We start from the raw sequence: 56421 nt of genomic DNA on the forward strand, positions 1-56421 counted from the left end.
TTAGTGAAGCTGAAAGAGAAATACGGGGCAATCATTATAGTTGATGAAGCACATGCGAGTGGAATATATGGAATCGATGGAGCTGGATTATCTCATATAGAAAAAGATCTTGCTCAAAAAATCGATATACATATGGGGACGTTTAGCAAGGCTTTAGGGTGTTATGGTGCGTATTTAACAGGTGATGCAATTTATATAGAGTACTTACAAAATAGGATGAGAAGCTTTGTTTTTACTACAGCTTTACCACCAGGAGCATTAGGAGCAGTGCAAAAAGCAATTGAGATTGTAAAAGAAGATAACGAAAGAAGAGAGAACCTTATAGCGAATGGTGCATATTTCAGGACGCATTTACAAGAAGCTGGTTTTGACATTGGGAATAGCTCAACTCATATTGTACCAATTGTAGTCGGTTCAAATGAAAATGCTTTACGGTTTAGTGAAAGATTACAAGAGATAGGTATCGCAGCCATTGCAATTCGTCCGCCAACTGTTCCGATTGGTAGTTCCCGAATTCGCTTTGCTGTTACGTCACAACATACAATGGCGGATTTAAAATGGGCCATTCAGCATATTATACGCATCGGTAAAGAAGAGGGGTTTTTAGTATGAAAGAGCTAAAGGTTATTTTTATTCCTGGGTGGGGAATGGAAGAAGATGTTTGGACTTTTGTACTTCCGTATTTTAAAGACTATCCTGTTCAATGTTTAGATTGGCGTAATGTGAAAGAACAAAGTGAATTTGCGGGACGAATAATAGAGGTAGCACGTGATGAAAATGTAATTTTAGTTGGATGGTCATTAGGAGCATTAGCGGCAATTCAAGCTTATAAAAAGATTAAGGCGAAAGGTATTGTACTAATTGGCGGTACTGCTAAATTTACAAATACGAGCGACTATACGAGTGGATGGAATTCTTTGCATGTAGAACGGCTGAAAAAGAATTTGGCGAGAAAGAAAGAAGATACGTTGAAGCGGTTCTATGAAAATATGTTTACAAAAAATGAGTTGAAAGCGAATGGGGATTTTGAAGAGATTGTAAAACGTTTTAAAGGTGATGATATTCAGTCTTTACAATTAGGTTTAGATTATTTAATAGAAACAGATATGAGAGAAGAACTGAAAGGAGTTAAAGTACCTATACTACTTATTCACGGAGAACAGGATGTAATATGCCCATTGTCTGCAGCACGTAGTATGACGGAGAATAGGAACAGCAAGCTGAAAGTAGTAAGTGAAGCTGGGCATGCATTATGTGTAACGAATTTCGAATATTGCGCGAATGAGATAATCCAATTTGTAGAGGGGATACGACATGATCAACAAAACGTTACTGCAAAAACGGTTTAATGGGGCAGCCGTATCTTACGATCAATATGCAAGTGTACAAAAGAAGATGGCACATTCGTTACTTTCTATATTGAATCGGCGATATAGTGCAACAGCATCAATACGTATTTTAGAACTTGGATGCGGGACAGGATATGTAACAGAGCAATTATCAAATTTATTTCCGAAAGCGCATATTACAGCTGTTGATTTTGCTGAAAGTATGATCGCAGTTGCGAAAACTAGACATAATGTAAAAAATGTAACGTTTCACTGTGAGGATATTGAACGATTACGACTAGAGGAATCGTATGATGTCATTATTTCAAATGCCACATTTCAATGGCTGAATAATGTAAAACAAGTGATAAGAAATTTATTTCATCATTTGTCTATAGATGGCGTACTACTCTTTTCAACGTTTGGACATGAAACATTTCAAGAATTGCATGCTTCATTCCAGCGGGCGAAAGAAGAAAAAAATATACGAAATGAAACATCGATTGGTCAACGTTTTTATTCGAAAGATCAGTTACTCGATATATGTAGGATAGAAACAGGGGATGTGCATGTTTCTGAAACATGTTACATAGAAAGATTTACAGAAGTTAGGGAGTTTCTACACTCTATTCGAAAAGTAGGAGCGACCAATAGTAATGAAGAGTCTTATTGTCAAAGCCCTTCACTCTTTCGTACGATGCTTCGTATATACGAAAGAGACTTCACGGAAAAAGAAGGGATAGTAGCAACATATCATGCTTTATTTACGTATATAACAAAAGAGGGGAAGAGATGAAATGAAACAAGTACAAACAAAAAGGGATTGGAAAAAACTTGCATATGACGTAGTAGAAGAGAAAATGATTACGAAAGAAGATGCAATTGCAATATTAGAAGCTGATGATACAGAGGTTTTAGAAATTATGAATGCAGCTTACATCATTCGCCATCATCATTTTGGTAAGAAAGTAAAGTTGAATATGATTATAAATACGAAATCTGGATTATGTCCTGAAGATTGCGGGTATTGTTCACAGTCTATTATTTCAGAAGCACCGATTGATAAGTATGCATGGTTAACACAAGAGAAAATTGTTGAAGGAGCGCACGAAGCAATTCGTCGTAAAGCAGGTACATATTGTATTGTTGCATCTGGTCGTCGTCCGACGGATAAAGAAGTAAATCACGTTATTGGAGCAGTGAAGGAAATTCGTGAAACGACAGATTTGAAAATTTGCTGTTGTTTAGGATTTTTAAATGAAGATCAAGCAGGTCAGTTAGCAGAAGCTGGTGTGCATCGTTATAACCACAATTTAAATACGCATGCTAACAATTATGATAGCATTTGTTCAACGCATACGTATGACGATCGTGTTGATACAGTCCAAAAAGCGAAGCAAGCCGGTATTTCTCCATGCTCTGGAGCAATTTTCGGAATGGGAGAAACGATTGAACAGCGCGCTGAAATTGCCTTTGAATTACAACGTTTAGATGCGGATTCTATTCCGTGTAATTTTCTTGTTGCTGTAAAGGGTACTCCGCTTGAAGGACAAAAAGAATTAACACCTGTAGAATGTTTAAAAGTGCTGGCGATGATGCGTTTTGTAAATCCAACAAAAGAAATTCGTATTTCAGGCGGTCGAGAACTTAATTTACGTTCTGTACAGCCACTTGGTTTATTTGCAGCAAACTCTATCTTTGTCGGGGACTATTTAACAACAGCTGGACAAGAGCCGACTGCGGACTGGGGTATGATTGAAGATTTAGGATTTGAGATTGAAGAATGTGCGCTATAAGATAGATGAAAAGCAAACTCTTTAAAGGGTTTGCTTTTTTTTGTAAATAAAATGTAATAAAAGTCCATTAACGCTTGATAGTAGTCACTTTTGGACGAGAAAAATAATTTTGTGGACGAATTTTCCAAGCTCTAATTGTACATAGTAAAAATGTAATTTATATCGGGTTGGAGGATTTTACATGTACAAATACATATTAGCCATTATGACTTGTCTGATTTTAATAAAAGCGATAAGTGCTGATCCAGTTAAGGCGGCTGAAAATCCTGAACAAAAAGAAATGCAACAAAGAATTGAACAGCATTTTCGAACGAAAGCTGAACATTTTGGACTTGAAACAGAAGGAAAAGATTTAAAAGAAGTAAGGAAGGAAATTTCTATTATAGAAAAAGCGAAAAAGAGAGAAAATGTGTGGAGAACAGCACAAACTCTTCGTATAAAAACAGAAGGAAAAACGATGGATGAATTAATAGAAGATGTACGAAAAAAGGTGAAAAAATAAAAAAAGAGGCCGCAGCCTCTTTTTTTAAGCCCATTGTTTTGATAAATGAGCCATTTCAATCGCAGCAACTGCTGATTCATATCCTTTATTACCAGCTTTTGTACCTGCACGTTCAATCGCTTGTTCAATTGTTTCTGTCGTTAATACACCGAAAATAACTGGAATGTCCGTTTGTAGTGATAAAGACGCAACACCTTTTGCTACTTCATTACAAACGTAATCGTAATGCGTTGTAGCACCGCGAATTACTGTACCTAATGTAATAACAGCATCATATTTTCCGCTATTTGCCATCTTTTTAGCGATTAAAGGAATTTCAAATGCACCAGGAACCCATGCAACATCAATATCATTCTCTTCTACACCGTGACGCTTTAATCCATCTAAAGCTCCGCCAAGTAACTTACTTGTAATAAACTCATTAAAACGTCCAACAACAACCCCAACTTTTAATCCTGTACCAACTAAATGACCTTCGAATACCATAATGTATCTCTCCCTTAATTATAAGTTTAGTAAATGTCCTAATTTGTTTACTTTCGTTTGTAAATACGTTTTATTTTCTTCTTTTGCTGGCATTTGCAACGGTACACGCTCGGTTACTTCTAAATCGTAACCTTGTAAGCCAGCAATTTTTCGTGGATTATTCGTTAATAATCGTAAACTTTGTAAACCTAAATCCTTTAAAATTTGAGCGCCAATACCGTAATCACGAAGATCAGCTGGGAACCCAAGTTTTTCATTTGCTTCTACAGTATCGAACCCTTCTTCTTGTAACTTATAAGCGCGAAGCTTATTAAGAAGGCCAATGCCGCGTCCCTCTTGTCTCATATAGAGAAGAACACCTTTTCCTTCACGCTCAATTTGAGCAAGTGCAGCATGTAGTTGTGGTCCGCAATCACAGCGGCGCGAACCAAATACATCTCCTGTCAAGCATTCTGAATGAACGCGTACAAGTACAGGTTCGCCTGTTGAAACATCACCTTTTACGAGCGCGATATGTTCTTTCATATCTAATGAGTTAGAATAGCCAATTGCATGAAAAGTACCGAAATCTGTAGGTAATGTAATTTCCACTTCTCTCGTCACAAGTGTTTCGTGATGGCGGCGATAAGCAATTAAATCTTCAATTGTAATCATTTTTATATCAAATTGTTTTGCACACTGTATTAAATCAGGTACACGTGCCATCGTCCCATCTTCATTTATAATCTCGCAAATGACGCCAGCTGGCTCAGTTCCGCAAAGTTTTGCTAAATCAACAGCAGCTTCTGTATGACCTGCGCGGCGAAGGACGCCACCTTCTTTCGCAATTAATGGAAAGATATGTCCAGGGCGGTTAAAATCAGTTCCTTTAGATGCGGGATTTAATAATTCCTGTATTGTTGTAGCACGCTCATGAGCACTAATGCCTGTTGTTGTAGAAACGTGATCGATGCTTACTGTAAAAGCAGTATGATGCGAATCCGTATTATGAGAAACCATTGGTTCTAACTGTAGACGTTCTGCGTATTGCTCCGTAATCGGTACGCAAACGAGACCACGACCGTGTGTAATCATAAAATTAATCGTTTCTGGTGTAATGTACTCTGCTAAAGCAATAAAATCGCCTTCATTTTCTCGGTTTTCATCATCACATACGATAACGACTTTTCCTTGTTTTAAATCTTCTAGAGCTTCTTCAATACGATGAAACATTGTGCTTCCCCCTTATAGAAATCCGTTTTCTTGTAAAAAGCTTTCGGTCATTGAATCTGTTCTTTTTACAGGTTTAGTAATAAAGCGTTCGATATATTTACCAATGATGTCACACTCAATGTTTACGATATCTCCAGCATTCTTGTCCCCGATAACAGATTCGCTTACTGTGTGCGGGATGAGTGAAATGGTAATAGAAGAATCGTCTATATCAAATATCGTTAAACTAGTGCCATCAACAGCAACGGATCCTTTATGCAAACAATAGCGTAGTAATTCATCAGAAATTGCTATTTTATAATAGACGGCATTATAGTGTTGTTTTTTTGTTAAAATCGTTCCGATGCCATCAATATGTCCTGAAACGAAATGTCCACCGAATCGTCCGTTCGCAGCCATTGCCCGTTCTAAATTCACTTTGGCACTTGGTTTTAGCATACGAAGTGATGTTGCATTCATTGTTTCAGGCATTGCATCAACAGTGAATGAAGTAGTCGTAAAAGTAGTTACTGTTAAGCAAATGCCGTTAACCGCGATACTATCACCTAATTTGACATCTGATAAAATTTGATTTGCACTAATAGTTAGCTTCATTGCTTCACCACTTTGAGTCATGCTTGATATCGTTCCTAACTCTTCTACAATTCCTGTAAACATTCCGTCACCTCGCTTTTTAAGGTTGCAACAATTTTTATATCATTACCAATTTGTTTCATCTCTTGAATTGTTAAGGAAAGTGCATCTTGTAACTTCGAAAAACCAGCTCCGCCAAATAAAGTGGGTGCATCTTTTCCGCCAATTAATTTCGGGCTTATATAGGTCACAATTTCATTAAAACTATTTGTTTTTAAGAAGTTTGCATGTACTGTTTGACCACCTTCAACGAACAGAGAAAGAATTTGTTTCTCTCCGAGTAGGGATAGGACATCTTGTATTTCACTTTGCTTCGTTTTCATTTGGAATACAGCTATATTGTTAGATTCATAAGACGCTATTTTCTCTTTATTTACATCCTTACCGACAATAATCCATGTCGGAGCTAAGCCATCTGTTATGACATGAGAAGATGGCGGCGTTCGTAAGTGGGTATCTAAAATAACGCGTATAGGATGTTTACCTCCGTTTGGAATTCGTGTTGTTAAGTGTGGATTATCAGTTATAACTGTATTCACACCGACAAGGATAGCGTCATGCATATGACGATATTGGTGAACATCAGCTCGCGCTTCTTCACCTGTAATCCACTTACTTTCCCCCGTTACAGTCGCTGTTTTTCCATCTAAGCTCATTGCTGTTTTTATTGTTACAAATGGCTGTTTCGTTTTCATATAGTGAAAAAAGTATCGATTTAATAAAGTTGCTTCCGCTTCAAGAACACCAGTAGTCACCTTGATTCCAGCTTCTTCTAATCTCCTTTTTCCATTACCAGAAACGAGTGGATTGCAATCAAGGGTGGCGATTACAACACGCTTGACTCCCTTTTCAATGAGTAATTCACAGCAAGGCGGTGTTTTTCCAAAATGGCTACACGGTTCAAGTGTTACATAAACGGTAGCGCCTTTTGCTCTTTCTCCAGCCATGTGAAGAGCATGAACTTCAGCGTGTTCTTCACCGGCACGCATGTGGGCACCGATTCCGACAATGTTGCCATCTTTTACAACAACAGCACCAACCATAGGATTTGGGCTTGTTTGTCCCGATGTTCCTTGTGCTAACTGCAAGGCAATCCTCATATATTCTTGATCTGTCATTCTCGTCACCTCTCCTGAAAAAATCAAAAACCCCCAAGGATATAGAATCCTTGGGGGTTGGGAGACGTGATTTCTAGAAATATAGTTCGAATACGAAAGTATAGGAAAGAAACCTAACGATGACTGATATTTTGGTATAAGAAAAAAACCTAGCAAAATATCGAGTTTTTCAAACGCTAGTCGTATCTTTTTATTTCAGTATAGAAACATAAGTATACAAAATAAAACATATATAAAGAGTCAAAATGAACCTTTAAAAATATGCATACTGAAATAAAAGTGTATTCGCTATATATAATTACTAGAAAACATATCCTTCTCCCATCCAGACTATACTGTCGGCCCTAGAGTTTCACTAGATCCACCGTTTTCGCGTTGAAAACGGGTCACGGACTTAGAAGCTTTCGCTTCATCACCGCCGGTTGGGAATTTCACCCGACCCCGAAGGATGTTGTTTGCTCACATTATAGCACAAAAAAGAAAAAAGCATAGTAAAAAATGTTCGAATGTGAAGAATTGTGTGAAAATATATGCCGATTTGAATGGGGACGAAAGTAATAGAAATGTTGAAAGGGGAAGGGCTGTATAGGCTTTGATCAAAAGAAAAAACATGCACAAATAAATGTGCATGCTCTTTAAATATTTATTCTGTCTCTGGTGCTCTAACAACAGACTCGAATTTTCCTTTATGCGAAGCATCGCAATAAGGCATGTTTTTTGATAAACCACAACGACATAAAGAAAATGCCGGTTTTGCTGGGAATACATTCCCTTGTGAGTCAACTAATTCCACGTCCCCTGTAACGCGAAAAGAGCCATTATCATTTACTTTAATTTGTACTTTTGCCAACGTTATCCCTCCTTTCCAAACGCTTACTCTCATCATATAATTAGGGAGAGTACTTGACAATATAAAAAGAGCACTTTGTTTGAGAGAGAAGAGAGTGTTATAATAGTTTTTATAACTGACTAGAGTAAGGTGACGAAAGATGGATAAAAAATTACAAACACTACAAAATATTGCAAATGAGCGCACATGGGCATCATTTTTGAATGATAATCATCCATATAGTTTACTTCATTGGTCAATCGCAGGTGTAGGACAAGAACCGAAAGATGTTTGGTTACTTCAAGATGAGGTGACTTTTCAAACGACGGAATTCCCAACGCTAGACGAGGCAGTAAAGTGGATTTCTGAAAATATGGAACAAGTTACAGACGTTTTAGCGCAGTAAAAAAACAGGCTTATGCAAGCCTGTTTTTTGTTTCTTTTACATATGTGTTTAAAAATTGATCGATGGCATCTTCGTACTCTTCTTTATTTTCATTATAAGAGCAAGCGTGTGCACCATGTTCTGCAATATAAAGCTGTTTATTATTTTCTTTCGCTTCATAAAGTGATTTCGTCATATCAGATAAAATATAGTCATCGTCTTTACTATGAATAAAGAGAACAGGATTGTTAATGTTTTTTATACAATCAATTGGTGAAACTTCACGAATTGTATAGCCATCACGAACTTTTAAAAAGGCATTTGCTAAAGGTAATAAAGGCCATTTTGGCAAATGAAACTCAACTTTCAAACGATGCTGTAACTGTCCATAAAAATCAGAGAAAGGACAATCAGCAATATAAAAATCAGCACCATCTTCAACAAGTCCTGCATATTGAAGAAGAGTTGCAGCACCCATAGATTCACCATGAATTCCGAGTGTAATATTCGTTCCGAAACGATCTTTTAGCCAGTCAACTACTGACTTTAAATCATGTTTTTCATAATAGCCATAACTTGTTGTTTTACCACCGGTTTTACCATGACGGCGATGATCATAAATAAATACGTTATATCCTCTATTTAAAAATAAGTTTGCATATTTAACGGAATTGATTTTATTTACGGTCACACCGTGGCAAAAAATCATAAATTTATTGGAATGACCAGCTGGCATGTAATATCCGTGAAGTTCGTATCCGAATTGAGAAGGGATGTGAACCTCTTCTTTTTGAATAGCCTTAAAATCGTCTAAATGAAAATGCTTTTTCGTTTCGCGTTCTAAAACTTCTTCCTCTGTTTTTTTCTTCAAGTACATAACTTTATTTGTAAAGAAAATCCCAATCGCAGTTAGTGCACCTAGTATAGTAAACAATGCTGTAAAAAAACGTTTCATACTTTACCTCATCCTCCAAATACCTCTACATATGATACACTAACATTGTATCACAATGATGTGAAAAGGGGAGAAATCGTATATGGTTCATATACAAAAAATTACACCAGAAATGAAAGAAGCAATTCAGGATTTTATGTGTGAAAACTGGGGAAGCTCAATGATGGTCTCGCGAGGCAGAGTACATCAATTAGAAGAATTACCCGGTTTTGTTGCACTTAGAAATAACAGAATAGTGGGAATTATAACGTGTAAAGTGATAGAAAACATGTGTGAAATTGTATCGTTAAATAGTTTTGAGGAAGGAAAGGGGATTGGTACAAAACTGGTGGATTGTGTGCTGCAAGTGGCAAAAGAGAACGAATGTGAAAAAGTGTGGCTCATTACGACGAATGATAATATGAACGCACTTCGTTTTTATCAGAAACGTAACTTCATGATGACGAACTTGTATATTGATGCGGTAAAGGAAGCACGAAAAATAAAGAAAGAAATTCCGTTTATTGGTTATGATAATATCGCGATTTCACATGAAATTCAGCTGGAGTATATTTTATCCCGCATTTGAGGGCAGTAAAACCCCCACTGATTAAAGTTTCACTTTATGAGTAGAGTGGAAGTTGTGTAACAATTTTCAGAAATATAAAACAATAACCTTGACGAATGTTATATTTTGGTTTAGTTTAAAATTGTAATCTATTACCATATTAAGGGGTGACGATGTGGCAACTATACGTGATGTTGCAAAATTGGCCGGTGTTTCAGTCGCAACCGTTTCAAGAGTCATTAACGAAAAAGGATATGTCCATGAAGATACGGTGAAACAAGTAAAAAAAGCAATTGAAGAATTACATTATAGACCGAATGCTACAGCAAAGCCTTTATTTAAACAGCCTTCAACGATGATTGCATTACTTGTAGATAATTTGCATAATCCATCATACATCACTTTGCTCCGTTTCGTTGAGGAAATAGCATATAAAGAAGGGTATCAAGTAATAGTTTGTAATATAGAAAATAAGAATAGATACATAGATATGTTGGAGCAAAATAACATTGCAGGCGTTATAATGACGAAATCTGTTTTTCGAAGTATAGGAGAGATCTCACTTCCTTTCGCTGTGCTTGAGGGACGACAATCTCTTATGAGCTATTATGAAAGTGGACAGAAAGCTGTTTCTTTATTAAAAGAGAAAGGCTGCCAGTTTCTTGCTTATATCGGTGAGGGAGTAGAGAGTGAAGAAATGGAAGAGCATGTGGCAGGATTTCTAGATACTGCTTGGAAAGAAGGACTTTCTTATCGAGAGGAAATTGTCCAAGGGTATACGAATCAACAGTTTCTTGAATTGTTACAAAAGCATCCATACATAGATGGGGTTGTAGCTTCAAGTGATAAGGTCGCTATTGAGCTAATCAGGGTGGCGAAAACTCTTAATATTCATATACCAGGTAAGTTGCAAATCATTGGATTTAACGGGAGTGTAGAGGGTGAATGGATAAGTCCATCATTAACGACGATTGGAAGTTATATAGAAGAAAATGGGGAAATAGCTTTTCAGCAGTTAATAGGAAAAATAAAGAAGAAACAAGTGGAACAAGAAGAAGTGGAAACAGAATTTAGATGTATTGAGAGAGAAACAACAAAGTAAAAGGTGCGTTTTTAAAACGCACCTTTTATAGTGTAATTGCGGCAATAAAGCCGAATATAAGTAACGGTATATTATAGTGTAGAAATGTTGGGACACATGTATCCCATATATGATGGTGCTGACCATCAGCATTTAAACCGGACGTTGGTCCAAGTGTACTATCAGATGCTGGAGAACCTGCATCACCAAGTGCACCAGCTGTACCGATAATTGCGATTGTGGCCATGGGACTAAATCCGAGCTGGACGCATAACGGTACGAAAATTGTTGTTAAGATTGGGATGGTTGAAAAGGAAGAACCAATTCCCATCGTAACGAGAAGTCCAATAACGAGCATAAGAAATGCAGCAAGCGGTTTATTATTTCCGATTATATGTGCACTCGTTTGCACAAGAGATTCAACATGTCCAGTTTTTCGAAGAACAGCGCCAAATCCAGCGGCAGAAATCATAACAAATCCGATAAAGGACATCATACGCATTCCGCTCGTTAAAATAGCATCGGCTTCTTTAAGAGGGAGACTACCGCTAACTGATAAGACGATAATACCTGCTAAAGCACCAAAAATCATTGATTCTGTTGCTAATTGCACAGTTAATGTAGCGAGTATTGATAATAAACCAAAAGTAATGCTTCTTTTCGTATAGGGAACGATTTCATTCTGTGCAGCATGAATTTGTTCTGTTTCATATGTACGTGGTTTTCGGTATGTAATGAAAACTGCTACACATAATCCGATAATCATACCGATTGCTGGAATAGTCATCGCTTTTGGAATAAGTGCGACATCAAATGTAAGACCGCTTTGCGCAGCATTTGTTTGTAATACGTCATGATAAATTTTTCCGAATCCTGCTGGGACCCACATGTAAGGGGTAATTAATCCAAATGTAATAAGACATGTTACAAGCCTACGATCCACCCTCAGCTCATTTAATACTTTCAAAAGTGCTGGAATTAAGATTGGGATGAAGGCGATATGAACAGGGATAATATTTTGTGAGAAACAAGCCATTGTTAAAATGATAAATAATATAAGTATTTTAGAATAGACTTGTTTTTTCGTGTCTTGTTCGTTGCCGATCCATTTTAAAGCTGATTGGATCATTGCATCAGGAAGTCCTGTTTTTGAAAGGGAAATAGCAAATCCACCGAGCATTGCGTAGCTTAATGCGATAGGAGCACTGTTCCCAAGACCGGCTGTAAAAGTACTAATTGTTTCTGAAATACCGAGTCCGCCGATAAGTCCGCCTGTTAAAGCTCCAACGATAATGGCGACAATGACTTGGACACGTAACAAACTAAGCAGTAGCATGACTGCTACTGCGATGAGTACAGCGTTCATAATAAATGTAATCTCCCTAATTTTTATTCTGTTAAGGCAAGAAAATATTTGCAGTGACATATACTTGCGACATATCATTATAAAATGTTTTCTATGAAATGTAAAAGAGCCTTTCGTTATGTATGTTGAAAAGATAGTTCTTGTTTAATTGATTGTAAAGATTTGGCGAATAGTTCAGGTTCTTCTAAATCTGGAGAATGTGCCGAGTTTGGAAACCAAACCATCTTTTTAATAGGAGCTTGAATGATATCGCAATATTGTTGAACGAGTGCATAAGGAGTTTGATAATCATAGCGACCAGAACAAAAATAAACAGGAACAGATAAACTTGAAATAGACGAAAAGAAATCGATTGTTAGCATCTCTTCCCATAAAACTCCGGATTTTAAATTTCCTGCGAGAAATTTGAACCAGTCTAATAGCGTATATTCAGGAGAAAAGAAACCTTTTCGTATGAAAGAAAAGGAAGATCCGTTTTGTATTGCTCCGCCAAATGTACCAAGCCACTTTCTTTGAATAATGAGACGTCTCGTATCTAAAAAGGGTGGTTTCCCTAACTTTAAAAGAGAAGCTAATGCCTTTTTATGGTCATGTTTTTTTGCAGAGCTAATTAAATGTCGGTATAGTAATTCTTCGTTTTGCTTCATATGTACGATTTGACCGATGCCGATGTATGCTTCTATATATTTGGGATATTGACTAGCGATTTGCAGTCCGATAATACTCCCCCAAGAATGCCCAGCGAGAAACAATTTCTGTTTTTTAAAGCGTCTAAGAAGATAGTGAATGACTTCTTTTGCATCTGAAATAAATTGATCAATCGTAAAATTTGTTTGGATATCTCGCCATAAAAAGGATTTACCTGCCCCGCGTTGATCCCAATTAATAACGATAAAGTGCTTTTCTAACTCTTTTTGAAAATGACGAATAAAGCCGATTTGTGCCATACCAGGTCCACCGTGACAGCATAATAAAATAGGCTGTTCCACGTTTTGTCCACGTATAAGGAGAGATTGTTTCCGGTCATTAATCATAACGCTTTCTATCGTAGCGATACTGTTAGGGATTAATTGCTTCTTTTCGTTATAAAACTGTGGTGTATAGCTACGAAAAAGCATATGTAAACCTCCTTTTCTTAAATGGTATGAATCGCACAGGCTCTTTCTTTTGCATATACTACTAGAAAATCATTGTATCATAACATACTGGTTTGATTTCAAGTTTAGGCGATTAAGAGAGGAGGGAGAATGTGACGATTGGAGAAATTATTGACTCTTTAAATAGACGCGAATCAATCGCTATTATAGCAAAACGGCTTGAAATGAGCCCATATACATTATCAAAGAAGTTAAGGGTGATTGGATATGAATATGATGGAGAGCAGAAAAAACGTATCTTTATAGGTGATGGTGAAGAGCCACGTCATTTGCAAATCCAAGAAGCTACTGCCCTTCAATATGCAAAAACAGACTATCAATTACTAATTTATGAACAATTACAAAGCATTTATGAATTGCTAAGAAAAAGAGAAGAAATAAGTGTTCAAATTATAAGTAAGAGCACAGAGAAAAAGAAACGAACCTTTTCAATTAATATAGAAGTATTAGCAAGACTAGATGTTATATCGGAATCGAAAGGGATTCAAAAGTCTAAAATTGTAGAAGAAGCACTACATGAATTTTTGCAACGGTATGATGTTAATCATGAAACGTATCCAGAGAAATAAAAGAAAGGATACTATGTTCCATATAAGAGCGTGTATCCTTTTTGTCTTATTTCATTTCATTTTTTGTTTCGAAAAGTAATATAGGAACCAAACGGCATGATTTTGTTCATCAGCTGCTGCGCGCCGAAATGTTTCTTTCACTTGTTGATTTGTCGTTTCGTCTGCAATTTCTAAGTAAAAATCAACTGTTCGTTGCTCATCTTGTATAGCGAATTCTAATCCGTTCAAATAAAGAGTTGGACATTCTTCAGTGATTTGGGGCTGAGGGTTTTTACCGGTTAAAAGGGTGTAGATTTGTACAAATTGGTGAAAATGGTTTATTTCATCTTGCCGAATTTCAAGGATTTGATTTCGTTCATTTATGTCTGGAGCTAAATTAGCTAATTTAGCATAACAATGAATGGCGCTATATTCTCCATTAATTGCTTTCTCAATACTACGAATGAGTTTGTCATTTTGTCGATATAATGTATCGTCATTGTTTGGATAGAAATACATACAAACCCTCCTATTATAGTTTTCTATATACTACGAGGAAACAAGGGGCTATGTGCTTATCCTTTACTGCACTAGAAGAATGACAATACGTATGACTCTAAAAGAAGAAGCTCCTTGCATATAAAAAGGAGCTTCTTCTTTCGAGTGTCACGCACTAGTTTGAATAGTATTTAGTTGATTTTTTGAATACGTCCATCAATAATTGGCTGAATTGGTTCTTTCACTTGTTTTACATAATCGACTAATGCTTCAAAATCGTTTGGACCAGTTTCAGTATTTTTTCCATTTTTAAAGGATACAAATCCATCGCCGCCAGAAGCTAGGAAGGCATTTGCAACTACGCTATACGTTTTCGTGGAAACTAATTCTTCACCATTGGTTAAACGGATATTCGTAACCTTTTCACCATTTGGTTTAATTGCATCCCAAGTGTATTGGATACCTGAAATTTGGAGCATTCTCGTTGTTCCTTTTTGCCATTGTTGATTTAAAATTTCACGAATATCTTGACCTGTTAAATCCATTTTAATTAATTGATTTCCGAAAGGCTGAATACCATATAACTCGCCCCATGTAATATCTCCAGCGTCTAGATCATTGCGAATTCCACCAGGATTCATAAGAGCGATTTGTGTTTGCATTGTTTGGCGCTGTGCATCGGCAATTAAATTTCCAAGGGTAGATTCACCAGCATCGTTTTGTTTACGGTCGATAGGTGCTGTAGATTTTCCGACAACTTCATTTACAAGCGGTGCAATTTTTTCTTTATATTGATCTAACTTTTGTTTTACTTGTTTATCAGGTTCTACACCTTCATGATATGTTGTGATAACTTCAGCTTTTTTCTTCACAATATCTTTTGTTTTTCTATCAATTGTTACATCTACGTCCGAGAAAGCCATTCCGTAAGAGTTCGCCTGTACGATGAGTTTATTATTTACAGTACCATTTACGTACGTATGACTATGTCCGCCGAAAATAACATCAACTTCGGGATCTGTTTCATTTGCAATGCGAGTAAGGTCACCGTTTGTTACACCAGTGTCATCAGTTGTACCTCCAACGTGTGCAAGGACTACGATAGATTTAACACCGAGACGCTTTAATTGCTGAGTAGATTTATTAATAGCTTCTACTTCATCAGTAATTTGTACATTCTTTAGCATAGTTGGCATAACGACATTCGGTGTATCCGTTGTAACAACTCCGATGAATCCTACAGGAACTCCATCTACCATTTTTACAGTAAATGGTGGTAAAAATAAGCGGCCAGTTGATTTATTATAGAAGTTTGCAGCGACATAAGGGAAGTTTGCTCCTTTGAAATTCCCTGTTTTTTCATGATATCCACCATAAATAAGGCGTCGCATTTCATCAATGCCTTCATCAAATTCATGATTTCCAATTGTACCAACATCAAATTTTAAGTCATTTAAAAATTCAATAGTTGGTTCGTCCTGTAATAAAGCAGAAACTGGTGGGCTAGCTCCGGCAATATCTCCAGCATGCACAAGAAGTGTATTAGGGTTTTGTTTTTTGCGTTCTTTTAAATAAGTAGCTAAGTAATCAGCACCACCAGCTTCTTTATTGTTAATTTTTTTTACAGTATCTAGTTGTCCATGGAAATCATTAATACCAAGCATTTGTACGTCTATGTATCGGTTTTGTTCGGCAGGAGCCTGAGATGGAGGAGCGGCGAATACGCTTGAAAAAGTAATAGTGCTTAAAACAGCAACAGCAGGAATAATTTTTTTCCACATAATTAATTTCTCCTTTTTTTATAATCTGACATCATACGACATAATTTTAATAGATTACTAGGATTATAGCTACCATAAAATTTAGTTTTTTCGAAAAATTAACACATTTACAAAAAAAGAATAATAGAGAATCGGGGGAGTCATGTATCTTTTTTATTGTCGATTTCGCCGTGTATCCTCTATAATGGAGAAAAAAGTAAAAGGTGAATAGTATGAAGAAAAAGAAGCAAAGACAAACACAAAGACACTCTCAAATGAATCAACCAGAGAAAGAATCACTTACACTAGGTGATCAATTGAACGATTCGTTAATGCAACAATTAAAGAATAAGAAAAAAGAGTTGCAAGTGAGAGAAGAGAAAAAAGAGGCAGCAGAGCAAGAAAGAAAGCGTAAGGAACAAAAAGAACGTGAAAAGAATAAATCATTTGAAGAACTGTTAAGTGAAAGTAGCCTTACTTGGAAAGACTTTAAATAATAAAAAGATGATCAGTGAAATGCCGCTGATCATTTTTTTGACGAGTTTGTAAGAAAAGGGGAGTTAGAATGAGGAAAATTGTAGTTGTTTCGTACGAAAATCATTGGAGTGAGAAATTTCAAATGGAGGCCGAAAGATTAAAATCGGCGATGCCAGAAACGGTAAAAATCCATCATATTGGAAGTACGTCAGTGCCAGGACTAGCAGCTAAACCTATTATTGATATGATTATGGAAGTAGAAAGTATCGACAGAGTAGATCATTGGAATGAACGATTTAAAGAGCTTGGTTACATCGTGAAAGGGGAAAATGGTATTTCAGGTCGTCGTTTTTTTATTCATGGAACGGAGGAGAAACGCTCGTATCACTTGCACGTATTTGAAAAAGGGAATCCTGAGATTACAAGGCATTTATCGTTTCGTGATTACATGATGGCTCACTGTGAAGAAGCAGAGGCATATGCAACTTTAAAGAAAGAACTAGCGGAAAAATATACATATGATGGCACGATGTATACGGAAGGGAAAAATGAGTTTGTACGTAATGTTGATGAAAAAGCGAAAGAATGGAAAGGAAATAACGTGAATGACTGAGTTCACGTTATTTTTTTAAACGTGTATAAAAGTATTATGTAAACTGTACGTATGTTTTGACTTTTTGGATGAATCTTGTTGAAATAAAGTGGTGGTATACAAAAAATGTAACATTGAAAGGGAGAACGAGTGTGCATATTCCAACAACTACACTTCATAATGGTGTGAAAATGCCGATGATTGGTCTAGGCGTTTATAAAGCGAAAGAAGGCAACGAAGTTAAACAAGCAGTAAAAACAGCATTAGAATTTGGATACCGTTCGATTGATACAGCAACTGTATATGAAAATGAAAGCGGTGTCGGAGAGGCGATTCGTGAATCAGGAATCCCGCGAGAAGACTTGTTTATTACAACAAAAGTTTGGAACGACGATCAAGGGTACGAGGAGACGCTCGAGGCGTTTGAAAAAAGTTTAAAGAAATTACAAATGGACTATGTAGATTTATATTTAATCCATTGGCCGATAAGAGGGAAGTATGTTGATACATACCGTGCTCTAGAAAAGCTATATGAAGAAGGTAAAGTGCGTGCCATTGGTGTTTCTAATTTTCATAAACATCACTTAGAACTGTTATTACCAAATTGCAAAGTGAAGCCGATGGTAAACCAAGTTGAACTTCATCCAATGTTAGCGCAATTTGAATTGCGTGATTTTTGTCAAGGTGAGCAAATTCAAATGGAAGCGTGGAGTCCTTTAATGAGAGGCGGCGAAGTATTCCAGCATCCAATTATTCAGGCTATTTCTAAAAAATATGAAAAGTCACCTGCACAAGTTATATTAAGGTGGGATATTCAAAGTGGGATTGTGACTATTCCTAAATCTGTTACGCCATCTCGTATTAAAGAGAACTTTACTATTTTTGATTTCTCATTAACTGAAGAAGAGATGGATCAAATTAATACGTTAAATCGTAATTTACATGTAGGAACGAATCCTGATAAATATGATACGTTATAAAAACGCTATCTGTACGGTTATAGAAAGTGGTGGGAAAGTTGCCCGAACTCTACAAATCAATTGATTTTAGTTCAAAATAAGAAAAAGAATAGTCGTTTATTCTCGGTAGATAAACATAACGTTAAATTAGTTCATGAAACAACTTCTCACCCATATAAAGATCAATACAAAGAAGGTGTCTCTAAAAGGTCATTTTTAATGAGCTTTTGGGACACCTTCTTTTTTAACTTGATAGCTATGACCTGTACGGTAACGTTTTTTTAACGATGTAATGTATATGTATCAAATTTAACAATTTGCTGAAGTTGTGTATATTCTTCTTTTGTTAACGACGTTTGTTCCCCAGCATGTACATTTGCTTGCAACTGTTGAATAGAGCTTGCACCAGGTATAACAGATGCAACATTTTCATTATGTAAGCAGTATTGAATGGCTGATCCAGTTAAAGATCTTTCTCCTATAATTTCTTTTACACTCGCGAGTGTTGTATTTAATTCATCATAAGAATAGGAGAGGTAATCTTTTTCCTTTACTCTTTCTATCTTGCTTGCATTGTTGTTAGTTAAAATGCCTTTCGCAAGTGGTCCGCGTGCGATGACACTAATTTGATGTTCATTAAGCAGTGGGAACCAGTCTTCAGGACGACGATTTAAAAGGCTGTACTCCATTAATACACTAATGATGTTTGAACGTTTTGCATACTCACGAATGACATTTGGACGTATAGAAGAGATACCATAATGACGAATAATACCTTCTTTTTTCAATTCTTCAAAGGCTTCAATTGTTTCATCTATAGGATCTTCAGTCGTCCCGCCATGCAGTTGATATAAATCAATATAATCTGTTTGAAGTCTACGTAAACTCTCTTTTGCTTCGGCTTTTATATAAGCTTTAGAAGGATCCCAAGACCAGCCGTTTTTTTCTTCTGTCCATCGATTTCCAACCTTTGTTGTAAGAACAATTTGGTCGCGTTTTCCTTTCAGAGCTTTTCCAACAAATTCTTCATTTAATCCATAATCGTATAAGTCCGCTGTATCAAAAAAGTTAATTCCTAAATTGATTGCCTTATCGATAATACGCATAGCTTCAGCCTCAGATGTACCGAGAGACATACAGCCAAATCCAATTTCCGTAACATATAAATCTGAGTTTCCTAATTGACGTTTTTTCATAGGTCAACCTCCTTATCTTTATTGTACGAAAGGGAAAGGAGGTTGACAAACTTTTACTTTTTATTTGCTGTAATCCACTCTTGTACAGTTGTATACTCTTTTCCATATTGTTTTAGCTTATGACGAATTTGCCATGCTTTGCCGACTAAAGTGACGCGATTTGGTAAAATGTAAACTTTCATTTCTATCACGCTCCTTTCAATGTGGTAAAATGTATGAAGAACGATTAGGAAATAGAACAGGGAGATGAAGTAGTATGAGTAATCTTGCAGAAAGAACAGTAAAAACTGAACCGATTTTTGATGGTAGAGTTATAAAAGTTCGTGTTGATGATGTAGTATTACCAAATGGAGAAATGAGTAAACGTGAAATCGTAAATCACCCTGGGGCAGTTGCTATTATTGCTATTACTGATGAGGGGAAAATTGTACTCGTTGAGCAGTATCGTAAAGCTCTCGAAAAGGCAATTGTAGAAATTCCTGCTGGGAAGTTAGAACCTGGGGAAAAGCCAGAGGTAACAGCAGTTCGTGAATTAGAAGAAGAAACAGGATATGTATGTGAAAATATGGAGCTTATTACATCTTTCTATACATCACCTGGTTTTGCAGATGAGATTTTATATGTATATAAAGCGACAGGGTTAAAACAAAAAGAAAATAAAGCAGCTTTAGATGAAGATGAATTTGTGGAATTAATGGAAGTGTCATTAGAAGAAGCGATTGATCTTATGAAAGACCTTCGCATACATGATGCTAAGACGATGTTTGCAGTACAATATTTACAATTACAAAAATAAACACTCGCCTAAGGCGAGTGTTTTTAGTTGATTTTTGCATATACACGTGCATCGCGTAAGCTGCCATCGGGTGCTAGGAAATCATTTTCCATTGTACCTTCTAAAATAAATTCTAGACGTTCTGCTAAGTTACATGCGTTTATATTTGTTGCATCAGTACGAATTTCAATTCTTCTAGCACCTAGTTTATCAAATGCAAATTGAATCGCACCTTTAATGGCTTCTGTCATATAGCCATGCTTTGTATAAGCGCTATGTAGCCAGAAGTGAAGTGAAAACTTTGGAATATCCCAGTTTTCAGGCTTGAGAGTAATAGCTCCGATGAATGTACCAGATACTTTATCGTATAAGTGGAAATCAAGTGTTTCACGAAGTAAAAACTGTCCGTGAGCTTCGCGAACAATTTCTTCAGCACGTTCTTCTGTTTCAGCTGTAATTGGCATCCATGGTAATAAGTTTTCTAGAGAAGCTTGGATTGCTTCATATACTTCTGTGCCATCACCTGGAAACGGCTTACGTACTTGCAAGCGCTCAGTTTGAAATAATGTTGGAAAATCTAATAATAATGGTTTCAAGAGAAATCCCTCCTATTCTCTACTTTTTAGTTTAGCAAAGTAGAGCGGAATTTCAATGCTAATTCGTCATACTTTTTTTCTTTCTTTCATACATTTTTAGTAAGAGTGTGAACGGAGGGAAGGAAAATGTGGCGAAAAACGTGGCAAGACCGTGTAATGTCTCACATACAGGAAAATTCTTCACTATATATATTTAATGCGGTTTTATTACTGATGGGAGTAATATTTGGAGCGATTCTTGTGAATAGTTTACAAATAAACCAAAAGCAAGATTTATCATTTTATTTACAGCGTTTTTTTGGACAAGTTTCTAAAGGAGAATTTGCTGTCGCAGGCGAAATGTTTCGAGAAAGTTACTTTTCGCAATTAAAATATATCGGCTTTATTTGGATTTTGGGGATTTCAATTATTGGGTTGCCGCTCATTTTTATCTTACTATTTTTAAAAGGGGTAGTTGTTGGATTTACAGTAGGTTTTTTAGTAAGTCAGCACGGATGGAATGGACTATTATTAGCATTTGTATCTGTATTGCCACAAAATTTAATTATAATTCCTGTATTTCTCGTAATGACAACAATTGCTGCAAGCTTTTCCTTGAGAATGATTAGGCATCAATTTATCCGGAAAATAACTGAGCCACTATTACCGTTATTAATTCGCTATACATGCTTTTTTCTCGTGATTGGAGCGGTATTAGCTATTGCTTCCAGTGTCGAAGCGTATGCATCACCAGTTTTAATGAAAGAAGTTGTGGAGGCTATTAACAAACAATAAATACTTTTTGAGAATAATTATCAATTTGTTTTTATTGTTTTTCTTTTGACAGGAGCCCTTCTTCTGATATAATGGTGTAAGAGTGGCGAGGAGGGAGTAGTACCGAATGGAAGAAAGAATTGAACGAATTAAGAAGCAATTACATGCAGCGAGCTATAAATTGACACCACAACGTGAAGCAACAGTTCGTGTGCTGCTAGAAAATGAAGAAGATCATTTAAGCGCAGAAGATGTATACCTCCTTGTAAAAGAAAAGTCGCCAGAGATCGGATTAGCAACCGTTTATCGAACTTTAGAGTTATTGTCTGAGTTGAAAGTTGTCGATAAGATTAACTTTGGAGACGGTGTTTCGCGTTATGACTTACGCCAAGAAGGTGCACAGCGTTTCCATCATCATTTAATCTGTACACAATGCGGTGCTGTACAAGAAATACAAGAAGATTTACTTGGTGAAGTGGAGAATAAAGTGGAACGAGACTGGAGCTTTAAGGTGAAAGATCATCGTTTAACATTCCATGGGATTTGTAAAAATTGTCAAGAAAATGAAACGGATGAAAAATAACCTTTTCCTATTTAACTAGGAAGAGGTTTTTTATTTGAATAAGGTATAAATTGGTGAAAGCTTGGCATATGTTGTAATAACTTATATTTTGGAGGAATTTACAATGCGCCGAGCTTTAAAATTAACTTTTGATGGGATGAAAGTATTTTTATTATTTACAAGTTGTACGATTTTGTTTTATTTCGCTATACTATGGATAAATGAAGAATATGAAAGTTACCATCGTTATGAAAAGCCAAAAGAAGAGACTGTAGAAAAAGTATCAGGGAATGAGGAGCCAGAAAAGGATGCTTTCGTAAATAGAATGATGTTTTTCTATGAAAATGGGGAGTAGTGTAGATTGGAAGATCAATTAAAAGATTTTATTCATTATATGATTGTTGAAAAAGGTTTAGCGAAAAATACAGTTGTATCTTATGAACGCGATTTGAAAAGCTATGTGAAGTATTTGCAAAATGTAGAACAAACGAAGACGTTTCATGAAGTGACACGCTTGCATATTGTTAACTTTTTGCAGTATTTAAAAGAAAACGGAAAATCTTCAAAAACATTGGCGCGTCATATTGCATCGATTCGTTCGTTTCATCAATTTTTACTTCGTGAGCGAGCAGTGGAGCATGACCCATCGGTACATATTGAAACGCCACAAGGGGAACGGAAATTACCAAAAGTATTATCAATCGACGAAGTGGAAGCATTGCTTCAAACACCGAAAACGGCAAGTGCTTTTGGGATTCGTGATAAGGCAATGTTAGAGTTGTTGTATGCAACAGGACTTCGTGTTTCAGAATTAATTTCATTAAATTTAGAAGATGTACACTTAACGATGGGGTTTGTTCGCTGCATAGGGAAAGGGAATAAAGAAAGAATTATTCCCTTAGGAAGCTTAGCGACAGAAGCGATTCAAAAGTATATTGAAAAAGGAAGAAGAGAATTGATGGGTAAAAAAGCAGTAGATGCACTCTTTTTAAACCATCATGGTAATCGATTATCGAGACAAGGATTTTGGAAAATTTTAAAACGATTAGCGAAAGAAGCAAATATTGAAAAAGAGCTTACACCGCATACGTTACGCCATTCTTTTGCTACACACTTATTAGAAAATGGGGCAGACTTGCGTGCTGTACAAGAAATGCTTGGACATGCAGATATTTCAACGACGCAAATTTATACGCATGTTTCAAAAACTAGATTAAAAGATGTATATAAACAGTTTCACCCGAGAGCATAGTCACTATGCTCTTTTTTCATAGATTAAGAAGAGTGAACCATTTCACAGAAACTTCACAAACATTTCGTACATTGTTTTCAGCAGAAGACTAGAATATTACAATGTATTTCCTCTATACTAAGGAAAGTATGAAGGAGGAAATGATGATGAAAAAACTTATTATGACGTTATTTATCGCGATGCTAGCATTGGCTGGCTGTAATACAAACAAAGAAGAACCGAAAAAAGAACAGAAACTTGAAGCTGTAAAAGTAGCAGTTCAAACGAATCCGAAAGAAATTAAACCTGGTGAAAAAACAGAAGTACAAGCACTTGTTACACAAGGAAAAGAAAAAGTAACAGATGCTGATGATGTAAAGTTTGAAATTTGGAAAGCAGGCGACGAAAAGCACGAGATGTTAAACGCTAAGCATAAAGGAAAAGGTGTTTATGCTGTAGAAAAAACATTCGAAACGGATGGAGTATATCATGTTATTGCTCATACAAATGCACGTGAAATGCATGTTATGCCAGAAGTAAAAGTGGCTGTGGGAAATGCTAAAGTTGAAGATGCGAAGAAAGAAGATGCTCATGGCGATCATAAAAGTGACACAATGATTCACCTTATGGCTGGTGATATAAAAGCAAATGCTGAATCAACAATGAAAGTTCATTTAAAGCAAAAAGAAGAAGCGTTATCGGGTGCTGAAGTTCAACTTGAGATTTGGAAAGATGGTGTTGAAAAACACGAATTTATTCCAGCGAAAGAGGGGAATAAAGGAGAGTATGAAAGTAAACATACTTTCAAAGAGAATGGTGCTTATAAAGTGAAAGTTCATGTAAGAAAAGGCGAACTACATGAACATAAAGAAGAAACAGTAGAAGTAAAATAAAAAGCAGCTCTTTAGAGCTGTTTTTTATTTTTATATTAGGAAATATGTTATAAAATGATTAGCACTTCTTTGCAGAATGGATTACAATAGAAGTGTGAAGAAAATGAGAAATTCTACGAAAATGTATTAAAAAGAAAGCGTAAACATGATATGATATCAATATCAGATGTCTGACATCTGACTTAGAAAAAACTAGAAATGTTTTTGATTCGTTTGAAAGTAAAACGAAAAAGTTAGAGAATGATTTAAAGAAGTACTGTTTAATAATGAGGACGAAAGATAATTCCCATTGATAACAGTTTCACTTTATAGCGTTTTGAACATACTACAAGAAGTAGAACTGAACATATAGGAGGTTGCAGTTATGAATAAATATAAACGTATTTTCCTAGTCGTAATGGACTCTGTGGGAATCGGTGAAGCACCGGATGCTGAGCAGTTTGGTGATTTAGGTTCTGATACAATTGGTCATATCGCTGAACATATGAATGGATTACACATGCCAAACATGGTGAAATTAGGCCTTGGTAATATTCGTGAAATGAAAGGAATCTCTAAAGTAGAGAAACCGCTTGGATATTATACAAAAATGCAAGAGAAATCTACAGGTAAAGATACAATGACAGGTCACTGGGAAATCATGGGCCTTTACATTGATACGCCATTCCAAGTGTTTCCTGAAGGATTCCCGAAAGAATTACTTGATGAGTTAGAAGAAAAGACAGGTCGTAAAATTATCGGTAATAAACCAGCCTCTGGAACTGAGATTCTTGATGAGCTTGGTCAAGAACAAATGGAAACAGGTTCTTTAATTGTTTACACTTCTGCTGATAGTGTATTACAGATCGCAGCTCATGAAGAAGTAGTACCACTTGAAGAGCTATATAAAATTTGTAAAATCGCACGTGAATTAACATTAGATGAGAAGTACATGGTAGGACGTGTTATCGCTCGTCCGTTCGTTGGAGAGCCAGGAAACTTCACACGTACACCAAATCGTCATGACTATGCATTAAAACCATTTGGTCGCACAGTAATGAATGAACTTAAAGATAGCGATTATGATGTAATTGCTATTGGTAAAATTGCTGACATTTATGATGGAGAAGGTGTAACCGAATCACTTCGTACGAAATCAAATATGGATGGAATGGACAAGCTTGTAGATACATTAAATATGGACTTTACAGGTATTAGCTTCTTGAACTTAGTTGACTTTGATGCCTTATTTGGTCATCGTCGTGACCCACAAGGGTACGGAGAAGCTCTACAAGAATATGACGCACGTCTTCCAGAAGTATTCGAAAAACTAAAAGAAGATGATCTATTATTAATTACAGCAGACCACGGTAATGATCCAGTTCACTACGGTACTGATCATACACGTGAATATGTACCGTTATTAGCATATAGCCCAAGCATGAAAGAAGGCGGACAAGAGTTATCACTTCGTCAAACATTTGCTGATATTGGTGCAACTGTAGCAGAAAACTTTAATGTTAAAATGCCAGAACATGGAACAAGCTTCTTAAACGAGCTAAAGAAATAGGGGGATAAACAGATGAATCGTGAACTAATTACAAAATCAGCTTCATACTTAAAAGAGAAATTTCAAGAGACACCACAAGTAGGACTAATCCTTGGATCTGGACTAGGTGTACTAGCAGATGAAATCGAGAACGCAGTAACAGTACCATACAGTGAAATCCCTGAATTCCCAGTTTCAACTGTAGAAGGACATGCAGGTCAACTTGTATTCGGTACACTTCAAGGTGTAACAGTAGTAGCAATGCAAGGACGTTTCCATTTCTACGAAGGATACGATATGCAAAAAGTAACATTCCCAGTTCGTGTTATGAAAGAACTAGGTGTAGAAACAGTTGTTGTAACAAACGCAGCTGGTGGTGTAAATACATCATTTGAACCAGGCGATCTTATGTTAATTTCAGACCACATTAACTTCATGGGTACGAACCCATTAATCGGACCAAATGATTCTGAAATGGGTGTACGTTTCCCTGATATGTCTACATCATATACGCCAGAACTTCGCGAAATGGCGAAACAAGTTGCAGCAGATTTAAATATTAAAGTACAAGAAGGTGTATATGTTGGAATGACAGGTCCTGTATATGAAACACCTGCTGAGATTCGTATGCTTCGTACACTTGGCGGAGATGCAGTTGGTATGTCAACAGTACCTGAAGTAATTGTAGCGCGTCATGCGGGTATGAAAGTACTTGGTATTTCTTGTATTTCAAATATGGCAGCTGGTATTTTAGATCAACCACTTCACCATGATGAAGTAATTGAAACGACAGAACGTGTTAAAGCTAACTTCTTAGCATTAGTAAAAGCAATCGTAAAACAAATGAAGGGGTGACCTCACAATGAGAATGGTGGACCTAATTGCAAAAAAACGTGATGGACAAGCATTAACGACAGAAGAAATTAACTTTATTGTTGAAGGATATACAAATGGTGATATTCCTGATTATCAAGTAAGTTCACTTGCAATGGCAATTTTCTTCCAAGATATGAATGATCAAGAACGTGCAGATTTAACGATGGCAATGGTAAATAGCGGTGATACAATTGACTTATCAGCCATTGAAGGGGTAAAAGTAGATAAGCATTCAACGGGTGGAGTTGGTGATACAACGACACTTGTATTAGGTCCATTAGTAGCTGCTTTAGGTGTACCAGTTGCAAAAATGTCTGGACGTGGTTTAGGACATACTGGTGGTACAATTGATAAGTTAGAAGCAGTTCCAGGATTCCATGTGGAAATTGAAAATGATGAATTCATGCGTCTTGTAAATGAAAATAAAATTGCTGTTATCGGTCAAAGTGGAAACTTAACACCTGCTGATAAAAAATTGTATGCACTTCGTGATGTCACGGCAACAGTAAACTCAATTCCGCTTATTGCAAGCTCGATTATGAGTAAGAAAATTGCTGCTGGTGCAGATGCAATCGTTCTTGATGTAAAAACTGGAGCAGGAGCATTTATGAAAACAGATGAAGATGCAAAGCGTTTAGCAGAAGCAATGGTGCGCATCGGTAATAACGTTGGTCGTAATACGATGGCGGTTATTTCTGATATGAGTCAGCCGCTTGGTGAAGCAATCGGTAACGCATTAGAAGTACAAGAAGCAATTGATACATTACAAGGTAAAGGACCGAAAGATTTAGAAGAGTTATGTTTAACACTTGGAAGTCAAATGGTATACCTTGCTGGACAAGCTTCATCTTTAGAAGATGCACGTGAAAAATTAATTGAAGTAATGAACAATGGAAAAGCGTTAGAAGCATTTAAAACGTTCTTATCGGCGCAGGGCGGCGATGCTTCTGTTGTTGATGATCCTTCTAAATTGCCACAAGCACAATATAAAATTGAAGTGGAAGCGAAAGAAGACGGTTACGTATCGGAAATCGTTGCAGATGAAATCGGAACAGCAGCAATGCTTTTAGGAGCAGGGCGTGCAACGAAAGAGTCTGAAATTGATTTAGCAGTTGGTCTAATGCTTCGCAAAAAAGTAGGCGATAGCGTGAAAAAAGGTGACTCTCTTGTTACAATTTACGCAAACCGCGAAAACGTTGAAGATGTAAAAGTGAAAATTTATGAGAACATGAAAATCGCTAAAGACCACGTAGATGCACCAACTTTAGTACACGGTATTGTAACGAAGTAATAAAGTAAAACTTTAATCAGTGGGGGGCTTCATCCCCCACTGATCATGAGCCTTCACCAATCGGGCTTTTACGGGCAGTTGATCCCCCACCGAACTTCTTTGCTTTCGCTGAATTTTGAGGTAGGGGTCTTACTGCCCGCAAATAGCGGGATAAAAAAAGCTGAGGAGATTTCTCCTTGGCTTTTTTTACTATTTTTTGTTTATAATAGTAATGGGTGAAATTATGATTAGAATTTGTGCAATAACGAAAAAAAATGAAGTTTTATATGATGTTTCGCTAGAAGAAACGAAAAAAGAAAACATTGTATGGTATTGGCTTGATTTATATAAGCCGACGAAAGAGGAGTATACATATATTTTACAAGATCACTTCAAGTTCCATCCCCTTGCAATTGAAGATTGTGTAGAATATGTACAGAGGCCAAAAGTAGATTTTTATGATGGATATAACTTTTTAGTTCTTCATGCATTCGGAGAAGATGGATTAGAACCGCATGAAATCGATTTATTTGTTAGTGATCGATATATAGTCTCTTTCCATTTCTCTCATAATAATGCGATTGAAAGAGTATGGAAAACGCTCGGTGAAAAGAAACGTATTAAGAAGAGTCCTTTACATGTAGCACATACAATTGTTGACCAAATTGTAGATGATTATTTCGCACCTGTTTATTACATTGAAGACCATTTAAATGCAATTGATGATAATTTAACGGGTGAGACAGCAGGAAGCGTGCTAGAAGAAGTATTTGATATTCGTGCGGATTTATCTAAGCTAAGGCGTACGATTATTCCGATGCGTGATTTATTGTATCGTATATTAAATTCAACACGTTTTTACGGTATAAGCGATCATGAAATTTATTTTAAAGATATACATGATCATTTGCTTAAACTGACAGAGATGATTGAAGCAAGCCGTGAATTAACAGCAGATATTCGAGATAGTTACTTTTCGTTGAATTCCCACCATATGAACAACATTATGAAAACATTAACTGTTTTCTCAACTATTTTCATGCCGTTAACATTTATTGCAGGGGTATACGGCATGAACTTCGCACATATGCCAGAGCTTGGCGGGAAGTATAGTTATTTTATTTGCTTAATTTTAATGGCGTTAATTGGCGGCGGAATGATGGCTTGGTTTTATAAAAAAGGTTGGTTTAAGTAAAAAAACACCGAGGGAAATCCTCGGTGTTTTTTCTTAGCCAATAGCGTGTAATACGAACATGGCTAAGAATAAGCATGTAATGATATACATGGACGGTGCGACTTCTTTACGCTTTCCAAGAGCAACTTTCAAGATAGGATAAGCAATAAATCCGAACGCAATGCCATCAGCGATACTATATGTGAGCGGGATCATAACGATAATTAAAAACGCTGGAAATCCTTCTGAAAAGTCGTTCAGAGGAATTTGTTGAATGCTTGTAATCATCAGCCCGCCAATAATAATTAAGATTGGTGCAATGGCACTATCAGGAATTATTTTGACAAACGGAAGCGCAAACAGTGATGCGAAGAATAACAACCCTGTAACGATAGACGTCAGACCTGTTTTTCCGCCTGCAGTAATACCTGCGGCACTCTCTACTGTTGAAACGGTAGGGCTTGTGCCAAATAGACCACATGTCATTGCTGAAATTGCATTTGCTTGGTAAGCACGTGGGAATTTACGGTCATCTTCTAATAAACCGTGCAGTAGTCCCATGTTCTCAAAAATAAGCACCATGCTTAAGGAGAATGTTGCAATCCAAAATGGCAAGGAAGAAAGTTTCCCAAATGACATAGCTCCAAACACATCGCCATAATTAGCGAATGAAAACGAACTATTTCCCAGTTGACTCGTATCAACAAGACCAAACAGCCATGCAATACCAGTGCCAATTGCAATCGTCCATAAAAAGCTTCCACGTACGTTACGCACAAATAGCACAAGTGCGACAATAAGAGTAAGTAGTGTGGCAAGAACGACAGGACTACTTAATTTCCCCATTGCAACAGCAGTATTAGGATGCGAAACGACTAAACCACCTTTTTGCAAGCCGATGAAAGCTAAAAACAACCCGATACCGACAGTGATCGCTTCCTTTAATGACTTTGGAATCGATACCGAAAGCGCGCGAGCAATCGGTGTAAAAGCGGCAATTGCAAAAATAATACCAGAGATAAAGACAGCCGCTAATGCTTCTTGCCAAGTTAACCCGAGCGTATGGACAGCAGTGTACGTGAAGAATGCATTTACACCCATACCAGGAACAAGAATAACAGGTGCATTTGCCCAAAATGCCATGAGCAGACATCCGACGAATGAACTGAAAACAGTTGCTAAAATTCCAGCTTCAAGAGGAATGCCAGCATCTGATAAGATTGATGCATTTACAATCATAATATATACGATCGTGAAAAATGACGTAACGCCAGCTAAAACTTCTTGTTTTGGTGATGTTTGGTGTAAACCTAATTTAAATGTTCTTTCAAGTATTCCTTTCATGTTAAACCTTCTTTTTCATATCCCTCTCCCACCCGTGATATCTCTTCTGTAAGAGCTCACCGACCTTTATTATATCAGAACATCATGTTTTTACAACAATAAAAATGATAACGGTTACTTACAAGTGAAATTACTTATAAATACGTAAAAATAGCCCGGATAGAAGATATAATTTCTAATTCTCCCGATTGAATGGGCGGAGCTGCTTGCGCATGCAAAGTAGCATATGATGCGATCTCTCGCGGTAATTGGACAGATTCTTCAACGAGTGAGAGGGGAACAGGATTAATATTTAAATTGTAGGTACTCGCAATTGTACGAGCTTTGTCTACTGCTTGTTGCAGAGCTTGAATGAGAGCTTGCTCATAATATTTATTTGGATGAGATATTCGAAAACGTAATCCTTTTGCTACGTTTGCACCATTCGTAACGGCTATATCATATACTTCCCCTGCTTTTTGCACATTTAAAACGGTAATTTCATACAAATGCTCCACACGGTAGCCTTGTAGTAATGCTTTATCATTTACATATTCGTATTGAGGAGTAATTGTATAAGAAATGGTTTCTATATCTTTATCGGCAATACCTAGCTGTTTGAGTGCATCAAGCAATTGTTTCGATTGCACTGCATTTTCTTCTTGCGCTTGTTTTACATTTTTACTATCTGTTCGAATGCCCAGTGTTAATATGACAACATTTGGTTTTGCCTTTATAATGCCTTCTCCTTGTACAGTAATAGTAGCTTCTTTACCAGTATTTGTCGTACGGATATTATGTAAATACGGATTCATTCCACCTTGCATTTATGCTCACCATCCTTTTTTACATGTATATGTGTGAACAAAAAAGAAAATCGTATGAAAAAAGTTACATAAATGAGAATGTTGTGAGAAGAAAGCATATACAATATAGGTATTTATAGATTATAATATGTGTAAATATGATAAAAAAGGGACGAGGCTAGTGAACGAAAATAGAGAAACACTGATTTTAGATTTATCTGCATCATTTCGAAAGATGATACGTTTATTACAAAATGATATTAATACACGTTTTTCAGAGCATATGCCCTATAATGAATTCTCTGTATTACGTGCGTTATTTTTAAAAAGTCCACAGATGGCTTCGCAAATTGCGAGTGAAGTAAACGTAACCTCCAGTCATATTACAGCTGTAACAGATCGTCTCGTGCGAAAAGGGTTTGTTGAAAGAAAACGTTCAAATTCGGACCGTCGTATCGTATACTTAGAAATTACTGAAAACGGACGAGAAGTAACTGAAAAGCTTGAAGCTGTGCGTAAAGAATATTATAAAGAGAAATTTAAAGGTTGGAGCGACCAAGAGATAGAAATGGTTTTAGAACTATTTGGCCGCGTATTATAATAAATGAGGATAGGAAGCGAGAGCTTTCCTATCCTTTTTCTTTTGAATAAAAACACTTTGAAACTCCAATACTCTAATTAAAAAGAATCGGAGTGAAAAATTATGAAACGTATTTTTACGCTTCTCATTATGATTGGAAGTGTTGTCTGCTTTAATAAATTCGTGGATGCTGCAACGCCAATTCAAGTAGTTCAAAAAGAATTACAACATATTTCAAATAAGCAACCTGTTTTATATTCGAAACTATGGATTCGCTCTATGCAGAATACGATTTTATTTCATCATAGTGATAACGTCCGGCATGAAGATACGATAAGCAATGTGACAAAATCTTCCCTTGTAAAAGTAAAACAACTTCCACTTCAGAAAGCTTCACAGTATATTCCGAGATTATCTCAATACATTTCTAAGTTTGAGGCTGAGAATGTTCAAGTGTATTATGTAGCAGCTCGTTATGAAGTGAAAAAAGAGAATTCGTATCAGTTAAATGGAATGAATTATTTCATGCAAGTATTTATTCAACAAGGAGGAGAATGGAGAATTGCTGAAAGTATAGTTGCGCCAACAGATCAAATCGTGGCAAATGGTGACGGCTTTGGAACAAAGCAAGAAAAGGAGTATGGGAAAAGAAGAGAGAATGTGAAATAACCTCCTTTTGAAGGAGGTTATTTCGTATGAAGTAAAAATTTTTTATTTATCAAATAGTGAAGTATTACATAGCCAAATAGTCCTATTATTATGAACCCAGCGTAATAACTTAATAGCGGATCGTTTTTTCCACCTGTTATCCGGCCTCCTAATAGAGCAAAACATATTGTAACACAAGGTATAAATAGTCGATGTAGTTTAGTGAATAATAATATTTTACCGTTATTTTCATTAGGAGTCCGATTATACAAAAATACTCCTAATGGTAAAAGAATGAGAATATATAGAATCGGAGTGATAAGCTTCCAGATGGGCTGGAATTGATGCTGCTCCTTAACGGATTCTTTTAAATTATTAATGTCTACTTCCTTTACTTCTGGATTAAATGTATAAGATATATAAGTATTATTAGTAGGTGCAAAAACTTCAATATTCTCTATATATGATGCATAATTCGCTTTCTTAAGGAAAAATTCAGTTGTAGATACATTTGTGTGAATCCAAGCAAAATGAAACAGTAACATGCCTATTCCAGATGGTAATATAATGAAAATTAAGCTTAATATACTATGCGAAATGACATTGCCAGCAATTGTTCCGATAAAAATAGCTATTGTAAAAATCGCAATCCATGTAATGGTAACATAACATAATAATGTACCCATTGGCCCGAAAGATTGGTATTGGCTAAAAAGATTAATCTTTAGGATGAAATAAATTAAGATGCCATTAAGACTCATTATGAATAGAATTGCGATTGTCCCGAACAGCCACTTAGAAAGAAAAAGCTCTTTTCTCGTGAATGGCATTGCAAATAACAGATAGTCTGTTTGATTTTGTCTTTTCCAACTGATTAATGAACAGGCGAGTAATATGAAAATTGGAATGAAGGGGATGATAAGAGTATCCCCATTTAAACTATAGTAGAAATAGCCATCTTCGTTTGGTTGAACCTGTAAATCATTAAAGTAGCTAATAGGTAAAAACCAAAAACTACTACAAGCAAAGAGTAAAAGAATGTACTTACTTTGCTTGTAATGATGGAGCCATAAAGCTTTATGAAACATGTAATCCCTCCAGTACAAAATTGTGATAATGATGAGTTTATTTAGCGTTCCAAGAGAACTTCCATTTCAATAGTTTGGATAGAAGAAAATAGCTAATTATGCTTGCCCCAAAAAATCCAATGTAAAAATTAAGTAATGATTTGTCTCCCCTTAAGACTAAACCACCAACTATTCCTATAACGAAAATACCAATGCTCATAATTATTTTTTGTAACTTCGGATATAGGAGGAAGTTTCCATTTAGCTCATTGACTGAACGAACATATAAATATATACCGAGTGGTAATAAAATAATGATATATGTGATAGGTGCAATCAATAATTTTGCTGAAGGGATTTTTGTAAAGTTTGGTTCATTATGACGCACTCCATCCTCATCAGTAAAAGCGCTTTGAGGATCGTAATTAAAGCGAATAGTAAACTCTTCTACTGGACCAGAAATCCGTATGTTTTCCATAACACGATGCATATTGCCATTGTTCTCATGAAAGTCAACATTTGAGTGAACAGCGATGACTCCTGAGATAAGTGGTGGAAGTAATAATGGGAACATGAATATAGCTGCAGTGAGAAATCCTTGCGAAATAACATTCCCAGTTATTGTTCCTATACACAAGGCAAGTGTATAAATAGCAATTAATACAATTAACATGTATATAAAATAAGAATGAAATGGGGAAAATACTTGATATTTATTATGAAAAGTCAACTTTTTCATAATAGCAAATAGTCCCCAGTTTATACTAACAGCTGCTACAATGTTACAAGTACCAAACAACCATTTTGTCATAAAAAGGTGGGAACGTTTAAAAGGCATAGACCAAAGAAAATCAATGGAGTTATTTTGCCTTTCCCAACCGATTAACGTACAGGCCAGAATGATAAGTGCACCACCTTGAAAGATGACAGGGTCCATAAGTGATAAACCGAAATTGTAATGATATACATATTCCCCTTCTTTTGGCATCTTCAGAAGGTATTCTTGTTCAATCGATGTTATATAGTATTTGTATGACAAAGTATAGAAGCTGACGAGCCAAAATAACCATACAACATATTTACTTTGTTGATACGTTCTTAGCCATAGTGCTTTTTGAAACATAGGATCTCTCCTTTAAAAAACTTTATAATTTGTTAGGCGTGATAATACAACATAAGTAATGATTCCAGCGAGAAACAAACCGATATAGTAGTTAAATAAGAAACTAAATTGATTTATTTTATAGCCACCTAGTAATGCAAAGTAAATGGTTGTTCCCCATATCCATATTCGTAAATGTTTTTGGAAAATAAATATCTTTTGAGTGTTTTCATTAGGCGATCGTGTATATAAATATGCGCCAAGTAGTAAGTAAAATATTGTATACAAAATAGGGACTAACACTGATTTAGCCGAATAATACGTATAAGATGCTGGATCTCTTAAAGTAGTTGGGTCATTTTCTTTTTTGCGTGATTCTGGATTATATTGGTAATAGATCGTAAAGTTATATATCGGTGCAACTATATTTGTCTTTCGATTGATTTCATCAAGCTGTTGATACAAGTTGGTATTTCTAGTATCTGTAGCCTGTAAATGGTTTATTGTAAAATTGTACAATAATGAAGTAAATGTAAGTCCCATTAGCAGCCATGGAATACAAAAAAAGATTTGCGAAACAATGCTCCCAGTAAAAGTACCGATACATAATGCAGCTGTATAGACTGCAACATAAGAAACAATCGCATAAAGAAAGTATCGATGAAATGGGCTGAATGTTTGATACTCAAAATGAATTGTTGTTCTATAAATAATGTACATAAGGATCCAGTTCATAAGGAGAGACCCTATAATCCAGAATGAACCGAAAGCCCATTTAGAGAAGAAAATATTTTTTCTTGTAAATGGCATTTCCATAAGTAGGGTATTAGACTGGTTGCTACGTTCCCATCCTATTAATAGACAAGCTAAACAAATAATAAGAATAGTTAGCCAAAAACTATTACCTGTATTTGACAAAAAAGCATAATAGTAATAGAACGTTCCCTTTTCTTGCAATTTATAATAATTAGCAAGTTGTTGCTGAGCTGCTTTATAGTATCCGAAAGATAAAAGATAAAGTGTACTCAAGAAAAAGAGTGATACAGCATATTTCCCGCGCTTCCAATTCCACATCCATAACGCCTTATGAAACATACTCATCCCCCTCAAGTGTCGTAACGAAGACATCTTCAAGTGACATTGATAATTCTTCAATGAGTATTGGTTGCTCTTTATAGAACTTCTCCAGTGTTGTAGCCACATTTCCCTCAATTAAGATTGTATATACTTTTCCTGTTTGATTTAATATTTTAATATTGCTTAAGTTTTCTAGTTTTTGAGGTAGTGATCGTTCGTAAGCAACTTGGACTTTAGCAAATTGTGATTTTGCATCATCTAGTGATGTAATAGAATCTACGGTATGTTCTTTTAAAATAATGATTGTATCGGCAATTTTTTCAACTTCATCTAAATGGTGAGTGGAGATGAAAATTGTAATTTCTTTTTCTGCTACTTCTTCAACGAGAAATTGTAGAATCTGTCTTTTAACGATAGGATCAAGTCCGTTTGTCGGTTCATCTAAAATGATATATTCTGCTTTTGCAGCGAAAGCTAAAATGATCGCAAGCAGTGCTTTCATTCCTTTTGAGTAACTACGAATACGTTTGTTTGGTAAATTAAAACGTTCTAATATCTCATAAAAATATTGTTCATCAAATGCTGTATAAACTGCTTTATAAAACTTAACGATTTCTTTCACTGTATAACCGTTTAGTATGTTAGTAGAGTCTGGAACGTATACAACCTTTTGTTTAATTTCAGGATGCTTATGAACATCCGTATCCTCATATGTAACAGTTCCTGCATCTGGGTCTAAAATGCCGACCATCGTTCGTAATAAAGTTGTTTTCCCCGCACCGTTTCTTCCGAGCAATCCGACGATACTACCTTTTTGTAATGTGAAAGAAACATCGTCTAAAATCGTTTGGTTATCAATTGTTTTCTTCAAGTTTGTCACTTTCAGCATCCGTATTTCCTCCAATCTCTTTATAGTATGAATCTATCCAATCGTGAATTTTATCTTTCGTAATCCCAAGATAAGAGGCTTCTAGTAATAATTGATGAAATTGCTTTTCAACCATAGCGATTTTCCTTTCGTCTAATGTTGGGGTAATCGATTGGGCTACAAATGTTCCTTTTCCTCGTAATGTTTCAATAATCCCTTGTCGCTCTAATTCTTGATAAGCTTTACTTACTGTATTTGGATTTATAACGAGCAAAGAAGCAAGCTCGCGTACAGAAGGAAGCTTATCACTTGGAGCTAACATGTTTTTTAGTACGAGCTCTTTTATATTTTGAACAATTTGTTCCCATATCGGAGTGTTGCTTCTTGGATCAAGTTGAATATGCAAGAGCAATGTCTCCTTCCTGATGAGTATTAAGTGTACTACTGTGTGTAATACACTTAATACAATATAAGCAATTAATTTATTTGTCAACTGAAAATTATAGAAAAATATGGTATTAAAAATGAATAAATTGGAAAAAATAGGTTTGATATAGAATGGAGGGTTAGTCATGAAGCGAGTTTTTGGAATACTTGTTTGTTTCATGTTATTGCTTTCTGGTACTTCAGTTAGTTTTGCACAATCTGAGAAAACGAAGCAGGAGAAAACAGAAGAAGCCACGCCGAAGTTAGCGGAACAAGCGTCGTCAGCGATCGTAATTGAGCAAGATACAGGTAAAGTTTTATTTGATAAAAATCCGAATGAAAAGTTACCACCTGCTAGTATGACAAAAATTATGACAATGCTTTTAATTATGGAACAAGTTGAAAAAGGAAAATTAAAACTGACAGATAAAGTGAGAGCGAGTGAACACGCAGCTTCAATGGGCGGATCACAAATTTTTCTAGAACCTGGGGAAGAGATGACTGTAAATGAAATGTTAAAGGGCATTGCAATTGCATCTGGAAATGATGCATCTGTTGCAGTAGCTGAGCATATCGCTGGTTCAGAAGAAGGTTTCGTAAATATGATGAACAAAAAAGCGAAAGATCTAGGGCTGAAAAATACACATTTTCAAAATCCGACAGGTCTCCCGGCCAAAGATCATTATTCTACAGCGAATGATATGGCTATTATGGCGAAAGAGTTGATGAAGTATCCACTTATTCGAAAATACACAGGTAAATATGAAGACTATTTACGTGAAAATACGGATAAGAAGTTTTGGCTTGTTAATACGAATAAGCTAGTACGTTTTTATCCTGGAGTAGATGGAGTGAAAACAGGCTTTACGACAGAAGCGAAATATTGTTTAACAGCATCAGCTGAAAAAAATGGAATGCGTGTCATTTCAGTTGTTATGGGAGCACCTACTTCAAAAGAACGGAACAATCAAGTAACGAAGCTACTTGACTATGCATTTGGTCAATATATGACAAAAAAATTGTATACACGTGGCGAAAAAATTAAGACTGTACAAGTAGGAAAAGGTAAGGAAGAAAAAGTAGATTTAGTTGCGTCAGACAATGTGTCTCTTCTTATGAAGAAGGGCGAAAATATGGACAAAGTTAAACAAGAAGTGATTGCTGAAAAGAAAGTGAAGGCACCGATTAAAAAAGGTGATGCACTTGGCACACTTGTTATTAAAAGAGATAAAGATGTTTTATTAAAACAAACAATTGTAGCGAAAGAAGATGTTGATGCAGCTAGCTGGTGGGAGTTATTTAAACGAAGCTTTGGGATGTTTTCAACATCAAAATAGCGGTGAAAATTTTGCCGCTTTTCTGTTCGTATTTACGGGGATAATTGCTGAAAGGTTTCACTTTATGGCGAAATAGTTCTTCTTTTGTCAGTAGGAAGGATTCTGGTTTTATATCACGAAAATCTTATGTTAAAGAATAAAGTTTGAGCATAAGGAGGAAATCGTGTGAGTCTTTCCATGCATTTAGAAGTAAAACGTGACGTCTTATGTGTGAGGCTAGAGGGTGAATTAGATCATCATACTGCTGAAGAGTTGCGAACGAAAGTAACAGATATGATTGAGACACATGGTGTTCATCATATTGTTTTGAGCCTAGAGAACTTAACATTTATGGATAGTTCAGGTTTAGGCGTTATATTAGGCCGATATAAACATGTAAAGGGATTAGGTGGAGAGATGGTTGTCTGTGCAATTTCACCGCCTGTTAAACGTTTATTTGAAATGTCAGGTCTATTCAAAATTGTTCGTTTAGAAGAAAGTGAAGCGCATGCGCTCGCGACGTTGGGGGTGGCATAGATGAGAAATGAAATGAACCTTCAATTTTCAGCGTTAAGTCAGAATGAATCATTTGCTCGTGTTACGGTAGCTGCTTTTATTGCGCAATTAGACCCGACGATGGAAGAACTAACAGAGATTAAAACAGTTGTGTCAGAAGCGGTTACAAATGCAATTATTCATGGGTATGAAGGAAATGCAGAAGGTGTTGTTTATATTTCAGTGATTTTGGAAGAAGCGATGGTGAAACTCACGATTCGAGATGAAGGGATTGGTATCTTTAACTTAGATGAGGCAAGACAACCCCTTTTTACAACTAAACCTGAATTAGAGCGTTCCGGAATGGGATTTACTATCATGGAAAATTTTATGGATGAAGTAGAAGTTATTTCAAACGAATCTTTCGGGACAACAATCCATTTGACAAAATACTTATCAAATAGTAACGCTCTATGCAATTAAGGAGAATAGCCAATGGACATAGAGGTCAGAAATGAGAAGAAGAAACCTCAGTTAAAGGACCACGAGCTAAAAGCGTTAATTCAAAAAAGTCAAGATGGAGATCAACAAGCGAGAGATACAATCGTTCAAAGTAATATGCGTCTCGTATGGTCGGTTGTGCAGAGATTTCTTAATCGAGGATACGAACCAGACGATTTATTTCAAATTGGATGTATTGGACTCTTAAAATCGGTAGATAAATTTGATTTATCTTTCGACGTGAAATTTTCAACATATGCAGTTCCAATGATTATCGGTGAAATACAACGATTTTTACGTGACGATGGATCAGTGAAAGTAAGTAGATCTTTAAAAGAAACAGGAAACAAAGTCCGAAAGATGAGAGACGAGCTTTCGAAAGAATTTGGAAGGGCTCCAACGATTAATGAGGTAGCAGAGGCTCTTGAACTAACGCCGGAAGAAGTTGTTCTGGCGCAAGAAGCGAGTCGTGCTCCTTCGTCGATACATGAAACTGTGTATGAAAACGATGGAGATCCAATTACTATTTTAGATCAAATTGCAGATCAATCGGAAACGAAATGGTTTGATAAAATTGCTTTAAAAGAAGCAATTAGAGAATTGGATGAACGAGAACGGCTAATTGTGTATTTGCGCTATTATAAAGACCAAACCCAATCAGAAGTAGCGGAGCGCATAGGCATTTCGCAAGTACAAGTTTCAAGGCTTGAAAAGAAAATATTAAAACAGATGAAAGATCGAATAGATGAATAGCTATCTATTCGATTTTTTTTGTTGTAACGTATGGTTGGTCGATAGCGGCAGCGTTTCTTATAGTTGCACTAGTCATTAGTCTGAAGAAATGGAATGCACAAATACATTCAGACTCTGCCCAGCTTGAAAAAGAATGGAAGGACCGAGGTGTTTCATGATGAGCGGATCAGCGATTATGATGATGGTTATAGGTATGGTAGTCATTTGGGGAGGACTTGCATTAAGTATTGCAAATTTATTTAAGAAAAAGGCATAAGCTAAAAACATCTGTACCGAAATGGTACAGATGTTTTTTTATGAAAAAATTGTATTAGAAAAAATTCCAATAACCATACTACAACTACGAGGAAGAGTGAAGGGGTGAATGAAAATTGGAACAAACGATTTATATTAAAATGCGCAATCGCTTAAAAGTGTCTCCTACGTATGAAGTAAAGCTGAGCGATGTTGCTCAACTTGCCGGAGATTCTTTGGTAGTTGAGTCGTTACAAAATGAGATAGTCTACAAAATAACAGCGCATGATAAAACACATGTTGTAATTGATGTTATGAAAGTGATTGAGATTATTCAACAAAAAGCGGCTCACATACAAATTAATTTACTTGGTTCTGGACAAACTCTTGTTGAAATTATATACGAAAAAAAGAAAGTGCATCCGGTTTTCTTCGGACTTGTATGGTTGTTACTTTTCATTGGAGCGGCTCTTGCGATCATTTATTTCCATGAAGATGTAAGTATGCAACAAGTACACCAACGGTTATATTACATGATTACTGGAGAATTTAAGGCGCAACCACTTTTATTTCAAATTCCTTATTCATTAGGTCTTGGATTAGGTATGGTCTTATTTTTTAATCATGTATTTCAAAAGAGAATTAATGAAGAGCCGAGCCCGTTAGAAGTTGAGATGTTTCAATATCAGCAGTCGCTTGATCAATATGTAATTGTGCATGAAAACAAGGATAATATGAAACAGATTGCTGATGATTGAGTGTGCATTTGTTGTATTAATTGGTTTAGCTGGAGGGATTGCAGTAGGTAGCGGATATGTCGCGTTTTTAGCTGTACTTGGTATAATCCCGCGCTTGGCTCAATTAACGAGAAGTGGAAAGCATATTCAATATTTTGAGTGGGCGGTCATTGCAGGTACTTTAACAGGGGCTTGGTGTAGTTTGAAAAATATTACATTTCAAACGTCACAATATTGGCTTGTTATATTAGGGATATTTTGTGGCACATTCATTGGAATGCTCGCTGCGGCGTTAACGGAAGTATTAAACGTTTTACCTATTTTAGCGAAACGAGTAAGGGTAGAGGGGAAAATTATTGTTTTACTGGTTGCTCTTGTACTTGGGAAAGTAATAGGCTCATTGTTTCACTGGATTTATTTCGTAAAGTAGGAGGCAATATATATGACAAGGCGAAAACTGAAAGATGATTACATAAATAAAGTGAAGGAGTACCATCCAAAGCCAAACTATTTGCTAAATTGTGCGAAGGCATTTCTTGTAGGTGGGCTCATTTGTACAGTCGGAGAAATATTGATGAAATTTTATATACATTATTTTCACTTTAGTGAACAAGAGGCAGGAAATCCGACAGTTGCAACTCTTGTTTTACTATCAGCGATTTTAACAGGGTGTGGTGTATATGATAAAATCGGGCAGTTTTCTGGAGCGGGATCAGCAGTACCAGTTACTGGATTTGCGAATTCTATGGCGAGTGCGGCACTAGAACATAGGAGTGAAGGGATTGTTCTAGGAATCGCTACTAACATGTTTAAGCTTGCAGGAAGTGTCATTGTATTTGGAGTCGTCGGTGCATACGTTATCGGGCTAATAAGATATACATTTCAAATTTTAATGTCTTAAAGGAGGGACAGATATGAGATTGACAGGAAAACAAACGTGGGTATTTCAAAATGATATCTTCGTGAATGCAACTGGTACTGCTGTCGGTCCGAAAGAAGCTGAAGGCCCTCTTGGAAAGGATTTTGATATTTCATATTCTGACTTACATTGCGGAGAGGAAAACTGGGAACTTGCTGAACGAAGGTTAATGTCAGACTCAATTCAACAAGCGATGCAAAAAGGGAATATAAAAAAATCGCAAATTGATTTCTTTTTAGCGGGAGATTTATTAAACCAAACAGTGACAGCAAATTATGTTGCTCGTGAGTATGGTATTCCTTTTTTAGGGATGTTCAGCGCTTGTGCGACGTCAATGGAAACTTTGGCTGTTGGATCAGCTTTTATAGATGGTGGATTTGCGAATCGTATTTTAGCTACAGTAAGTAGTCATAATGCGACGGCTGAAAGACAATTTCGTTACCCAACAGAATACGGAGGACAAAAGCCAGGGACAGCAAACTCAACTGTTACCGGAGCAGGGTCAATATTAATTAGCAATGAGGAGAGTGCAATTAAAATAACAGCAGCAACAATCGGCAAAGTACAGGATTTAGGAATTGCGAATCCTTTAGATATGGGATCAGCGATGGCACCAGCTGCTGCTCATACAATTCAACAGCATTTTGAAGATTTGAGAAGAAGTGCAGCTGATTATGATCTTATTGTTACTGGTGATTTATCAGCTGTTGGGACACCAATTGCGAAACAACTTTTACTTGAGGAAGGGTATGATTTGGGGAATGTGTACAATGATTGCGGATTAATGATTTACAATTCAAATCAAGAAGAAGTGTTTGCAGGGGGCAGTGGTTGTGCTTGTTCAGCTGTTGTAACATACGGCCATTTATTGCGTGAAATGCAAAAAGGGAATTTACAAAGAATTTTTGTCGTTGCAACTGGAGCTTTATTAAGCCCCATGATGATGCAACAGAAGGAAACGATTCCAACGATTGCGCATGGTGTTGTGTTTGAAAGCGTTAAAGGAGAGTGAATTGTGGATTTTATATACGCATTTCTTGTAGGAGGAGCTATTTGTGTAATTGGACAAGTGTTGCTGGATTTCGCAAAGTTAACACCGGCACATTTAATGGCAACTTTTGTAGTCGCCGGAGCTATTTTAGACGGATTCGGATTGTACGATAAGCTTATAAAATTTGCAGGTGCTGGGGCAACGGTCCCTATTACAAGTTTTGGACACTCACTATTGCACGGGGCAATGCATGCGGCAGAAAAACATGGATATTTAGGAATTGGAATCGGTATGTTTAGCTTAACGTCTGCGGGGATTTCAGCAGCGATATTATTTTCATTTTTTGTTGCACTTATATGTAAACCGAAAGGATAAATCAAATGAGACGAAGGGTTGTTTTGGTCACAGATGGAGATGAATATGCAAAGCGGACAATTGAGCTGTTAACAAAGGAATTTGGGGGAAGGTGTATTTCGGCATCGCAAAGTAATCCGACCAAATTGACAGGGAAGAAAGTTGTTGAGCTTATTATGCAAACGCCATATGACCCTGTATTTGTCATGTTTGATGACAGCGGATTTATAGGAGAAGGATCTGGTGAAAAGGCGTTAAAGTATGTCGCAACACATAAACAAGTTGATGTACTGGGTATTTTAGCAGTAGCATCTAATACACATCATTGGGAATGGGCGCGTGTAGATGTAAGTGTAGATCGAAATGGGAATTTGACAGAATACGGCGTTGATAAATTTGGACTCCCAGATGGTGAAGTTGGCAGGATTAGTGGGGATACGATTTATTGTTTAGATGGTCTGAATGTTCCTGTCATAGTGGGGGTCGGTGATATTGGCAAGATGTGCGGAAATGATGAATGGGAGAGAGGATCACCTATTACTAGAAAAGCGATTCAATTAATTTTGGAAAGGAGTGGGTTTTATGACGAAGCCTAAAAAAGTGAATATCCCGATTTCATCTTTTTTAAGTGATAATGAAAATTACTTAAAGCAAACAGTTGGACTGGGTGTTACATACGATGTTGGTATTCGTAAATTTCAAATTTTAAATAAAGAAATTGGTGTGTTATTTGTAAATGGACTTTGTGATACGAATTATATTATTCCTATTTTAGAAGAAGCGGTGGATACAAATGAAATAAGGGATGTAGAAGAAGATACAGTAAAGCTTTTAGAGAATCGTTTAATTCATCAACAAGTAAGTAAAGTAAAAACGATGGATGAGGTAATGCTCCAAGTATTATCGGGACTCATTGTTATATTTGTGGAAGGTGAAACGGAAGCGTTCGCAATAGATGTTCGTAGTTATCCGGGCCGGACACCGACAGAACCAGATACAGAAAAGGTAGTGCGCGGTGCAAGGGATGGCTTTGTTGAAAATATCGTTGTAAATACAGCTTTAATTCGTAGAAGAATACGCGATCCACGTCTTCGAAATGAAATGATTCGAGTAGGGGATAGATCGCAAACGGATATTTGTATTACATACGTACAAGATGTTGCAAATCCGGATTTAGTGAAGATTATAAAACAAGAATTAAATAGTATTGAAGTAGATGGGATTACGATGGCGGATAAAACAGTAGAAGAATTTGTAGTCAAACAAGGTTATAATCCATTCCCGCTTATCCGATACACAGAAAGACCAGATGTAGCAGCAAATCATCTGTTAGAAGGACATGTGTTAGTGCTCGTTGATACATCGCCAAGTGCTATGATCACTCCAACAACATATTTCCACCATTTACAGCATGCAGAAGAGTTTAGACAAAATCCAGCTGTAGGTACATTTTTACGTTGGGTACGTTTTTTAGGTGTTATATTTTCGCTGTTCTTACTGCCATTTTGGTTAGTTTTTGTTTTTGATCCAACTCTTTTACCGGAAAGTCTTGCTTTCATTGGACCGAATAAAATGACGCATTTACCGATTTTACTACAAATTTTGATGGCGGAAATCGGACTCGAATTTTTAAGGATGGCTGCCATTCATACACCGACATCATTGTCTTCTGCAGCAGGATTAATTTCAGCTATATTAATTGGTCAAATTGCAATTGATGTAGGTTTGTTTGTACCAGAAGTTATTTTGTACGTAGCAGTTTCTATGATCGGTGCATATGCTACGCCGAGTTATGAACTAGGGCTTGGGAATAAGATAGGGAAATTGTTTGTAATTATTTTAACAGGCATATTTCATGAAATGGGATTTGTCATTGGAATGACGATATTAATTCTATTTTTAACATCTATAAGAAGCTTGCAAACACCATATTTATGGCCGTTTTTACCGTTTGATTGGGGCGCGTTAACGAAAATTTTACTTCGTCCAACTATGTCTAGTTTAAAGGTTCGTCCAAGTATTGTAAGACCTCAAAATGTGCGAAGACAAAAATAAGCGGGGTTATGCTCCTGCTTATTTTTTATTGAAAATTTATTATTTTTTTAACAAAAATCAAACATTTTTTTTGTACAATTAGAGTAGATATTGTGTATGAAAGGGGAAGAGGACATGATTAAATTATTTGTAAGTGATTTAGATGATACGCTCGTTTACAATGTGAATCATATGCAAAAAGAAGATGAACGAGCGCTTTGTTGGCTAGCTGAAAAAGGGACAAATATTTGTTTTGCCTCTGGCCGTTTTACTCACCGAATTGATGAGGCGGTAAAAAGGTTTTCGTTCCCGTATTACACAACTAGTTTAAATGGAGCGACAATGATACTACCGGATGGAAAAGTATTTCATGAATCGAGTTTTGAAGATGGGGTTGCCCAGGAAATATATCGATATATACATAAAAAGGGACTAGCAGATATTGTTTGTGCAAATGAGCAGCGATATACAAAAAGGAAGAATGAACATCATCATACTTTTGAAGAGTATATGGGAGTGCATATTGCTGAAATCGAAGAATTAGAAGAGGAATTTGGGAAGACTGTACATCCTGCGAAATTATTTGTTTTTGGAGAAGAAGAAAAAATTGTAGCATTAGATCAAGAGTTGCGAGATACATTTCATAGCGAAGCGGAAGTCTTTATATCGGGTAAGCGCTATGTTGACATTATGCCAAGAGGTGTAAGTAAAGGAAGCGCTCTGAAGCGATTAATGGAACATTTACAAATTGAAGCAAATGAAGTTGCATGTATTGGAGATTCTTTCAATGATATTTCTATGTTTGAAGTAACTCCGCACTCCTTCACCCTCCATCATGCTCATCCGTATGTGAAGGAGAAAGCAAATCATGTTGTTCGTTCGGTTGAAGAAGCTGTTATGAAATTACCGTTACTTGTATAAAAAAGAAGCTCGTCACTGACGAGCTTCTTTTTACTTGAATAAAGATTTAACAAAATCAATGATACTAGAGAAGAAATCTTTTACTTTATCTAGGAAACTTTGCCCTTCTTCAGATCCTAAGAAGGCAGACACATGGTCTTTTGCTTTATCTAATTGGCTACCAACTTGGTTCCAATCGATATTAAGATTTTTCATTTTATCAAATAACGATACTAAGTTATCCAACTGTTCATCTGTTAATGTAATGCCAAGTTGATCAGCAATTTTTTTAATTAATGAACGTAAATCTTCAGTTGTTTTTGGCTGTTCTTTTGCAATTTCTTCTTTAATTTTTACAACAAGTTGAACTGCTTTGTCTTCACCGATTTTATCACCAAGTTTTGCTGTTTGTACCATTTCTTCATTGGCTACTTTTTTAACATCTTCTGGAATTTCCTTGTTCGATGTTGTTTCATAGGCCTTCATTAAACCTGTTAAAGCAGCAGTTCCGGAAACTTTAAATGGTGCAGTAATTTGAATCTCTGCATCTTTCACACCTGCTGTAATAAGTGCATTTGTGTACATTGCATCTGTTATCGAATTAATGTTTTTTGAGCGTACAATGAGACCTGACCCTGGTTTTGTGTATGTAATCATAGAAGAGGAAATTGCTCTTGTACCAATTTGTGCTTTTGGAACAATTCCTTCTAGAAATTTATGTTCTTCCGCATTAGACACAGTGATGATTGTAGCATCTTTTGGTGCTTTCATTTCTTTTAACAGCTCTTGTTTTTGTTGTTCAGATAAGTTTTCTCCTAGTGTAACAATTGATTCTCCCTCAATGATGTCTGCAAATGAAGCTGTTGGCATAATAAATACGGCTACAGCTAATAGCAGAGCTAGTAATTTCGCTTTCACGAAAAATCGCTCCCTTTCTCTTTCTGAAATTTTCGGGCAACACAGTTATTATAGTATATTTTAAAAATTTGTCACCTAGCTTTTTCCACATTTCGAAAAAGAAGTATGCAGATTGTCGGATTCTTTTTGTTTCTCGTCATGAATATGGTAATATAGTGCTGAGATAGTTGAAAGGAGACATATACATATGAAAACTTTAGGATACATATTAATGGAAAATGGCGAAAAAATCGATTTAGAATTTTACCCAGAAGAGGCACCAAAAACAGTAGAAAACTTTAAGAAATTAGCAGAGCAAGGATTTTATGACGGTGTGACATTCCACCGCGTTATTCCTGGCTTCGTAAGCCAAGGTGGAGACCCAACAGGCACAGGTGCAGGTGGCCCAGGTTACTCTATTCCATGTGAGACTGATGGAAATCCTCGTAGACACCTTGTTGGATCACTTTCTATGGCACATGCTGGTCGTAATACAGGTGGTAGCCAATTTTTTGTTGTTCATGAGCCACAACCGCATTTAGATGGCGTACATACTGTATTCGGTAAAGCAACAAGCGGTATTGAAACGGTATTAAACATGCGTCAAGGCGATGTAATGAAAGAAGTTAAAGTTTGGGAAGAATAAGTTGTGAGAAAAAGAGAGCGATTTTGCTCTCTTTTTTTATTTCCTATAAACAGGAATTGGTATATATTTTAAAGTATATGACACAAATAGGACGGCTACTAACGTTAAATTATATTGTTCATGAGAACACACTTTTAACAAAACACATAGGATGGAGTACGAATTATATGCTTCAATGAATGGATTTCTCTTAACATATTGCTTTTGGTAGAACTACTTTGTTCAAAAGTGGTTAATAAGTGAAATGTGATGAGAAAGGGATTCTCCTTTTAGTTCCTATACAGTATTGTCTCTTTTTTGAGCGGTGTAATAGAAAGAAATAGCGTGGAAACATATATTTGACTTTCTTCTTAACGCTTTGTATGATTATCAAGTTGTTTCAGCCTCTTCTCACTCTGGTAAAAATATTGTAGAATGAATGTGATATGAAAAGAGTGATTGATGGGATAAATAGTTTGTAACTTTTGTAAGAAGGGATAAGGGTTATGTTAATTCGTTTTAAAAAAAGTTATGAAAAAATTGCAATGGGGCTTCTTTCATTTATGCCAACTGAAAAAGATGTAAAAACATTACAATTGACAATGAAAGAATATGAAGCGAAAGAGGATTGGCAATTGTATTTGTGGAAACAAAATGAAGATTTTGTTGGGATAATGGGGATTATAAAAAAAGAAGATCAGGTATTGGAAATTCAGCATTTGAGCGTGAATCCGTCTCACCGTCATATGGGGATTGGGACGAAGATGGTTCAAGGGCTTAAGAGTAAATTTCTTGAGTTTACAATTTGCGGAAATGAGCAAACAGCAAGTTTTTGCAAAAAGTGTAAAGAGCTTGAACAAAATATACATTCATGAAAGCAGGGATAAGTAGTTTATTATCTCTGCTTTCTTTTTTGTAGTTGTTCGTGTCGTTCAGAAATGACTTCTGTTCGATCGCGCAATGTGTGCTTATTTATGATGTATTCACCAGGAATGAAATTCACATCTTTCCAAGAGAGGTTTTGTTTCTTACATAACTGTATGCATTGTTTTTCTAACGATGCGTCTAATAATGGTAAAAATAACGGCACGAAAAATTCCTTTTTGTGGATAGATTGTAACCTTTCATTTAATAAGAATATAAGTTGTTTATGATCTATTCCTAATTGATGTAAAGATGTACTGTTCTTTTCTAAAAGTGCTATTGCGCTTTTTATCATCTTCTCTGCACCATTCCAGTTGGATCGTCTGTGATGGTATAAGGAAACAGCAATTTGAATGAGACCGACTAAGTAAGTGTCGCGTTCTCCTCTAGGTTTTAATTTCCAATACTCTTCTAATATTTCATGACATTCAAAATAATCACAGTCTCCGTGAAAATGAATTAAAAATTGTATGTACTCGGTAGGATACATTTTTTTCGCTCCTGTCTAACGGTTATATGTACAGTTTATCATAGAAATATTAACAATAAGCGACTAGGGAAGTATCCCTAGTCGCTTTATTGCGTCCTATTAGCAGAAGCAAGCTGCTCCTACAATAATTAGTAAAATGAACAGTACAACAAGTAATGCGAACCCACCGCTAAAACCACAATCAACGTGACCCATAGTTTTTTGACCTCCTACATTGTTCTTACTACATTGTTATCATATGAAGCGGTGGGCATTATGACATGGGCATAGGTCTATTTTTAATTAAATTTCTTAAAAAGGTTGGATAGAACATGAGTATGCTCTATACTTATGGTGTTATAGAAAAAATGTGGTGGGATGCTTTGTGCAGTATAATTTTAAAGTAGAGGCTTTTGAAGGGCCTTTAGATCTATTGTTACACTTAATACATCGTTACGAAATCGATATATATAATATTCCTGTAGCGGAAATTACAGAGCAATATCTATCTTATGTCCATACGATGAAAGAATTACAATTAGATGTTGCCAGTGAGTATTTAGTAATGGCTGCAACGTTATTACAAATTAAAAGTAAAATGTTGTTACCGAAACAAGAAGAAGATGTACCTGATAACGGTGAAGACTTTATAGATGACCCTCGTCAAGAATTGATGGAGAGGTTAATTGAATATAAGAAATATAAGCAAGTTGCTACTGAGTTAAAAGAAAGAGAACAAGAAAGAGCACAGCTATATACACGTCCGCCAATTGATTTTACATCATTTCAACAAGAAGAGGAGACAAGCTTACCTCTTGATGTTACGTTATATGATATGTTAGCGGCATTTCAAAAGCTAATGCGTCGTAAAAAAGCAAAGACCCCCGTAACAACGCGAATTACTCGCCAAGAAATACCAATTGCACAGCGAATGACTGATATTCTACAACAGTTAGAAGTAAGAGGCGGTCGTCAAAGTTTTTATGATTTGTTTGCTGATGAAGAACGTGAAATAATGGTTGTAACATTTTTAGCGGTTCTTGAGCTAATGAAAAATCAACAAATCATAATTGAGCAAGAACATAATTTTGATGAAATTTTCGTATCAAGCTCTAATAAATCCGTATAGAGCCAGCAAGTGAAGATGGGATAGAAATATTTTATCTTATGTTAGGTTTTAATGTATCGTTTGGAACGAGAGAAGAAATATTGAACCGAACGCATTTACTGTGATTCGGTTTTTTTATGTGTATTTTTTATGGGAAATAGGAGGAAGGAGTTCGTAAAATGGATAGAAAAGAACAAAAAGCGATTATTGAAGGGATTTTATTTGTTGCAGGTGACGAAGGGATTTATCCGGAACAGATAGCTAAAGTTCTGGAAGTTGAAGTGGAAGAAGTAATAAACAGTATAGAGGAAATGCAAAAAGAAGGTGAAGGATCGAATCGCGGTCTGCAAATTGTGCAATATGCAAAAATGTATCGTTTTGCAACAAAGAAAGAACATGCTGCATACTATCAAAAATTAATAGATACCCCAACAACGGCGTCACTGTCTCAAGCAGCTCTTGAAACGTTGGCAATCGTTGCGTACCGTCAGCCGATTACAAGGACAGAAATGGAAGAGATTCGAGGCGTGAAAACAGACAAGGCATTACAAACGTTAGTTTCACACTTACTTATAAAAGAAACGGGAAGGGCGGAAGGACCAGGGCGCCCTATTTTATACGGAACGACGAAAGAGTTTTTAGATACGTTTGGATTGAAAACGTTAGATGATTTACCACCTCTTTCGGAAGAAAATGAACAAATGAATGAAGCAGATTTATTTTTTGGCTCTTTACAGGAATTATCAAAATAAAAGCTTAGCATTTTGCTAAGCTTTTTTTGTATATCAATTACAGAGCGTGCCATACTAAATGAAAAAAGGAGACGAGCTATGAAGGGTGTACGGAGTATTCTATTGTTGGTTTCTGTTTTATTATGTTTTTCGTTAAACAGCGCATCGGCTAAAAGATATATGATGTCTATTCATACTACGTCTTCTATACATATGCAGCGGCAACATTTCGGTAAAATGAAAGTGAGTTTTTTAAAAGTTGGACAAGGTGATGCGACACTTATTACATTGCCAAATGGTCAAACGATGTTAATAGATGGGGGCCCTTATGAAGCGGGAGAGGTTATTATTCAAAAACTAATTGAAAAAGGAATTAATCATTTAGATGTGATTGTAAGTACTCATCCTGATATGGACCATATAGGGGGGCTTATTCCAATTGTAGAACAAATGCCAGTTTCACTCGTATTAGATAGTGGGAAAACATATAGTTCATTTACTTATCATACGTATCGGAATAACATTAAAAAAAGAGGCATTCCTTTCATTTCAGTGAAGGAAGGACAATACATACCGCTAGATCCACATGTTTCTATACAAGTATTGAACAATGGTAAATCAAAAGACGAGAATAACGAGTCCTCAATTGTGTTAAAGATTCGATATGGTAAAGCGGACTTTTTATTAATGGGTGATGCTGATATCCGGACGGAAAATGAAATATTAAAGCAATTTGATGTACATGCAGATGTATTAAAAGTTGGGCATCATGGCTCGTATACTTCAACGAGTGAAACATTCTTAAAAAAAGTAGATCCACAATTCGCTATTCTTTCGTACGGGAGTAGAAATCCGTATGGGCATCCTCATCAAAGTGTAGTAAGACGATTAAAACAGCGTGGTATAATGATATACGGAACAAACAAGCGAACTGTAGAAATAGAAACAGATGGTGAACATATTACTATGGGGGCAAGCGGTCTTATGCCATTACTTAAGTAACTAATTATATAAGAGGGTATTATCCATTTTGGAAAAAATGGATAATATATATTATAATGAAAAAGAAATCAATTTCCTTTTTTCGCTGAACGAAGAGGAAATTTCATTAGAATGTATAGACAACTACTTGTGTGTATATTAAGATGGGATTAGGCGAATAAGGTAATAATAATAAGTAGGTATTTCATGGGAAAGGATCGATGAAAATGAAAACGCAAGTTGTCATCAATGCCAAAATTTATACAGGTAAAGAAGTAGTGGAAAACGGATTTATTCGTTACGCAGAAACAGTTAAAGAAATTGGTTTGATGGCTCAATATGTATCACAAGAAAATGAAACTGTGTTAGATGCGGCAGGAAAGATTGTGATTCCAGGTATGATTGATGTTCATATTCATGGTGGATACGATATTGATGCGATGGATGCAAATAGCGATGGATTAGTAACTCTTGGTAAAGAAATGTTAAAAGAAGGAGTTACAACTTACTTCCCAACAACAATGACACAAGCTCCAGAAGCGATTGAAGCGGCGCTACTTGCTGCGAAGGAAGCGAAAGATAAAGGAGCACATTTCGAATATATTCACTTAGAAGGACCATATGTTTCAAAAAAACGTGCGGGTGCACAACCACTTGAACATATTGTACCTGCGAGTATCGAGCAATTTAAACAATGGCAGGAAGCAAGCGGTAATCTAATTAAATTAGTAACATATGCACCGGAAGAAGAAGGTGCGTTAGAGTTTGAACAGTATCTTGCTGAAACAGGTGTTGTTGGCACAATGGGGCATACAGATGCGATTGATGCACAACTGAAAAATAGAAAAATTACACATGCAACACATTTATATAACCAAATGCGTGGATTACATCATCGTGAACCAGGAGTTGTTGGTCATGTGTTATTAAATCCAGATGTAATGGTTGAAGTAATTACAGATGGTATTCACATTCACCCTGATATGGTGAAATTAGCGTATAAATTAAAAGGGCCGAAAAAAGTAAGTGTCATTACAGATGCAATGCGTGCAAAAGGTCTTGAAGAAGGATTATATGAGCTTGGTGGACAGCCAGTACATGTAAAAGATGGCAGTGCCCGATTAGAAGATGGAACGTTAGCTGGTAGTATTTTGAAAATGGATCAAGCTTTCCGAAATGTAATTGAATTTACAGGATGTTCAATCGAGGATGCAGTGTTGATGACATCAGTTAATCAAGCGGAAGAGTTTGGATTAAATAATAAAGGCGCGTTAGCGGCAGGGAAAGATGCAGACTTTGTTGTTATGACTGAAGAATTACATGTATATGATACGGTTCGTTTAGGAATTCATATGAAGGAAGGGAAGTAATAAGATGAATATTCTTGTTGTAAAAACTCCAGAAGAATTAGCAGAAGCAGGTTATAAGTTAATTAAAGAGATTGTAAAATTAAAAGAAAATCCAACTTTAGGAATGGCTACAGGAAGCTCTCCATTAGGTATTTATGCAGAAATGCGAAAAAATAAACTTGATACAAGTCATACAACCACTGTAAACTTAGATGAGTACGTAAATTTACCACACGAAGATAAAAACAGCTATCACTATTTCATGCAAGAACAGTTGTTTGATCATCTTCCATTTAAACAAACTTATGTACCGAATGGGATGGCAAGTGATTTAGAGGAAGAGTGCAAGCGTTATGAAGGCATTCTAGTAGCTAACCCAGTTGACTTACAGATTCTTGGAATCGGTGAAAACGGTCACATCGGATTTAATGAGCCAGGAACACCATTTAATTCTCCAACTAACATTGTAGAATTAACAGAATCTACGCGCCAAGCAAACCTTCGCTTCTTTGAAAATGAAGAAGATGTGCCGACTCATGCGATTACAATGGGAATTGGAAGTATTATGAAAGCAAAACAAATTCTACTTGTTGCTATGGGATCTAAAAAGGCAGAAGCTATTAAAGAGTTATTGCAAGGTGAATATAGTGAGGCGTGTCCTGCTACAGTTTTACAACGTCATCCGAATGTAACCGTAATCGCAGATCCAGAAGCTCTATCTTTATGCAGTGAGGCGATTGCTGATGAACATCGACAAGTATTCACCATTTCCGATCTATTATCAGATTCAAGAGTGGGTGAAACAGCTAATTGAGGAAGGCGAATGGAAGCCGGGAGATAAAATTCCATCTGAGAATGAACTTTGTGATAAGTTCGAAGTGAGTCGTATGACAATCAGACAGGCGATTAATAACTTAGTGGAACAAGGTTATTTATACCGGAAACGTGGGATTGGAACGTTCGTCCAACTTCCGAAAGTGGAGCAAAAGTTGCAAGGAATGACGGGATTCACAGAAGATATGATTTCTCGTGGTATGAAACCGAGCAGCCAGTTATTAAGTTTCCGCCTAGTTCCAGCTACTGCTAAAATAGCAGACCGGCTGAGAATACAAGAGGGAGAATCGGTTTATGAAGTGAGGCGTACGCGCTTAGCTGATGACGAACCGATTGCATTTGAGACGACATATTTGTCGCCAACTCTTGTGAAAGATATTAACGAAGAAATATTGCAACAATCTTTATATGAACATTTAGAGAAAAAACTGGGCTTTAAGCTTGTTCGCGCTACTCAATCAATTGAAGCTTCAATTGCAACGGATAATGAAGCTGAACATCTGCATATTCCTAAAAAGGCGCCTGTACTTGTAATGCGTCAATGGTCATATTCAGAAGGTGAGTTACCGTTAGAGTATGTGAAATGTATTTATCGTGGAGATCGTTACAAGTTTATTACGAACATCGCACGTAACAAGTAATATATTTCAGTTTGTGAAGTACAGTGAACTTTGATGTTTTCAACATGTAAAGAAATAAAAACACGACTCATCCTTATAAGGATCGAGTCGTATTTTTATTTGCTTCTTCATTATAAACAAGTACTTGGTTAACGGCATCTTTGACAGCATCTACTACATAGTGAGCGTGCTCTTTTACCGCGTCATCAGCTTGAGACATAGCAAAACTATGAGGAGTTAAAGAAAACATTGGAATATCATTGTAAGAATCCCCTATGCACGCAACCTCCTCTGGTTGTATTTGAAACTCTTGTAATAAAACAGAAATAGCAGAACCTTTACTAATATTTGGTGGCATTACATCTAAACATTGTTCAGCTGAAATGAAAGTACTAACTTTTCCATGGAATTTTTCATCAATCTTTTTTTGAAGGAGTTGTAAGTTTTCCTTTGTTCCACCGATAGAAATTTTATTTGGAAAAATTGTATCATCGATTTTCTGTAATAAATTTGGTTCTTCAACAGAAGTCATTGTTATTTGTTTTTCGAGTTCATGAATAAAAGGTGTCTTTTCTTCAATATAGTAATTATGCTCATCACTTACATAACGGAAATAAGGGTCTTCATTTGTCATTGATAACAAATCAGGTAGAATACTGGAATCGAATGTTGCAGATAATAGTTGTTTATTTTCTTGTGTATATACGAAAACACCGTTCACACTAATGCGATGGAAATTTGTATTTACAGCCTTCATTAAGTCTGCGATTTCATTATCAAGTCGCCCGGAAGCGAAACAAAGAATAACATTTTGCTCAGCAAGACTGCGAAGTGCTACAATATCTTGTTCATCAATTAGACCTCCATGTTGCATCATTGTACCGTCGATATCACTTACAAACATTTTAATCATGTTGCTATCTCCTTTCTATGTACAGTTGCTCTTACATTATACGCATCATATACAAACATGTCTAAAAAATGAATTTTTATCAAATGGTAGATGTTTTACATTGACGACAAAGAAGAATATTCTGTAACATAAAAGTAGGGTATTTAAGTACGAGGGTGGTGTTATATGAGTAATTATCTAGAAATTAAAAAAGTTTTAAATAATAATGTCATCATTGCTAGCCATCCTGAACACGAGGAAGTAGTAGTGATCGGTAAAGGAATTGGATTTGGAAAAAAGGCTGAAGATGTGTTGGAGCAAGAACAAATTGAGAAAATGTTTGTTTTGAAAAATGAACGTGATCGAGAACAATACAAACTTTTAGTGCCACATGTGAGTGAAAAGCTAATTGAATTGATGAATGATATTATGTTATACATTCAAGAAAAAGCGGAGTCTCCATTAAATGAACATATTCATATCGCTTTAACAGATCATATTTCTTTTGCAATTAAAAGGCTAAAACAAGGACTTACAATAGATAATCCTTTTTTAGTTGAAACGAAAATGCTATATCCAGAGGAATATGAAATTGCTGAAGGAGTTGTGCAACTTTTAAATTCTCGTTTGCAAATTACATTGCCAGAAGGAGAAGTTGGCTTTATCGCACTCCATATTTACAGCTCGCTTACAAACTCTGATTTATCTTCTGTTAATCAAAATTCCCGTCTTATTGCACAACTTGTTTCTTTAATTGAGATAAGCCTACAAATTACA

The 56421-nt window shown here is 36.1% G+C and carries 70 protein-coding genes and 1 riboswitch (2 of these 71 running past the window's edge); of the genes, 46 read left to right on the forward strand and 24 right to left on the reverse strand.

The genetic code is table 11. From position 1 onward, the window contains the following. The 5 genes from bioF to JTF23_RS06365 all read left to right on the forward strand — a co-directional run. On the forward strand, positions 1-612 hold the 3' portion of the coding sequence (gene bioF, locus JTF23_RS06345; RefSeq protein WP_204208308.1) for an 8-amino-7-oxononanoate synthase. It extends 576 nt beyond the left edge of the window; only the last 612 of its 1188 coding nucleotides appear in the window; its start codon lies beyond the left edge, outside the window; the stop codon is at positions 610-612. Beyond that, positions 609-1349 (forward strand): alpha/beta fold hydrolase, encoded by a 741-nt coding sequence (locus JTF23_RS06350; RefSeq protein ID WP_204208309.1) that lies wholly within the window; start codon positions 609-611, stop codon positions 1347-1349. Before bioF ends, JTF23_RS06350 begins: the two co-directional genes overlap by 4 nt. Beyond that, positions 1315-2124, forward strand: a complete 810-nt coding sequence (bioC, locus tag JTF23_RS06355; protein WP_204208310.1) for a malonyl-ACP O-methyltransferase BioC — start codon at positions 1315-1317, stop codon at positions 2122-2124. Before JTF23_RS06350 ends, bioC begins: the two co-directional genes overlap by 35 nt. Before the next feature lies 1 nt (position 2125). Continuing rightward, the gene (gene bioB / locus JTF23_RS06360; protein ID WP_000815853.1) at positions 2126-3124 is read left to right on the forward strand and encodes a biotin synthase; all 999 of its coding nucleotides are present in this window, start codon (positions 2126-2128) and stop codon (positions 3122-3124) included. A gap of 181 nt (positions 3125-3305) precedes the next feature. After that, positions 3306-3626, forward strand: a complete 321-nt coding sequence (locus JTF23_RS06365; RefSeq protein ID WP_204208311.1) for a hypothetical protein — start codon at positions 3306-3308, stop codon at positions 3624-3626. Between the two features lie 24 nt (positions 3627-3650). On the opposite strand, the gene ribH is transcribed toward JTF23_RS06365, so the two are convergent. The 5 genes from ribH to JTF23_RS06390 form a co-directional block, all read right to left on the reverse strand. Continuing rightward, positions 3651-4112, reverse strand: a complete 462-nt coding sequence (ribH, locus tag JTF23_RS06370; RefSeq protein WP_000230892.1) for a 6,7-dimethyl-8-ribityllumazine synthase — start codon at positions 4110-4112, stop codon at positions 3651-3653. 18 nt (positions 4113-4130) lie between these two features. Further along, positions 4131-5324: a bifunctional 3,4-dihydroxy-2-butanone-4-phosphate synthase/GTP cyclohydrolase II gene (gene ribBA, locus JTF23_RS06375; RefSeq protein WP_204208312.1), complete on the reverse strand. Its 1194-nt coding sequence runs from the start codon at positions 5322-5324 to the stop codon at positions 4131-4133. A gap of 12 nt (positions 5325-5336) precedes the next feature. Further along, positions 5337-5981 carry a riboflavin synthase gene (gene ribE, locus JTF23_RS06380; RefSeq protein WP_204208313.1) on the reverse strand — a complete coding sequence of 215 codons (645 nt, stop codon included), beginning with the start codon at positions 5979-5981 and terminating at the stop codon, positions 5337-5339. Beyond that, positions 5963-7075 carry a bifunctional diaminohydroxyphosphoribosylaminopyrimidine deaminase/5-amino-6-(5-phosphoribosylamino)uracil reductase RibD gene (gene ribD, locus JTF23_RS06385; RefSeq protein WP_204208314.1) on the reverse strand — a complete coding sequence of 371 codons (1113 nt, stop codon included), beginning with the start codon at positions 7073-7075 and terminating at the stop codon, positions 5963-5965. The genes ribE and ribD overlap by 19 nt, the downstream gene beginning before the upstream one ends. Before the next feature lie 309 nt (positions 7076-7384). Continuing rightward, positions 7385-7528, reverse strand: a riboswitch (FMN riboswitch). A gap of 190 nt (positions 7529-7718) precedes the next feature. Beyond that, positions 7719-7961 (reverse strand): CDGSH iron-sulfur domain-containing protein, encoded by a 243-nt coding sequence (locus JTF23_RS06390; RefSeq protein WP_078172859.1) that lies wholly within the window; start codon positions 7959-7961, stop codon positions 7719-7721. A 103-nt stretch (positions 7962-8064) separates the two neighbouring features. Between JTF23_RS06390 and JTF23_RS06395 the strand changes: the two genes are divergently transcribed. Beyond that, complete coding sequence (locus JTF23_RS06395; RefSeq protein WP_002111659.1) at positions 8065-8310, forward strand: DUF2552 family protein; 246 nt, start codon at positions 8065-8067, stop codon at positions 8308-8310. 10 nt (positions 8311-8320) lie between these two features. On the opposite strand, the gene JTF23_RS06400 is transcribed toward JTF23_RS06395, so the two are convergent. Beyond that, complete coding sequence (locus JTF23_RS06400) at positions 8321-9244, reverse strand: alpha/beta hydrolase (RefSeq protein ID WP_002111658.1); 924 nt, start codon at positions 9242-9244, stop codon at positions 8321-8323. 82 nt (positions 9245-9326) lie between these two features. Between JTF23_RS06400 and JTF23_RS06405 the strand changes: the two genes are divergently transcribed. After that, positions 9327-9812 (forward strand): GNAT family N-acetyltransferase, encoded by a 486-nt coding sequence (locus tag JTF23_RS06405; protein ID WP_016106098.1) that lies wholly within the window; start codon positions 9327-9329, stop codon positions 9810-9812. Positions 9813-9966: 154 nt separating this feature from the next. Further along, on the forward strand, positions 9967-10893 hold the full coding sequence (locus tag JTF23_RS06410; RefSeq protein WP_204208315.1) for a LacI family DNA-binding transcriptional regulator: 927 nt from the start codon (positions 9967-9969) through the stop codon (positions 10891-10893). A 25-nt stretch (positions 10894-10918) separates the two neighbouring features. Here JTF23_RS06410 and JTF23_RS06415 read toward each other — a convergent pair whose 3' ends face one another. Further along, positions 10919-12238, reverse strand: a complete 1320-nt coding sequence (locus JTF23_RS06415; RefSeq protein ID WP_002111651.1) for a Na+/H+ antiporter family protein — start codon at positions 12236-12238, stop codon at positions 10919-10921. Between the two features lie 116 nt (positions 12239-12354). Further along, the gene (locus tag JTF23_RS06420; protein ID WP_002111650.1) at positions 12355-13356 is read right to left on the reverse strand and encodes an alpha/beta fold hydrolase; all 1002 of its coding nucleotides are present in this window, start codon (positions 13354-13356) and stop codon (positions 12355-12357) included. A 131-nt stretch (positions 13357-13487) separates the two neighbouring features. Here JTF23_RS06420 and JTF23_RS06425 point away from each other — a divergent pair, with 131 nt between their 5' ends. Next, positions 13488-13964 (forward strand): ribbon-helix-helix domain-containing protein, encoded by a 477-nt coding sequence (locus JTF23_RS06425; RefSeq protein WP_002067020.1) that lies wholly within the window; start codon positions 13488-13490, stop codon positions 13962-13964. A gap of 51 nt (positions 13965-14015) precedes the next feature. On the opposite strand, the gene JTF23_RS06430 is transcribed toward JTF23_RS06425, so the two are convergent. Continuing rightward, positions 14016-14462, reverse strand: a complete 447-nt coding sequence (locus tag JTF23_RS06430; RefSeq protein WP_204208316.1) for a ferritin-like domain-containing protein — start codon at positions 14460-14462, stop codon at positions 14016-14018. Between the two features lie 170 nt (positions 14463-14632). Further along, positions 14633-16222 carry a bifunctional metallophosphatase/5'-nucleotidase gene (locus tag JTF23_RS06435; protein ID WP_002111647.1) on the reverse strand — a complete coding sequence of 530 codons (1590 nt, stop codon included), beginning with the start codon at positions 16220-16222 and terminating at the stop codon, positions 14633-14635. A gap of 212 nt (positions 16223-16434) precedes the next feature. Between JTF23_RS06435 and JTF23_RS06440 the strand changes: the two genes are divergently transcribed. The 3 genes from JTF23_RS06440 to JTF23_RS06450 all read left to right on the forward strand — a co-directional run bounded on the left by JTF23_RS06440 (position 16435) and on the right by JTF23_RS06450 (position 18250). Beyond that, complete coding sequence (locus tag JTF23_RS06440; RefSeq protein WP_002014945.1) at positions 16435-16698, forward strand: YqkE family protein; 264 nt, start codon at positions 16435-16437, stop codon at positions 16696-16698. 68 nt (positions 16699-16766) lie between these two features. Then, positions 16767-17291, forward strand: coding sequence for a GrpB family protein (locus tag JTF23_RS06445; RefSeq protein ID WP_016106095.1), 525 nt, complete (start codon positions 16767-16769; stop codon positions 17289-17291). A gap of 131 nt (positions 17292-17422) precedes the next feature. Beyond that, positions 17423-18250 carry an aldo/keto reductase gene (locus JTF23_RS06450; RefSeq protein ID WP_016106094.1) on the forward strand — a complete coding sequence of 276 codons (828 nt, stop codon included), beginning with the start codon at positions 17423-17425 and terminating at the stop codon, positions 18248-18250. Between the two features lie 260 nt (positions 18251-18510). Here JTF23_RS06450 and JTF23_RS06455 read toward each other — a convergent pair whose 3' ends face one another. Together JTF23_RS06455 and mciZ are read right to left on the reverse strand one after the other, a co-directional pair. After that, positions 18511-19425: an aldo/keto reductase gene (locus tag JTF23_RS06455; RefSeq protein ID WP_204208317.1), complete on the reverse strand. Its 915-nt coding sequence runs from the start codon at positions 19423-19425 to the stop codon at positions 18511-18513. 53 nt (positions 19426-19478) lie between these two features. After that, entirely contained in the window at positions 19479-19607 is a 129-nt protein-coding gene (gene mciZ, locus JTF23_RS06460) for a Z-ring formation inhibitor MciZ (protein ID WP_000870295.1), read from the reverse strand. Positions 19608-19681: 74 nt separating this feature from the next. Between mciZ and JTF23_RS06465 the strand changes: the two genes are divergently transcribed. After that, positions 19682-20221 (forward strand): NUDIX domain-containing protein, encoded by a 540-nt coding sequence (locus JTF23_RS06465; RefSeq protein WP_002014941.1) that lies wholly within the window; start codon positions 19682-19684, stop codon positions 20219-20221. 23 nt (positions 20222-20244) lie between these two features. Here the strand turns inward: JTF23_RS06465 and JTF23_RS06470 are convergent, their stop codons facing one another. After that, the gene (locus JTF23_RS06470; RefSeq protein ID WP_078180685.1) at positions 20245-20796 is read right to left on the reverse strand and encodes a GNAT family N-acetyltransferase; all 552 of its coding nucleotides are present in this window, start codon (positions 20794-20796) and stop codon (positions 20245-20247) included. Between the two features lie 126 nt (positions 20797-20922). On the opposite strand from JTF23_RS06470, the gene spoIIM reads away from it, so the two are divergent. The 9 genes from spoIIM (at position 20923) to corA (ending at position 29104) form a co-directional block, all read left to right on the forward strand. Continuing rightward, the gene (spoIIM, locus tag JTF23_RS06475) at positions 20923-21570 is read left to right on the forward strand and encodes a stage II sporulation protein M (protein ID WP_002111637.1); all 648 of its coding nucleotides are present in this window, start codon (positions 20923-20925) and stop codon (positions 21568-21570) included. A 106-nt stretch (positions 21571-21676) separates the two neighbouring features. Further along, positions 21677-22132, forward strand: coding sequence for a ferric iron uptake transcriptional regulator (gene fur / locus JTF23_RS06480; RefSeq protein ID WP_000392654.1), 456 nt, complete (start codon positions 21677-21679; stop codon positions 22130-22132). Between the two features lie 103 nt (positions 22133-22235). Then, on the forward strand, positions 22236-22466 hold the full coding sequence (locus JTF23_RS06485) for a YqzK family protein (protein WP_002088473.1): 231 nt from the start codon (positions 22236-22238) through the stop codon (positions 22464-22466). A 6-nt stretch (positions 22467-22472) separates the two neighbouring features. Beyond that, positions 22473-23363, forward strand: coding sequence for a site-specific tyrosine recombinase XerD (xerD, locus tag JTF23_RS06490; RefSeq protein ID WP_002199432.1), 891 nt, complete (start codon positions 22473-22475; stop codon positions 23361-23363). 143 nt (positions 23364-23506) lie between these two features. Continuing rightward, on the forward strand, positions 23507-24235 hold the full coding sequence (locus JTF23_RS06495; protein ID WP_204208318.1) for a FixH family protein: 729 nt from the start codon (positions 23507-23509) through the stop codon (positions 24233-24235). A 364-nt stretch (positions 24236-24599) separates the two neighbouring features. Continuing rightward, a complete protein-coding gene (deoB, locus tag JTF23_RS06500; protein ID WP_105584620.1) occupies positions 24600-25784 on the forward strand; it encodes a phosphopentomutase in 1185 nt (394 codons plus the stop codon). Between the two features lie 12 nt (positions 25785-25796). Then, entirely contained in the window at positions 25797-26618 is an 822-nt protein-coding gene (locus JTF23_RS06505; protein WP_001078443.1) for a purine-nucleoside phosphorylase, read from the forward strand. 7 nt (positions 26619-26625) lie between these two features. Beyond that, positions 26626-27930 (forward strand): pyrimidine-nucleoside phosphorylase, encoded by a 1305-nt coding sequence (locus JTF23_RS06510; RefSeq protein ID WP_204208319.1) that lies wholly within the window; start codon positions 26626-26628, stop codon positions 27928-27930. A 211-nt stretch (positions 27931-28141) separates the two neighbouring features. Further along, positions 28142-29104, forward strand: a complete 963-nt coding sequence (gene corA / locus JTF23_RS06515; protein ID WP_002160605.1) for a magnesium/cobalt transporter CorA — start codon at positions 28142-28144, stop codon at positions 29102-29104. 33 nt (positions 29105-29137) lie between these two features. Here corA and JTF23_RS06520 read toward each other — a convergent pair whose 3' ends face one another. Continuing rightward, positions 29138-30427 (reverse strand): NCS2 family permease, encoded by a 1290-nt coding sequence (locus JTF23_RS06520; protein WP_204208320.1) that lies wholly within the window; start codon positions 30425-30427, stop codon positions 29138-29140. Positions 30428-30561: 134 nt separating this feature from the next. Beyond that, positions 30562-31233 (reverse strand): SIMPL domain-containing protein, encoded by a 672-nt coding sequence (locus tag JTF23_RS06525; RefSeq protein WP_002111627.1) that lies wholly within the window; start codon positions 31231-31233, stop codon positions 30562-30564. 160 nt (positions 31234-31393) lie between these two features. On the opposite strand from JTF23_RS06525, the gene JTF23_RS06530 reads away from it, so the two are divergent. After that, positions 31394-31813: a MarR family winged helix-turn-helix transcriptional regulator gene (locus tag JTF23_RS06530; protein ID WP_002088468.1), complete on the forward strand. Its 420-nt coding sequence runs from the start codon at positions 31394-31396 to the stop codon at positions 31811-31813. 102 nt (positions 31814-31915) lie between these two features. Then, the gene (locus JTF23_RS06535) at positions 31916-32461 is read left to right on the forward strand and encodes a hypothetical protein (RefSeq protein WP_002160607.1); all 546 of its coding nucleotides are present in this window, start codon (positions 31916-31918) and stop codon (positions 32459-32461) included. 17 nt (positions 32462-32478) lie between these two features. Here JTF23_RS06535 and JTF23_RS06540 read toward each other — a convergent pair whose 3' ends face one another. The 5 genes from JTF23_RS06540 to JTF23_RS06560 are packed head-to-tail and all read right to left on the reverse strand — an operon-like array spanning position 32479 to position 36960. After that, on the reverse strand, positions 32479-33528 hold the full coding sequence (locus JTF23_RS06540) for an ABC-2 transporter permease (protein ID WP_002185016.1): 1050 nt from the start codon (positions 33526-33528) through the stop codon (positions 32479-32481). Between the two features lie 37 nt (positions 33529-33565). Continuing rightward, entirely contained in the window at positions 33566-34630 is a 1065-nt protein-coding gene (locus JTF23_RS06545) for an ABC transporter permease subunit (RefSeq protein ID WP_088079323.1), read from the reverse strand. Between the two features lie 12 nt (positions 34631-34642). Continuing rightward, entirely contained in the window at positions 34643-35704 is a 1062-nt protein-coding gene (locus JTF23_RS06550) for an ABC-2 transporter permease (protein ID WP_088079322.1), read from the reverse strand. After that, the gene (locus JTF23_RS06555; RefSeq protein WP_204208321.1) at positions 35694-36575 is read right to left on the reverse strand and encodes an ABC transporter ATP-binding protein; all 882 of its coding nucleotides are present in this window, start codon (positions 36573-36575) and stop codon (positions 35694-35696) included. Before JTF23_RS06555 ends, JTF23_RS06550 begins: the two co-directional genes overlap by 11 nt. Next, positions 36541-36960 (reverse strand): GntR family transcriptional regulator, encoded by a 420-nt coding sequence (locus JTF23_RS06560; RefSeq protein WP_002145907.1) that lies wholly within the window; start codon positions 36958-36960, stop codon positions 36541-36543. Before JTF23_RS06560 ends, JTF23_RS06555 begins: the two co-directional genes overlap by 35 nt. Before the next feature lie 166 nt (positions 36961-37126). On the opposite strand from JTF23_RS06560, the gene dacF reads away from it, so the two are divergent. The 13 genes from dacF (at position 37127) to JTF23_RS06625 (ending at position 46235) form a co-directional block, all read left to right on the forward strand. After that, the gene (gene dacF, locus JTF23_RS06565; RefSeq protein ID WP_078172866.1) at positions 37127-38317 is read left to right on the forward strand and encodes a serine-type D-Ala-D-Ala carboxypeptidase DacF; all 1191 of its coding nucleotides are present in this window, start codon (positions 37127-37129) and stop codon (positions 38315-38317) included. Between the two features lie 165 nt (positions 38318-38482). Next, positions 38483-38833: an anti-sigma F factor antagonist gene (gene spoIIAA, locus JTF23_RS06570; protein WP_002088460.1), complete on the forward strand. Its 351-nt coding sequence runs from the start codon at positions 38483-38485 to the stop codon at positions 38831-38833. After that, a complete protein-coding gene (gene spoIIAB, locus JTF23_RS06575) occupies positions 38834-39274 on the forward strand; it encodes an anti-sigma F factor (RefSeq protein ID WP_001243400.1) in 441 nt (146 codons plus the stop codon). Positions 39275-39286: 12 nt separating this feature from the next. After that, the gene (gene sigF, locus JTF23_RS06580) at positions 39287-40045 is read left to right on the forward strand and encodes an RNA polymerase sporulation sigma factor SigF (RefSeq protein ID WP_002111619.1); all 759 of its coding nucleotides are present in this window, start codon (positions 39287-39289) and stop codon (positions 40043-40045) included. Between the two features lie 157 nt (positions 40046-40202). Then, on the forward strand, positions 40203-40301 hold the full coding sequence (locus JTF23_RS06585) for a methionine/alanine import family NSS transporter small subunit (RefSeq protein ID WP_000016829.1): 99 nt from the start codon (positions 40203-40205) through the stop codon (positions 40299-40301). Between the two features lie 115 nt (positions 40302-40416). After that, the gene (locus tag JTF23_RS06590) at positions 40417-41037 is read left to right on the forward strand and encodes a stage V sporulation protein AA (RefSeq protein WP_078172867.1); all 621 of its coding nucleotides are present in this window, start codon (positions 40417-40419) and stop codon (positions 41035-41037) included. Then, positions 41030-41446 carry a stage V sporulation protein SpoVAB gene (gene spoVAB / locus JTF23_RS06595; RefSeq protein WP_033710789.1) on the forward strand — a complete coding sequence of 139 codons (417 nt, stop codon included), beginning with the start codon at positions 41030-41032 and terminating at the stop codon, positions 41444-41446. The genes JTF23_RS06590 and spoVAB overlap by 8 nt, the downstream gene beginning before the upstream one ends. A 12-nt stretch (positions 41447-41458) precedes the next feature. Beyond that, positions 41459-41917 carry a stage V sporulation protein AC gene (gene spoVAC / locus JTF23_RS06600; RefSeq protein WP_204208322.1) on the forward strand — a complete coding sequence of 153 codons (459 nt, stop codon included), beginning with the start codon at positions 41459-41461 and terminating at the stop codon, positions 41915-41917. Positions 41918-41930: 13 nt separating this feature from the next. Next, positions 41931-42947, forward strand: coding sequence for a stage V sporulation protein AD (gene spoVAD, locus JTF23_RS06605; protein WP_002111613.1), 1017 nt, complete (start codon positions 41931-41933; stop codon positions 42945-42947). A gap of 3 nt (positions 42948-42950) precedes the next feature. Further along, entirely contained in the window at positions 42951-43301 is a 351-nt protein-coding gene (spoVAE, locus tag JTF23_RS06610; RefSeq protein WP_002014916.1) for a stage V sporulation protein AE, read from the forward strand. A gap of 5 nt (positions 43302-43306) precedes the next feature. After that, entirely contained in the window at positions 43307-43876 is a 570-nt protein-coding gene (gene spoVAEA / locus JTF23_RS06615) for a stage V sporulation protein SpoVABEA (RefSeq protein WP_002111611.1), read from the forward strand. Continuing rightward, positions 43863-45335 (forward strand): spore germination protein SpoVAF, encoded by a 1473-nt coding sequence (gene spoVAF, locus JTF23_RS06620; RefSeq protein WP_002111610.1) that lies wholly within the window; start codon positions 43863-43865, stop codon positions 45333-45335. The genes spoVAEA and spoVAF overlap by 14 nt, the downstream gene beginning before the upstream one ends. A gap of 96 nt (positions 45336-45431) precedes the next feature. Continuing rightward, positions 45432-46235 carry a Cof-type HAD-IIB family hydrolase gene (locus tag JTF23_RS06625; protein ID WP_204208323.1) on the forward strand — a complete coding sequence of 268 codons (804 nt, stop codon included), beginning with the start codon at positions 45432-45434 and terminating at the stop codon, positions 46233-46235. Between the two features lie 30 nt (positions 46236-46265). Here JTF23_RS06625 and JTF23_RS06630 read toward each other — a convergent pair whose 3' ends face one another. Then, complete coding sequence (locus tag JTF23_RS06630) at positions 46266-47132, reverse strand: DUF1002 domain-containing protein (protein WP_002160617.1); 867 nt, start codon at positions 47130-47132, stop codon at positions 46266-46268. A 187-nt stretch (positions 47133-47319) separates the two neighbouring features. Between JTF23_RS06630 and JTF23_RS06635 the strand changes: the two genes are divergently transcribed. Then, positions 47320-47757 carry a peptidylprolyl isomerase gene (locus tag JTF23_RS06635; RefSeq protein WP_002160618.1) on the forward strand — a complete coding sequence of 146 codons (438 nt, stop codon included), beginning with the start codon at positions 47320-47322 and terminating at the stop codon, positions 47755-47757. Between the two features lie 485 nt (positions 47758-48242). After that, complete coding sequence (ribT, locus tag JTF23_RS06640) at positions 48243-48611, forward strand: GNAT family N-acetyltransferase RibT (protein WP_002160619.1); 369 nt, start codon at positions 48243-48245, stop codon at positions 48609-48611. Between the two features lie 20 nt (positions 48612-48631). Here the strand turns inward: ribT and JTF23_RS06645 are convergent, their stop codons facing one another. Next, a complete protein-coding gene (locus JTF23_RS06645; RefSeq protein WP_204208324.1) occupies positions 48632-49150 on the reverse strand; it encodes a DUF309 domain-containing protein in 519 nt (172 codons plus the stop codon). Positions 49151-49249: 99 nt separating this feature from the next. Further along, positions 49250-49345: a YjcZ family sporulation protein gene (locus JTF23_RS06650; protein WP_000510194.1), complete on the reverse strand. Its 96-nt coding sequence runs from the start codon at positions 49343-49345 to the stop codon at positions 49250-49252. A gap of 169 nt (positions 49346-49514) precedes the next feature. Here JTF23_RS06650 and JTF23_RS06655 point away from each other — a divergent pair, with 169 nt between their 5' ends. The 6 genes from JTF23_RS06655 to phnF all read left to right on the forward strand — a co-directional run bounded on the left by JTF23_RS06655 (position 49515) and on the right by phnF (position 54773). After that, on the forward strand, positions 49515-50258 hold the full coding sequence (locus JTF23_RS06655; protein ID WP_002145923.1) for a segregation/condensation protein A: 744 nt from the start codon (positions 49515-49517) through the stop codon (positions 50256-50258). Between the two features lie 158 nt (positions 50259-50416). After that, complete coding sequence (gene scpB / locus JTF23_RS06660) at positions 50417-50989, forward strand: SMC-Scp complex subunit ScpB (protein WP_002160621.1); 573 nt, start codon at positions 50417-50419, stop codon at positions 50987-50989. 78 nt (positions 50990-51067) lie between these two features. Beyond that, a complete protein-coding gene (locus JTF23_RS06665; RefSeq protein WP_002145925.1) occupies positions 51068-51970 on the forward strand; it encodes a ComEC/Rec2 family competence protein in 903 nt (300 codons plus the stop codon). 206 nt (positions 51971-52176) lie between these two features. Then, positions 52177-53319, forward strand: coding sequence for an N-acetylglucosamine-6-phosphate deacetylase (gene nagA, locus JTF23_RS06670; RefSeq protein WP_002160622.1), 1143 nt, complete (start codon positions 52177-52179; stop codon positions 53317-53319). Between the two features lie 4 nt (positions 53320-53323). Then, positions 53324-54112, forward strand: coding sequence for a glucosamine-6-phosphate deaminase (nagB, locus tag JTF23_RS06675; protein WP_204208325.1), 789 nt, complete (start codon positions 53324-53326; stop codon positions 54110-54112). Further along, positions 54042-54773, forward strand: coding sequence for a phosphonate metabolism transcriptional regulator PhnF (gene phnF / locus JTF23_RS06680; protein ID WP_078172874.1), 732 nt, complete (start codon positions 54042-54044; stop codon positions 54771-54773). Before nagB ends, phnF begins: the two co-directional genes overlap by 71 nt. Positions 54774-54846: 73 nt before the next feature. On the opposite strand, the gene JTF23_RS06685 is transcribed toward phnF, so the two are convergent. Then, positions 54847-55665: a Cof-type HAD-IIB family hydrolase gene (locus JTF23_RS06685; RefSeq protein ID WP_002160624.1), complete on the reverse strand. Its 819-nt coding sequence runs from the start codon at positions 55663-55665 to the stop codon at positions 54847-54849. A 165-nt stretch (positions 55666-55830) separates the two neighbouring features. On the opposite strand from JTF23_RS06685, the gene glcT reads away from it, so the two are divergent. Next, positions 55831-56421, forward strand: partial view of a glucose PTS transporter transcription antiterminator GlcT gene (gene glcT, locus JTF23_RS06690; RefSeq protein ID WP_002160625.1) — the 5' portion only. Its footprint extends 258 nt past the window's final position; only the first 591 of its 849 coding nucleotides appear in the window; it begins with the start codon at positions 55831-55833; its stop codon lies beyond the right edge, outside the window.

The organism is Bacillus sp. RIT 809 (assembly GCF_016892495.1).
Lineage (GTDB): Bacteria > Bacillota > Bacilli > Bacillales > Bacillaceae_G > Bacillus_A > Bacillus_A cereus_U.

What these genes read in the sequence shown, in the direction of transcription:
- ribD (WP_204208314.1), bottom strand. Translation starts at nt 7,075, where the DNA reads ATGACAGATCAAGAATATATGAGGATTGCCTTGCAGTTAGCACAAGGA.
- JTF23_RS06685 (WP_002160624.1), bottom strand. Translation starts at nt 55,665, where the DNA reads ATGATTAAAATGTTTGTAAGTGATATCGACGGTACAATGATGCAACAT.
- JTF23_RS06555 (WP_204208321.1), bottom strand. Translation starts at nt 36,575, where the DNA reads ATGCTGAAAGTGACAAACTTGAAGAAAACAATTGATAACCAAACGATT.
- sigF (WP_002111619.1), top strand. Translation starts at nt 39,287, where the DNA reads ATGGACATAGAGGTCAGAAATGAGAAGAAGAAACCTCAGTTAAAGGAC.
- JTF23_RS06465 (WP_002014941.1), top strand. Translation starts at nt 19,682, where the DNA reads ATGAGTAATCTTGCAGAAAGAACAGTAAAAACTGAACCGATTTTTGAT.
- ribT (WP_002160619.1), top strand. Translation starts at nt 48,243, where the DNA reads ATGTTAATTCGTTTTAAAAAAAGTTATGAAAAAATTGCAATGGGGCTT.
- JTF23_RS06550 (WP_088079322.1), bottom strand. Translation starts at nt 35,704, where the DNA reads ATGTTTCATAAGGCGTTATGGATGTGGAATTGGAAGCGCGGGAAATAT.
- ribE (WP_204208313.1), bottom strand. Translation starts at nt 5,981, where the DNA reads ATGTTTACAGGAATTGTAGAAGAGTTAGGAACGATATCAAGCATGACT.
- spoVAD (WP_002111613.1), top strand. Translation starts at nt 41,931, where the DNA reads ATGAGATTGACAGGAAAACAAACGTGGGTATTTCAAAATGATATCTTC.
- JTF23_RS06535 (WP_002160607.1), top strand. Translation starts at nt 31,916, where the DNA reads ATGAAACGTATTTTTACGCTTCTCATTATGATTGGAAGTGTTGTCTGC.
- JTF23_RS06495 (WP_204208318.1), top strand. Translation starts at nt 23,507, where the DNA reads ATGATGAAAAAACTTATTATGACGTTATTTATCGCGATGCTAGCATTG.
- JTF23_RS06400 (WP_002111658.1), bottom strand. Translation starts at nt 9,244, where the DNA reads ATGAAACGTTTTTTTACAGCATTGTTTACTATACTAGGTGCACTAACT.
- spoIIAB (WP_001243400.1), top strand. Translation starts at nt 38,834, where the DNA reads ATGAGAAATGAAATGAACCTTCAATTTTCAGCGTTAAGTCAGAATGAA.
- phnF (WP_078172874.1), top strand. Translation starts at nt 54,042, where the DNA reads ATGAACATCGACAAGTATTCACCATTTCCGATCTATTATCAGATTCAA.
- scpB (WP_002160621.1), top strand. Translation starts at nt 50,417, where the DNA reads ATGGATAGAAAAGAACAAAAAGCGATTATTGAAGGGATTTTATTTGTT.
- JTF23_RS06420 (WP_002111650.1), bottom strand. Translation starts at nt 13,356, where the DNA reads ATGCTTTTTCGTAGCTATACACCACAGTTTTATAACGAAAAGAAGCAA.
- fur (WP_000392654.1), top strand. Translation starts at nt 21,677, where the DNA reads ATGGAAGAAAGAATTGAACGAATTAAGAAGCAATTACATGCAGCGAGC.
- nagA (WP_002160622.1), top strand. Translation starts at nt 52,177, where the DNA reads ATGAAAACGCAAGTTGTCATCAATGCCAAAATTTATACAGGTAAAGAA.
- ribBA (WP_204208312.1), bottom strand. Translation starts at nt 5,324, where the DNA reads ATGTTTCATCGTATTGAAGAAGCTCTAGAAGATTTAAAACAAGGAAAA.
- nagB (WP_204208325.1), top strand. Translation starts at nt 53,324, where the DNA reads ATGAATATTCTTGTTGTAAAAACTCCAGAAGAATTAGCAGAAGCAGGT.
- JTF23_RS06390 (WP_078172859.1), bottom strand. Translation starts at nt 7,961, where the DNA reads ATGATGAGAGTAAGCGTTTGGAAAGGAGGGATAACGTTGGCAAAAGTA.
- bioC (WP_204208310.1), top strand. Translation starts at nt 1,315, where the DNA reads ATGATCAACAAAACGTTACTGCAAAAACGGTTTAATGGGGCAGCCGTA.
- JTF23_RS06645 (WP_204208324.1), bottom strand. Translation starts at nt 49,150, where the DNA reads ATGTATCCTACCGAGTACATACAATTTTTAATTCATTTTCACGGAGAC.
- JTF23_RS06510 (WP_204208319.1), top strand. Translation starts at nt 26,626, where the DNA reads ATGAGAATGGTGGACCTAATTGCAAAAAAACGTGATGGACAAGCATTA.
- JTF23_RS06525 (WP_002111627.1), bottom strand. Translation starts at nt 31,233, where the DNA reads ATGCAAGGTGGAATGAATCCGTATTTACATAATATCCGTACGACAAAT.
- dacF (WP_078172866.1), top strand. Translation starts at nt 37,127, where the DNA reads ATGAAGCGAGTTTTTGGAATACTTGTTTGTTTCATGTTATTGCTTTCT.
- spoVAB (WP_033710789.1), top strand. Translation starts at nt 41,030, where the DNA reads ATGATTGAGTGTGCATTTGTTGTATTAATTGGTTTAGCTGGAGGGATT.
- bioB (WP_000815853.1), top strand. Translation starts at nt 2,126, where the DNA reads ATGAAACAAGTACAAACAAAAAGGGATTGGAAAAAACTTGCATATGAC.
- JTF23_RS06665 (WP_002145925.1), top strand. Translation starts at nt 51,068, where the DNA reads ATGAAGGGTGTACGGAGTATTCTATTGTTGGTTTCTGTTTTATTATGT.
- spoVAF (WP_002111610.1), top strand. Translation starts at nt 43,863, where the DNA reads ATGACGAAGCCTAAAAAAGTGAATATCCCGATTTCATCTTTTTTAAGT.
- JTF23_RS06505 (WP_001078443.1), top strand. Translation starts at nt 25,797, where the DNA reads ATGAATCGTGAACTAATTACAAAATCAGCTTCATACTTAAAAGAGAAA.
- JTF23_RS06445 (WP_016106095.1), top strand. Translation starts at nt 16,767, where the DNA reads ATGAGGAAAATTGTAGTTGTTTCGTACGAAAATCATTGGAGTGAGAAA.
- JTF23_RS06540 (WP_002185016.1), bottom strand. Translation starts at nt 33,528, where the DNA reads ATGTTTCATAAAGCTTTATGGCTCCATCATTACAAGCAAAGTAAGTAC.
- spoIIM (WP_002111637.1), top strand. Translation starts at nt 20,923, where the DNA reads ATGTGGCGAAAAACGTGGCAAGACCGTGTAATGTCTCACATACAGGAA.
- ribH (WP_000230892.1), bottom strand. Translation starts at nt 4,112, where the DNA reads ATGGTATTCGAAGGTCATTTAGTTGGTACAGGATTAAAAGTTGGGGTT.
- JTF23_RS06625 (WP_204208323.1), top strand. Translation starts at nt 45,432, where the DNA reads ATGAAAGGGGAAGAGGACATGATTAAATTATTTGTAAGTGATTTAGAT.
- mciZ (WP_000870295.1), bottom strand. Translation starts at nt 19,607, where the DNA reads ATGAAAGTTTACATTTTACCAAATCGCGTCACTTTAGTCGGCAAAGCA.
- JTF23_RS06350 (WP_204208309.1), top strand. Translation starts at nt 609, where the DNA reads ATGAAAGAGCTAAAGGTTATTTTTATTCCTGGGTGGGGAATGGAAGAA.
- spoVAC (WP_204208322.1), top strand. Translation starts at nt 41,459, where the DNA reads ATGACAAGGCGAAAACTGAAAGATGATTACATAAATAAAGTGAAGGAG.
- JTF23_RS06455 (WP_204208317.1), bottom strand. Translation starts at nt 19,425, where the DNA reads ATGAAAAAACGTCAATTAGGAAACTCAGATTTATATGTTACGGAAATT.
- JTF23_RS06395 (WP_002111659.1), top strand. Translation starts at nt 8,065, where the DNA reads ATGGATAAAAAATTACAAACACTACAAAATATTGCAAATGAGCGCACA.
- JTF23_RS06650 (WP_000510194.1), bottom strand. Translation starts at nt 49,345, where the DNA reads ATGGGTCACGTTGATTGTGGTTTTAGCGGTGGGTTCGCATTACTTGTT.
- JTF23_RS06405 (WP_016106098.1), top strand. Translation starts at nt 9,327, where the DNA reads ATGGTTCATATACAAAAAATTACACCAGAAATGAAAGAAGCAATTCAG.
- JTF23_RS06545 (WP_088079323.1), bottom strand. Translation starts at nt 34,630, where the DNA reads ATGTTTCAAAAAGCACTATGGCTAAGAACGTATCAACAAAGTAAATAT.
- JTF23_RS06430 (WP_204208316.1), bottom strand. Translation starts at nt 14,462, where the DNA reads ATGTATTTCTATCCAAACAATGACGATACATTATATCGACAAAATGAC.
- JTF23_RS06415 (WP_002111651.1), bottom strand. Translation starts at nt 12,238, where the DNA reads ATGAACGCTGTACTCATCGCAGTAGCAGTCATGCTACTGCTTAGTTTG.
- spoVAEA (WP_002111611.1), top strand. Translation starts at nt 43,307, where the DNA reads ATGAGACGAAGGGTTGTTTTGGTCACAGATGGAGATGAATATGCAAAG.
- JTF23_RS06520 (WP_204208320.1), bottom strand. Translation starts at nt 30,427, where the DNA reads ATGAAAGGAATACTTGAAAGAACATTTAAATTAGGTTTACACCAAACA.
- JTF23_RS06485 (WP_002088473.1), top strand. Translation starts at nt 22,236, where the DNA reads ATGCGCCGAGCTTTAAAATTAACTTTTGATGGGATGAAAGTATTTTTA.
- JTF23_RS06585 (WP_000016829.1), top strand. Translation starts at nt 40,203, where the DNA reads ATGAGCGGATCAGCGATTATGATGATGGTTATAGGTATGGTAGTCATT.
- corA (WP_002160605.1), top strand. Translation starts at nt 28,142, where the DNA reads ATGGGTGAAATTATGATTAGAATTTGTGCAATAACGAAAAAAAATGAA.
- JTF23_RS06435 (WP_002111647.1), bottom strand. Translation starts at nt 16,222, where the DNA reads ATGTGGAAAAAAATTATTCCTGCTGTTGCTGTTTTAAGCACTATTACT.
- deoB (WP_105584620.1), top strand. Translation starts at nt 24,600, where the DNA reads ATGAATAAATATAAACGTATTTTCCTAGTCGTAATGGACTCTGTGGGA.
- JTF23_RS06635 (WP_002160618.1), top strand. Translation starts at nt 47,320, where the DNA reads ATGAAAACTTTAGGATACATATTAATGGAAAATGGCGAAAAAATCGAT.
- JTF23_RS06365 (WP_204208311.1), top strand. Translation starts at nt 3,306, where the DNA reads ATGTACAAATACATATTAGCCATTATGACTTGTCTGATTTTAATAAAA.
- JTF23_RS06440 (WP_002014945.1), top strand. Translation starts at nt 16,435, where the DNA reads ATGAAGAAAAAGAAGCAAAGACAAACACAAAGACACTCTCAAATGAAT.